The sequence below is a fragment of the Pseudoalteromonas sp. SG43-5 genome (assembly GCF_014164345.1).
In the GTDB taxonomy this organism is placed as follows: domain Bacteria; phylum Pseudomonadota; class Gammaproteobacteria; order Enterobacterales; family Alteromonadaceae; genus Pseudoalteromonas; species Pseudoalteromonas distincta.
This window is the reverse complement of sequence record NZ_JACJFA010000003.1, coordinates 230,685-288,355: the sequence shown is the minus strand read 5'-3', so window position 1 is coordinate 288,355 and position 57,671 is coordinate 230,685. Positions and strand designations below refer to the sequence as shown.

57 protein-coding genes (2 of these 57 cut by a window edge) are annotated in these 57,671 nt (G+C 40.2%); 33 read left to right on the top strand and 24 right to left on the bottom strand.

The genetic code is table 11. The annotated features are described in order from the left end of the window. Together H5161_RS05380 and H5161_RS05375 are read left to right on the top strand one after the other, a co-directional pair. Positions 1-496 carry the 3' portion of a hypothetical protein gene (locus H5161_RS05380; RefSeq protein WP_182695341.1) on the top strand. 26 nt of this gene lie to the left of the window's left edge, so 496 of the gene's 522 nt are visible here — the last part of the coding sequence; its start codon lies beyond the left edge, outside the window; the stop codon is at positions 494-496. A 249-nt stretch (positions 497-745) separates the two neighbouring features. Beyond that, positions 746-1,435, top strand: coding sequence for a LuxR C-terminal-related transcriptional regulator (locus H5161_RS05375; protein ID WP_182768855.1), 690 nt, complete (start codon positions 746-748; stop codon positions 1,433-1,435). Positions 1,436-1,511: 76 nt separating this feature from the next. On the opposite strand, the gene putP is transcribed toward H5161_RS05375, so the two are convergent. Together putP and H5161_RS05365 are read right to left on the bottom strand one after the other, a co-directional pair. Further along, the gene (putP, locus tag H5161_RS05370; RefSeq protein WP_182768854.1) at positions 1,512-2,948 is read right to left on the bottom strand and encodes a sodium/proline symporter PutP; all 1,437 of its coding nucleotides are present in this window, start codon (positions 2,946-2,948) and stop codon (positions 1,512-1,514) included. Between the two features lie 28 nt (positions 2,949-2,976). Continuing rightward, entirely contained in the window at positions 2,977-3,363 is a 387-nt protein-coding gene (locus H5161_RS05365; RefSeq protein ID WP_182747466.1) for an ectoine synthase, read from the bottom strand. A gap of 124 nt (positions 3,364-3,487) precedes the next feature. On the opposite strand from H5161_RS05365, the gene H5161_RS05360 reads away from it, so the two are divergent. After that, on the top strand, positions 3,488-4,363 hold the full coding sequence (locus H5161_RS05360) for a LysR family transcriptional regulator (RefSeq protein WP_182768853.1): 876 nt from the start codon (positions 3,488-3,490) through the stop codon (positions 4,361-4,363). A 92-nt stretch (positions 4,364-4,455) separates the two neighbouring features. Here H5161_RS05360 and puuE read toward each other — a convergent pair whose 3' ends face one another. The 8 genes from puuE to xdhA are packed head-to-tail and all read right to left on the bottom strand — an operon-like array spanning position 4,456 to position 13,511. After that, on the bottom strand, positions 4,456-5,385 hold the full coding sequence (gene puuE, locus H5161_RS05355; RefSeq protein ID WP_182768852.1) for an allantoinase PuuE: 930 nt from the start codon (positions 5,383-5,385) through the stop codon (positions 4,456-4,458). 1 nt (position 5,386) lies between these two features. Continuing rightward, on the bottom strand, positions 5,387-6,598 hold the full coding sequence (locus H5161_RS05350; RefSeq protein ID WP_182768851.1) for a urate hydroxylase PuuD: 1,212 nt from the start codon (positions 6,596-6,598) through the stop codon (positions 5,387-5,389). Positions 6,599-6,603: 5 nt separating this feature from the next. Continuing rightward, a complete protein-coding gene (gene guaD, locus H5161_RS05345) occupies positions 6,604-7,968 on the bottom strand; it encodes a guanine deaminase (RefSeq protein ID WP_182768850.1) in 1,365 nt (454 codons plus the stop codon). A gap of 2 nt (positions 7,969-7,970) precedes the next feature. After that, a complete protein-coding gene (gene uraH / locus H5161_RS05340; RefSeq protein WP_024595278.1) occupies positions 7,971-8,309 on the bottom strand; it encodes a hydroxyisourate hydrolase in 339 nt (112 codons plus the stop codon). After that, on the bottom strand, positions 8,306-8,806 hold the full coding sequence (gene uraD, locus H5161_RS05335; RefSeq protein WP_024606698.1) for a 2-oxo-4-hydroxy-4-carboxy-5-ureidoimidazoline decarboxylase: 501 nt from the start codon (positions 8,804-8,806) through the stop codon (positions 8,306-8,308). The genes uraH and uraD overlap by 4 nt, the downstream gene beginning before the upstream one ends. Beyond that, positions 8,803-9,693, bottom strand: a complete 891-nt coding sequence (gene xdhC / locus H5161_RS05330) for a xanthine dehydrogenase accessory protein XdhC (RefSeq protein ID WP_182711751.1) — start codon at positions 9,691-9,693, stop codon at positions 8,803-8,805. The genes uraD and xdhC overlap by 4 nt, the downstream gene beginning before the upstream one ends. Beyond that, positions 9,686-12,025: a xanthine dehydrogenase molybdopterin binding subunit gene (gene xdhB / locus H5161_RS05325; RefSeq protein ID WP_182768849.1), complete on the bottom strand. Its 2,340-nt coding sequence runs from the start codon at positions 12,023-12,025 to the stop codon at positions 9,686-9,688. Before xdhB ends, xdhC begins: the two co-directional genes overlap by 8 nt. After that, positions 12,012-13,511, bottom strand: a complete 1,500-nt coding sequence (gene xdhA / locus H5161_RS05320) for a xanthine dehydrogenase small subunit (protein WP_182768848.1) — start codon at positions 13,509-13,511, stop codon at positions 12,012-12,014. Before xdhA ends, xdhB begins: the two co-directional genes overlap by 14 nt. 197 nt (positions 13,512-13,708) lie before the next feature. Between xdhA and H5161_RS05315 the strand changes: the two genes are divergently transcribed. The 9 genes from H5161_RS05315 (at position 13,709) to H5161_RS05275 (ending at position 23,137) form a co-directional block, all read left to right on the top strand. Further along, positions 13,709-15,268, top strand: coding sequence for an ABC transporter ATP-binding protein (locus H5161_RS05315; RefSeq protein WP_182768847.1), 1,560 nt, complete (start codon positions 13,709-13,711; stop codon positions 15,266-15,268). Then, a complete protein-coding gene (locus tag H5161_RS05310; RefSeq protein WP_182768846.1) occupies positions 15,265-16,368 on the top strand; it encodes an ABC transporter permease in 1,104 nt (367 codons plus the stop codon). The genes H5161_RS05315 and H5161_RS05310 overlap by 4 nt, the downstream gene beginning before the upstream one ends. 3 nt (positions 16,369-16,371) lie before the next feature. Continuing rightward, entirely contained in the window at positions 16,372-17,298 is a 927-nt protein-coding gene (locus H5161_RS05305) for an ABC transporter permease (RefSeq protein WP_182768845.1), read from the top strand. Positions 17,299-17,370: 72 nt separating this feature from the next. Next, positions 17,371-18,438 (top strand): BMP family ABC transporter substrate-binding protein, encoded by a 1,068-nt coding sequence (locus H5161_RS05300; RefSeq protein ID WP_182711746.1) that lies wholly within the window; start codon positions 17,371-17,373, stop codon positions 18,436-18,438. 74 nt (positions 18,439-18,512) lie between these two features. Continuing rightward, positions 18,513-19,889, top strand: coding sequence for a uracil-xanthine permease family protein (locus tag H5161_RS05295; RefSeq protein WP_029770108.1), 1,377 nt, complete (start codon positions 18,513-18,515; stop codon positions 19,887-19,889). A gap of 29 nt (positions 19,890-19,918) precedes the next feature. Then, the gene (locus H5161_RS05290) at positions 19,919-20,653 is read left to right on the top strand and encodes a DUF5020 family protein (protein WP_154902967.1); all 735 of its coding nucleotides are present in this window, start codon (positions 19,919-19,921) and stop codon (positions 20,651-20,653) included. A 136-nt stretch (positions 20,654-20,789) separates the two neighbouring features. Beyond that, the gene (locus tag H5161_RS05285) at positions 20,790-21,386 is read left to right on the top strand and encodes an RDD family protein (RefSeq protein ID WP_182768844.1); all 597 of its coding nucleotides are present in this window, start codon (positions 20,790-20,792) and stop codon (positions 21,384-21,386) included. Between the two features lie 135 nt (positions 21,387-21,521). Next, positions 21,522-21,923, top strand: a complete 402-nt coding sequence (locus H5161_RS05280) for a hypothetical protein (protein WP_182747438.1) — start codon at positions 21,522-21,524, stop codon at positions 21,921-21,923. Between the two features lie 578 nt (positions 21,924-22,501). Next, positions 22,502-23,137, top strand: coding sequence for a trimeric intracellular cation channel family protein (locus H5161_RS05275; RefSeq protein ID WP_004334621.1), 636 nt, complete (start codon positions 22,502-22,504; stop codon positions 23,135-23,137). Positions 23,138-23,139: 2 nt separating this feature from the next. Here the strand turns inward: H5161_RS05275 and H5161_RS05270 are convergent, their stop codons facing one another. Together H5161_RS05270 and H5161_RS05265 are read right to left on the bottom strand one after the other, a co-directional pair. Then, complete coding sequence (locus H5161_RS05270; protein WP_182768843.1) at positions 23,140-23,484, bottom strand: N-acetyltransferase; 345 nt, start codon at positions 23,482-23,484, stop codon at positions 23,140-23,142. 350 nt (positions 23,485-23,834) lie between these two features. Further along, positions 23,835-25,301 carry a DASS family sodium-coupled anion symporter gene (locus H5161_RS05265; RefSeq protein WP_182768842.1) on the bottom strand — a complete coding sequence of 489 codons (1,467 nt, stop codon included), beginning with the start codon at positions 25,299-25,301 and terminating at the stop codon, positions 23,835-23,837. A 287-nt stretch (positions 25,302-25,588) separates the two neighbouring features. Here H5161_RS05265 and H5161_RS05260 point away from each other — a divergent pair, with 287 nt between their 5' ends. From H5161_RS05260 to H5161_RS05220, 9 genes are all read left to right on the top strand, one after another. Continuing rightward, positions 25,589-26,428, top strand: a complete 840-nt coding sequence (locus tag H5161_RS05260) for a DUF417 family protein (protein WP_182724095.1) — start codon at positions 25,589-25,591, stop codon at positions 26,426-26,428. A 10-nt stretch (positions 26,429-26,438) separates the two neighbouring features. Further along, a complete protein-coding gene (locus H5161_RS05255; RefSeq protein WP_182768841.1) occupies positions 26,439-26,690 on the top strand; it encodes a Rho-binding antiterminator in 252 nt (83 codons plus the stop codon). Between the two features lie 310 nt (positions 26,691-27,000). Then, positions 27,001-27,603 carry a hypothetical protein gene (locus H5161_RS05250; protein WP_182768840.1) on the top strand — a complete coding sequence of 201 codons (603 nt, stop codon included), beginning with the start codon at positions 27,001-27,003 and terminating at the stop codon, positions 27,601-27,603. Positions 27,604-27,696: 93 nt separating this feature from the next. Further along, complete coding sequence (locus H5161_RS05245; protein ID WP_182768839.1) at positions 27,697-27,966, top strand: hypothetical protein; 270 nt, start codon at positions 27,697-27,699, stop codon at positions 27,964-27,966. 163 nt (positions 27,967-28,129) lie between these two features. Beyond that, positions 28,130-28,648 carry a hypothetical protein gene (locus tag H5161_RS05240; protein ID WP_182768838.1) on the top strand — a complete coding sequence of 173 codons (519 nt, stop codon included), beginning with the start codon at positions 28,130-28,132 and terminating at the stop codon, positions 28,646-28,648. Positions 28,649-29,168: 520 nt separating this feature from the next. Then, positions 29,169-30,707, top strand: coding sequence for a glucan biosynthesis protein (locus H5161_RS05235; protein ID WP_182768837.1), 1,539 nt, complete (start codon positions 29,169-29,171; stop codon positions 30,705-30,707). A 235-nt stretch (positions 30,708-30,942) separates the two neighbouring features. Then, the gene (locus H5161_RS05230) at positions 30,943-31,305 is read left to right on the top strand and encodes a 2OG-Fe(II) oxygenase (RefSeq protein WP_149593221.1); all 363 of its coding nucleotides are present in this window, start codon (positions 30,943-30,945) and stop codon (positions 31,303-31,305) included. Next, a complete protein-coding gene (locus tag H5161_RS05225; RefSeq protein WP_182768836.1) occupies positions 31,299-31,547 on the top strand; it encodes a DUF1272 domain-containing protein in 249 nt (82 codons plus the stop codon). Before H5161_RS05230 ends, H5161_RS05225 begins: the two co-directional genes overlap by 7 nt. Positions 31,548-31,590: 43 nt before the next feature. Then, positions 31,591-31,893, top strand: a complete 303-nt coding sequence (locus H5161_RS05220) for a hypothetical protein (RefSeq protein WP_024596154.1) — start codon at positions 31,591-31,593, stop codon at positions 31,891-31,893. Between the two features lie 127 nt (positions 31,894-32,020). Here the strand turns inward: H5161_RS05220 and H5161_RS05215 are convergent, their stop codons facing one another. The 7 genes from H5161_RS05215 to H5161_RS05185 form a co-directional block, all read right to left on the bottom strand. Further along, positions 32,021-33,304: an allantoate amidohydrolase gene (locus H5161_RS05215; RefSeq protein ID WP_182768835.1), complete on the bottom strand. Its 1,284-nt coding sequence runs from the start codon at positions 33,302-33,304 to the stop codon at positions 32,021-32,023. Positions 33,305-33,318: 14 nt separating this feature from the next. Next, the gene (locus tag H5161_RS05210) at positions 33,319-34,548 is read right to left on the bottom strand and encodes an alanine--glyoxylate aminotransferase family protein (protein ID WP_182768834.1); all 1,230 of its coding nucleotides are present in this window, start codon (positions 34,546-34,548) and stop codon (positions 33,319-33,321) included. A 3-nt stretch (positions 34,549-34,551) separates the two neighbouring features. After that, entirely contained in the window at positions 34,552-35,376 is an 825-nt protein-coding gene (locus H5161_RS05205; RefSeq protein WP_182768833.1) for a sulfite exporter TauE/SafE family protein, read from the bottom strand. Then, positions 35,364-36,947, bottom strand: coding sequence for a gamma-glutamyltransferase family protein (locus H5161_RS05200; protein ID WP_182768832.1), 1,584 nt, complete (start codon positions 36,945-36,947; stop codon positions 35,364-35,366). Before H5161_RS05200 ends, H5161_RS05205 begins: the two co-directional genes overlap by 13 nt. Then, positions 36,944-38,146, bottom strand: coding sequence for an amidase family protein (locus H5161_RS05195; RefSeq protein ID WP_182768831.1), 1,203 nt, complete (start codon positions 38,144-38,146; stop codon positions 36,944-36,946). Before H5161_RS05195 ends, H5161_RS05200 begins: the two co-directional genes overlap by 4 nt. A 409-nt stretch (positions 38,147-38,555) precedes the next feature. Continuing rightward, the gene (locus H5161_RS05190; RefSeq protein ID WP_182711736.1) at positions 38,556-39,038 is read right to left on the bottom strand and encodes a putative 4-hydroxy-4-methyl-2-oxoglutarate aldolase; all 483 of its coding nucleotides are present in this window, start codon (positions 39,036-39,038) and stop codon (positions 38,556-38,558) included. 3 nt (positions 39,039-39,041) lie between these two features. Then, positions 39,042-39,695 (bottom strand): TetR/AcrR family transcriptional regulator, encoded by a 654-nt coding sequence (locus tag H5161_RS05185; protein WP_182695363.1) that lies wholly within the window; start codon positions 39,693-39,695, stop codon positions 39,042-39,044. Between the two features lie 494 nt (positions 39,696-40,189). Here H5161_RS05185 and yddG point away from each other — a divergent pair, with 494 nt between their 5' ends. Next, the gene (gene yddG / locus H5161_RS05180; protein WP_024595737.1) at positions 40,190-41,110 is read left to right on the top strand and encodes an aromatic amino acid DMT transporter YddG; all 921 of its coding nucleotides are present in this window, start codon (positions 40,190-40,192) and stop codon (positions 41,108-41,110) included. 56 nt (positions 41,111-41,166) lie between these two features. Here yddG and H5161_RS05175 read toward each other — a convergent pair whose 3' ends face one another. Continuing rightward, entirely contained in the window at positions 41,167-41,682 is a 516-nt protein-coding gene (locus H5161_RS05175; RefSeq protein WP_004334678.1) for an ankyrin repeat domain-containing protein, read from the bottom strand. A gap of 98 nt (positions 41,683-41,780) precedes the next feature. After that, complete coding sequence (locus H5161_RS05170) at positions 41,781-43,307, bottom strand: catalase (RefSeq protein WP_039488381.1); 1,527 nt, start codon at positions 43,305-43,307, stop codon at positions 41,781-41,783. A 427-nt stretch (positions 43,308-43,734) separates the two neighbouring features. On the opposite strand from H5161_RS05170, the gene H5161_RS05165 reads away from it, so the two are divergent. The 5 genes from H5161_RS05165 (at position 43,735) to H5161_RS05145 (ending at position 50,735) form a co-directional block, all read left to right on the top strand. Further along, positions 43,735-44,409, top strand: a complete 675-nt coding sequence (locus H5161_RS05165; RefSeq protein WP_149593207.1) for an HAD family phosphatase — start codon at positions 43,735-43,737, stop codon at positions 44,407-44,409. A 372-nt stretch (positions 44,410-44,781) separates the two neighbouring features. Continuing rightward, positions 44,782-46,503: a cytosine permease gene (locus tag H5161_RS05160; RefSeq protein WP_004334683.1), complete on the top strand. Its 1,722-nt coding sequence runs from the start codon at positions 44,782-44,784 to the stop codon at positions 46,501-46,503. Positions 46,504-46,563: 60 nt separating this feature from the next. Next, positions 46,564-48,087 (top strand): mannitol dehydrogenase family protein, encoded by a 1,524-nt coding sequence (locus H5161_RS05155; RefSeq protein WP_182768830.1) that lies wholly within the window; start codon positions 46,564-46,566, stop codon positions 48,085-48,087. A gap of 2 nt (positions 48,088-48,089) precedes the next feature. After that, positions 48,090-49,007, top strand: coding sequence for a carbohydrate kinase (locus H5161_RS05150; RefSeq protein ID WP_024595733.1), 918 nt, complete (start codon positions 48,090-48,092; stop codon positions 49,005-49,007). A gap of 258 nt (positions 49,008-49,265) precedes the next feature. Further along, positions 49,266-50,735, top strand: coding sequence for a carbon starvation protein A (locus H5161_RS05145; RefSeq protein ID WP_004334688.1), 1,470 nt, complete (start codon positions 49,266-49,268; stop codon positions 50,733-50,735). An 84-nt stretch (positions 50,736-50,819) separates the two neighbouring features. On the opposite strand, the gene H5161_RS05140 is transcribed toward H5161_RS05145, so the two are convergent. Beyond that, a complete protein-coding gene (locus H5161_RS05140; protein WP_182694099.1) occupies positions 50,820-51,338 on the bottom strand; it encodes a TetR/AcrR family transcriptional regulator in 519 nt (172 codons plus the stop codon). Between the two features lie 389 nt (positions 51,339-51,727). Here H5161_RS05140 and H5161_RS05135 point away from each other — a divergent pair, with 389 nt between their 5' ends. The 3 genes from H5161_RS05135 (at position 51,728) to H5161_RS05125 (ending at position 53,615) form a co-directional block, all read left to right on the top strand. After that, the gene (locus H5161_RS05135) at positions 51,728-52,348 is read left to right on the top strand and encodes a glutathione S-transferase family protein (protein WP_182768829.1); all 621 of its coding nucleotides are present in this window, start codon (positions 51,728-51,730) and stop codon (positions 52,346-52,348) included. A 49-nt stretch (positions 52,349-52,397) separates the two neighbouring features. After that, positions 52,398-53,090 carry a cupin domain-containing protein gene (locus tag H5161_RS05130; RefSeq protein WP_182747410.1) on the top strand — a complete coding sequence of 231 codons (693 nt, stop codon included), beginning with the start codon at positions 52,398-52,400 and terminating at the stop codon, positions 53,088-53,090. A 144-nt stretch (positions 53,091-53,234) separates the two neighbouring features. Then, entirely contained in the window at positions 53,235-53,615 is a 381-nt protein-coding gene (locus tag H5161_RS05125; protein WP_182724083.1) for an STAS/SEC14 domain-containing protein, read from the top strand. Positions 53,616-53,710: 95 nt separating this feature from the next. On the opposite strand, the gene H5161_RS05120 is transcribed toward H5161_RS05125, so the two are convergent. Beyond that, complete coding sequence (locus H5161_RS05120; protein ID WP_182681515.1) at positions 53,711-54,598, bottom strand: LysR family transcriptional regulator; 888 nt, start codon at positions 54,596-54,598, stop codon at positions 53,711-53,713. Positions 54,599-54,717: 119 nt separating this feature from the next. Here H5161_RS05120 and H5161_RS05115 point away from each other — a divergent pair, with 119 nt between their 5' ends. From H5161_RS05115 to H5161_RS05105, 3 genes are all read left to right on the top strand, one after another. Further along, entirely contained in the window at positions 54,718-55,596 is an 879-nt protein-coding gene (locus tag H5161_RS05115; RefSeq protein WP_182768828.1) for an MBL fold metallo-hydrolase, read from the top strand. Between the two features lie 40 nt (positions 55,597-55,636). Next, positions 55,637-56,287, top strand: coding sequence for a DsbA family protein (locus H5161_RS05110; protein WP_182695368.1), 651 nt, complete (start codon positions 55,637-55,639; stop codon positions 56,285-56,287). A gap of 82 nt (positions 56,288-56,369) precedes the next feature. Continuing rightward, positions 56,370-56,759, top strand: a complete 390-nt coding sequence (locus tag H5161_RS05105) for a nuclear transport factor 2 family protein (protein WP_149603532.1) — start codon at positions 56,370-56,372, stop codon at positions 56,757-56,759. Positions 56,760-56,804: 45 nt separating this feature from the next. Here the strand turns inward: H5161_RS05105 and H5161_RS05100 are convergent, their stop codons facing one another. Beyond that, positions 56,805-57,671: the 3' portion of a carbohydrate kinase gene (locus H5161_RS05100; RefSeq protein ID WP_039488389.1), read on the bottom strand. The gene runs 81 nt beyond the window's last position; only the last 867 of its 948 coding nucleotides appear in the window; its start codon lies beyond the right edge, outside the window; its stop codon occupies positions 56,805-56,807.

Sequence of the window (57,671 nt, the reverse complement as noted above, 5' to 3'; positions counted from 1 at the left end):
TGCACTTTTACTACTTAGCGCATGTACAACACAGTACCCAAACCAGCAATTAACAGGTAAGCAGTTCCCAAGCATTAGTGGCGAAAGCTTAGAGCAAACTATGGTGACTATACCAAGTGATTTTAAAGCAGATAAAACACTACTGCTCATTGGGTACAAGCAAGACAGCCAGTTTGATATAGACCGTTGGTTAATTGGTTTAGATATGGCGGGCGTAACGCTCCCTACATACGAACTACCAACCATTGCCGGCATGGCACCACGTATGTTTAGCACATTTATAGACAGCGGTATGCGCAAAGGCATCCCTAAAGAATTATGGGGTGGGGTAATCACTATTTATAAAGATGGCGAGACAGTTCAAAAGTTTACAGGTAATCAAAGCCCAAATAACTCTCGTGTGGTACTTATAAATAGCAGCGGCGAAATTTTATATTTTTATGATCGAGGTTTTTCGGTTGATGCGCTGAATAAATTAAAAGAGACGATAGAATAATTACCCCTAAAGCTTAGTTTACGATAATGTATATTTAAGGTTTTAAGAATTACTAAACTACTAATCCGATCTGTTATTTATCTTAAAAAAGTAATTGTAAAAACAAAGGCAATGTAGGTTATATATTGATTTAAAAGGTTTTTATCTGTTTTAGGGGGAGAAGCGGTAGCTTTATTTTAATACCAAAATCTCATTGTAAGTTGTATTTGATTTATGTAATGTAGTGTAAATGTTTCAAGGACGAAATTTATGCCCCATAAAAACTCAGTATTCGTAAAAACTACATTTCAATCATCTTTTCATTCACACAACTACACTGCTATTTTTAGAACACTACAGGCCTTGTTTGGTGATATTAAAATGGACGATGTTATTCCTAAAGCTGAGCAGCGTGCAAATTATGATTTATTTTTAATAGATGGTGCTAAAAGCAAATGGCAAGATCTCATTCCCGCAGACCTTATTTGTTTAGCTAAACACCATAGTGTTGTTATCTTTAATGTTGATAAAGAAGATGTGTGCGAGCAAAACTTATTGCTTAACCATTTTAATGGTGTTTTTTATAAATCTGATGCGCCAGAAGATATTTTTAAAGGGTTAGTTCGTGTTGATACTGGCGAGCTTTGGTTTACGCGTAAAGTAATTTCAAAAGCTTTTAACGACATTTTAGCCGTGGCATCGTCATTTAATAACCTACATGACGACATTGAATTAAAGCAGGACGATTACGATCATTTAACAAAGCGAGAAAAGACCGTTATTCATTTAATTGCACAAGGTGCGAGTAACAATACAATTGCTGATAAGCTCAATATTAGCGACCACACTGTAAAAACACATTTGTACAGTGCGTTTAAAAAAACTAACTCACGCAACAGGGTGGAGCTTGCTAATTGGGCGCAGCGCTATATATCTGTTTTGCTGCCAATGGGGAAATAGTTTTTTGAATAAATTTCACTACTCCTAAAGTGACCTTAAGCCCAGCATTGCTGGGCTTTTTTTACAAAGTAAAAACTTAATTATATTGTTGGTGTTTAACACGGTACTTAGAAAGTAAAGTTATAAGAACGATAATCATACTAGCTCCGATAAAACCAGGAACAACTCCAAACATATCGAATATACCTCCCTCTAATACCTCCCAAGTTAGTGATATTAAAGCACCTATGACCATGCCCCATATCGCTGCTTGGCATGTCATAGACTGCCAGAATAAGCTAAATATAATAACAGGACCGAACGCAGCGCCAAATCCACCCCAAGCAAAAGCGACCATACTCAATAAGGTTCTATCAGCTTTATTAAAAGCCAAGGCGAGACCTATCAAAGCAACGATTAAAAGACCAATGCGTGCAACTAAAATAACCTCTTTATCTTTAGCATTTTTGCGAAAATATGTTTTATATAAATCTTCAGAAATTGTTGTAGAGCAGATCAGTAACTGCGAATCGATAGTACTCATTATGGCCGCTAAAATACCCGCAATGATAATTCCAGCAACAAATGGGTGATAAAAGGCTTGGGCTAGTGCAATGAATACAGTTTCGGGGTTGCTGAGCCCTTTTCCAAAATAGGCTGTGCCTAATACCCCCACTACTACTGCTGAAATCATTGTAACTACTGACCATATCATGGCTATCTTTCGTGAAACTGCTACATCTTTTAAAGTCCTCACACTCATAAATCTAACAAGGACATGGGGCTGGCCTACATAACCAATACACCAACCGCTCAAAGAAATTAGTCCAAATAGCCAGCCGTCACTTGGCTCTAGCTTTTTAAGTGTTAGTTTACTTAATACTTGCGATAATTCGTGGCTCATTTGTGGTGTGTTAAATATAAAAAATAAACAAAGGGCAGTAATGAGTAAAGATAGTGACATCATTATCCCTTGAAAAAAATCAGTCCAACATACTGCTAAGTAACCTCCCATAAAGGTATATGAAACGATAACAAACCCACCAATTAATAAAGCTAAGTGATAATTTATATTAAAGACTTTTTCAAACAACACAGCTCCACCACTTAGCCCTGCAGCTACATACAATGTAAAAAATAATAGCATTACCAATGAAGCTGTTAACTGTAAGGTTTTTGTGTCCGCTTTAAACCGGTTTTTAAGGTATTTAGGAATTGTTTGTGAATTATCTAATTGCTCAGTTGCAACTCGTAGCTTAGGCGCTACGAGTTTCCAGTTGAGGTAGACACCCATGAGTGTAAATACAACGATCCAGACAGCGGAAAGGCCACTGGCAAATAATGCTCCAGGAAGCCCCATTAAAGCCCAACCGCTTAAATCTGAAGCTCCAGAGCTTAAAGCTGCAACACTGGGCGGTAAGTTTCGAGATCCTAAAATATAATCTGAGGAGGTATTGGTTTTACGGTAAAAGTAATAGCCTATACCTAACATTGCGAGCAGATATATTGCAAAAGCGCTGTAAGTGTAATTCATAGGTGTCCGCCCCTTCTGTGCTATTTAGCTAGTAGCTTGATGATCCATCTGCAGATAGTGAATGCTTCTCGGTGCCTGTAAGTGGCGGATTAAATATTGAAACCAAAATAAGATCCTCCTCTTGATCAGCTCTTAAAAAGTGTTTGTCGTGTTGATCTAAAACATAGATTGCACCTTCAGTAATTTTATGAATATTACCTTTCATGTCTTCAATTTCTCCTTGTCCAGCAATGCAATAACATGCTTCTAGATGATTTTTATATTCAAGTACAGACTCAGATCCTTTATTAACTTTTGTGTGGCAAACTGTGAAGCCCATACCATCTTTTTCAGTTAGAAGACGATGGCTAGTTCCATTTCCCCAATGAACAAAAAAATCAGTATTTTCAATATCTTTGAGTTCTCTAATAAACATTTTTCTTACTCCGTTAATGTGACTATTTAATTTCCTTCAGGTTAAACATCTGTTAAGTTACTAACAAGTCAGAAAAAATCCTTCCATTGTTAGAAAAACTAACATTTAAAATTGAGGTTCTAAAATGAGACTACCACTTACTGCTATTTACTATTTTGACTCTGTGGCTAGAAATCTCAGTTATACAAGGGCTGCAAAGGAGTTATGTATAACTCATTCGGCAGTTATTGCGCAGGTGAAAAAATTAGAAGATTGGTTGGAAGTTGCCTTAGTTAAAAGAAAAAATAACACACTTGTTTTAACCGAAAAAGGACTGTGGTTAGCTTCTTCACTTGATAAGTCAATGGTGAATATTCGAAATTCAATTTCTACTGTAAGGCAAAATAATACGATAACAATTAAAACAATACCGTCTTTAGCATCGGACTTCCTATTACCTCACTTAAGTGATTTAAAAAGTGCTTTTCCAGCTATTAATTTCAATATCAATTATGTTGGCTATGAAGAAACCTTTGTTGATTTATTATTAGATTTTTGTGATAGAGGGCTTGAAGAAGGTGAAGAGCTATTATTTTATGGTAAAACAATCCCCGTTTGTGGTGAGGGATATAAAAAGATAATTGGTGAATTTAGTATTAAAAAAGCAAATAAATATGAATACCTTCACGACAGTGATTCACAAGCATGGAGAAAGTGGTTTAATATTTATACAGAACAGTCTCACGATTTAGCATATTCAGATAAAGGTTCTATTTTTGGTGATTTTAATTTAATGCGAACAGCAGCAATTAATAATAGTGGAATAGCTCTTTGTCCTAAGAGCTTGATAAAAAATGACCTAAAGTCGAATAAGTTAATTCAGTTATCTGATAAATGTGGCAACTTAGAGAGAAAATACTTTATTAAGGCGGTAAACCCTGACAACCCAAGGATAGATAAGGTAAAAGAATTTCTAATCAAGCTCGCCTTAACTAATGAATATGCGTATAAAAATAATTAATGGTTATTTTAAGCAGGCTGTACGCTAAGTTTAGCAGCACAGCCCTTATTTGTTAAAACTACTTTGCGAATACTAAGCTAAATTCTGCCTAACTACTTTTTATACGGATGGGTTTTAAGCCAGTGCTCGGCTATTTGCTCACGTGTGGCAAACCAAACCTGATCATGCGAGCGAGCATATTCTAAAAACCGTGCTAATGCTTTTATTCTTCCTGGTCTGCCAATTAGGCGACAATGCAAACCTATCGACATCATTTTAGGGGTGTTTTCACCTTCTGGGTCGCCTTCCTCGTATAGTGTATCGAATGCATCTTTTAAGTAATTATAAAACTGATCGCCTGCGTTAAAACCCTGCACGGCAGCAAAGCGCATGTCGTTTACATCAAGCGTGTAGGGCACTATTAACTGTGGTTTACCTTCTTTAATACTGTAAAAAGGTAGGTCGTCGCTGTAATCGTCGGCATCATATAAAAACGAGCCATTTTCTACCACAAGGGCTGCTGTGTTAGGGCTTGTGCGCCCTGTGTACCAGCCTTTGGGCTTTTTACCGGTAAGCGTTTGAATGATCTCAATGGCTTGTTGCATATGCTCGCGTTCGGTTTGCTTATCTATATTTTGATAATTAATCCAGCGCAGGCCATGGCTTGCAATCTCGTGGCCCGCTTTAACAAAGGCTTTAGCTACATCGGGGTGGCGCTCAAGGGCCATCGCCACTGCAAAAATGGTGACCGGTATATCGTATTTTTTAAATAAACGCAGTAGCCTCCACACGCCAGCGCGTGAGCCATATTCGTAAATAGACTCCATGCTTATATGGCGGTCTTCAACATGCGGGGCACTGACTATTTCTGATAAAAACGTTTCGGCCGCTGCATCACCATGTAGCACGCAGTTTTCGCCGCCTTCTTCGTAATTTAATACTACTTGCACGGCAATACGTGCTTTATTGGGCCAATTTGCATGGGGTACATCTGGACCATAACCAATTAAATCGCGCGGGTAGTTTTTAAATTGCTCGCTCATTTTATTGCTCCTTTTTAAGTGCTGTGAGCCAAGACCCGAGCGTTTCGCGCTCTACATCAGTCATTTGGGTCATATTGGCCAGTGGCATATCTTTGGTTATAACCGCGCGGGTATGAATAAGCGTGCTGGATTTTTTTACATCACTAATAGAGTCGAGTTTAAAGCCTAGCGGCGCGGTTTGAAAAAGCTCAGAGGTGGGTGTTTCGCTGTGACACTGTGTACAGTGCTTGCTAATTATATCCCACGCTTGTGCGTCGGTAATACTTGTTTGTAAAGGCGCGCTTTCGCCTGCATTTGTTGGTGTACTGGGCCAAGGGGCTATGGCGAGCATAAGAGCAAAAAAAGCTGCAATACCGCTTACAAGTACTGAGGGTTTATTAATACCTTGATGTTTTAAGTTAAAATAATGGCGTATCCACATACCAATACCAAACAGCGCAATTAAAATAAGCCAGCCAAGGTTGTGGCTGTAGGTATAAGGAAAGTGGTTGCTCAGCATTATAAATACCACGGGTAACGTGGCGTAGTTATTATGAATAGAACACAGCTTTGCCTTTAAACCTGGCGCTGAATCAGGGATTCTACCGGCTTCTACTTCACTTACCATATAGCGTTGCCCTGGCATAATAATGTGATACACATTGCCAACCATACAAGTACCAATAAGTGCACCTACATGAATATACACAGCGCGGTCGCTAAATAATTGATCAACCCCAAAAGTCCACAGAGCTAATAAACCAATAACTACAGCAATAAACACTTTGCCGTTTTCGACCAGTGAGGTTTTACACAATAAACGATAAACACCATAACCTAAGCCAATAAAACCAAGGGATGCGCCAATAGCTGCAAATTTACTTAGCTCACTTTTACTGTTATCAATTAAATACACATCGGCGCCAACATAATAAAGTAAGCTAAATAGTAATATACCGGTGATCCACGTTGTGTAGGCTTCCCACTTAAACCAGTGCAAAGTATGCGGCATTTGTTCAGGGCCATTTTGATACTTAGCCACTTCGTAAAAGCCACCACCATGCACGGCCCATAAATCGCCTTTTATGCCTTTATCTATTTTCCACTGCGGTGGTGTTTGTAGGTTGTTATCAAGCCATGCAAAATAAAATGAAGCGCCAATCCATGCTATACCAGCAATAACATGAAAATAACGCAGTACTAAATGAGCAAGCTCAAATAAATAGTTTTCCATAACGGTTAAGCCTCTTCTAATACCGGTGAGCGGGTGTCTGAAAATTGATTGTTATCATCGCGCTTATACACACTTTTACCCATAATGTAGGTTTGCTCAACGCAGCGGTCGTCGCCTAACATCATCATTGCAAATAATTTTTCATGCAGGGTTTTGGCATGCTGTATTCTAAATTTTAAAAATGGGGTTGCTGAACAATCCATTACAATAAAATCGGCTTCACAACCGGCTTCAAAATTACCAATTGTCCCTTCTAAATCGAGCGCTCTAGCACCGCCGAGAGTTGCTAAATACAACCCTTTAAATGCTGAAAACTTTTGACCTTGTAATTGCTGAATTTTGTACGCTTCGTTACCTGTTTGTAGCATAGAAAAGCTTGTTCCTGCGCCTACATCGGTACCCATGCCTACGTTTATGCCGTGCTCTTCACAGGCTTTTAAATTTAAAAGTCCTGATCCTAAAAATAGGTTTGAGGTAGGGCAGTGCGATATTGCCGCATTGTTATCTGCAAGGCAGCAAAGCTCGCGCTCGGATAAATGAATACTATGGGCAAATACTGAGCGTTTACGTACCATTTTTGCTTGCTCGTACACGCCTAAGTAATCTTCGGATTCTGGAAATAGCCCTTTTACCCATTCGCACTCGTCTTTGTTTTCAGATAAGTGTGTATGCAGGTAGGTGTCTGGGTATTCTTCAAGCAACTGAGTACATTTTTGAAGTTGCTCAGGGGTTGATGTAGGAGCAAAACGCGGTGTAACTGCGTAGCTTAACCTATCAATATTGTGCCATTTTTCGATGAGGGCTTTAGATTCGTCATAACTTGTTTGCGCGCAATCAGATAAGTCGTCAGGGCAGTTACGGTCCATCATTACTTTACCGGCAATCATGCGTAAATTGCGTTTTTGTGATTCTTTAAAAAACGCATCAACCGATTGCGGATGCACAGTGCCAAATACAAGGGCAGTGGTTGTGCCATTGCGCAGCAGCTCGTCTAAAAAGCGGTTAGATATCTCTTTTGAATAATGCTCACAGGTAAACTTTTTTTCGGTTGGGAAGGCGTATTCGGTGAGCCAACTTAAAAGCTGCTCGCCATACGCGCCTACCATTTCGGTTTGCGGCAAATGTATGTGTGTGTCAATCATACCAGGCATAACGAGCTTACCATCGTGGCGGATAACACGCGCTGATTTATCAATTGTAGGCAGTATGTCTTGCTCATAGCCAAGCTTAACTACTTTGCCGTGCTTGATAACTAATGCGCCTTTTTCAAAAAAACGATGGGCGTTTTCGCCAGCAATGGCAGGGTCGTCAACAAAGTCGAGTATATCGGCACAAACTACTGTTAAGTTATTATTGTTTTGCGTGCTCATTATTAGCTACCTCTGTATGTAGAGTAGCCAAACGGGCTAAGCAACAATGGGATATGATGATGTTTAGTATCTTGTAATCTAAACGTTATTTGCGCCTCTGGGTAAAACGCAGGGGTAGGTTGGTTTTGGTAATAACTATCTAAATCAAATACTAGCTTATAGGTTGCAAATTCTACTTCTGTATTTAGCCAATCGGTAATTCGCCCATCGGAATCGGTTTTGCCTTGGGTTAGTTGTACCCATTCGTTATTTGTAAGTTTAAATAGCTTAACAGCAACATTTGCTGCTGGTTTTCCGGTGCTTGTATCAAGTATATGGGTAGTTATAGGGCTTTTGCTCATAGCAGTGACTCCAATCTTATTTTTGTTATTTTGGCTTGTTCGCCCGCGGCTATATTTAGCTCTGTACTGCGGGTGTTGTGTATGCGCTGCTCTATGAGTTCGAGCATTTGTTCGGCCGTTTTACCGGTGGCGCACACAATAAAAATAAAGCCAAACTTGTTCAGGTACTCTTTATTGAGGGCAATCATTTTGGTAAGTACGGCTTCGTTTGCTTTGCTCATACCCGATTGCTCATGCCCCGCTTTTTGTGCGGTAGCAGCGTATTTTTTGCTAAGGGTTGATAAGTCGCCTATTTGCGGGTGGCCTTCAAAGGCAGCTAAATAGTCGCTTTCGCCAAGGTTATCCCATGTGCTTTGTGCGCATTCAAACAGCTGCTGAGCACTTTTAAATGGCATTGCTTTTACCATGCCCGCCACCCAGTTAGGGGCCGCGCAGCAATGCTCAAGTGCTTGTTTTACTTGTGCATCATTTAGCGTATTTATTTGTAAACTACTCATGCGTTTACTTCCTCTTGCGTGGTGCTAATTAAGGCATTTTTTAGTGTGCGCCATTGCAAGCCTTGGCGTTTTGGCTCTTGGGTTTGCATAGCCTGATAAAGGCCAATTAGCTGTCCACTAATCGAAATAGCCACTTCCATTGGTAATTTGCCCGAAATGTTATTAAGCCCAACAGGGCAGGTCATTTGCTGTATTTGATCGGCTGTAAAATCGCGATGTGCTAGGCGCTGCTTAAAGCGTTTGGCTTTAGTGTCAGAGCCAATTACACCAAGCCAATTGGCATCGGCGCGTTTAATAATGGCTTGGGTGAGTGCAAAGTCGAGCTGGTGGTTATGGGTCAATATTAAGTAGTTGTTAGCTTTAGGCGCACGTTTTACTTGCTCTGTTGGTTCTTCATCAACCACTTTTACTACGTTATTTGGAATAGCCTGTGGGAATACATCGGCGCGGCTATCTATCCAGCGTATGCGCATAGGTAGTTGTGCCAATATACCAATAAGCGCCTGTGCTACGTGGCCTGCGCCATAAATGTCTAAGGTAAAGCGCTCGCATTGCATGCATTCAAGCATAACGGTGGCAGCCCCGCCGCAGCACTGGCCTAAATTTGCACCTAGGTTAAATTGCTCAATTACTTGGGCGGCTTCGCCTTTGGAAAGTAGTTCGCGGGCTTTTTCTATTACTACGTACTCAAGATGGCCACCGCCAAGGGTGTCGTAAATATGCTCGCCGCTTATTACCATTTTAGAGCCTGTGCCGCGTGGGGTTGAGCCATTGGTGCCAAGTACCGTGGCAATTACATAGTTAGTGCCGCTTTGTTCGTGCTCGTTTATAGCCTGCGCCCAATTTTGCGTATGAAAACCCTGAAACGACTCATTTAAATTAGTCATGTTGATGCTCCTTAAACCAGCTAGCGGTTTGCTCAATTGCACTCAATACTCGCTCTGGGGTTGCGGGTGTATCCAGTGGGGCGGTGTATTTGTAATCAGCCACACTGCTTATTGCATTACGAATGGCGCTCCATACACTAAAGGCCAGCATAAATGGCGGCTCGCCTACGGCTTTTGATTTAAACACGGTGGTTTCTGGATTTGCTGAGTTATAAAGATTGACGTTAAATTCGGCAGGGGTATCGCCAATGGCTGGTATTTTGTAGTTGGCTGGGCCAAAGCTTGCAAGCTGGCCTTTATCATTCCATTGTAAGTCTTCGGTTGTTAGCCAGCCCATACCTTGCACAAAGGCGCCTTCAATTTGGCCTATATCAAGAGCTGGATTAATTGAACTGCCTACATCGTGCAGTATATCAACGCGAGTTACCGTGTTTTCGCCAGTTAGGGTATCTACATCTACTTCGCTGAGTGCTACGCCGTGAGCGTAGTAAAAAAATGGGCGGCCTTCACCTTTGGCTCTGTCGTAATGAATTTTGGGTGTGGCGTAATAACCGGTAGATGAAAGCGATATACGATTCATGTAAGCAAGATTCGCAAGTTCGCTAAAGCTAATTTCCCCTTTACTAAAAGTAATGAGGTTATCTTTAAATACAACAGTGTTGCTGTCTACTTCAAAGTGCTCGGTAATAAAATCAATTAAGCGCTCTTTTATTGTGTTTACTGCATTTAGCGCCGCCATGCCGTTTAAGTCGGTACCACTTGAGGCCGCTGTTGGTGAAGTGTTTGGCACCTTGTCGGTACGCGTAGCACTAATACTTACCGCGTTAAAATCGACCCCAAAGCCATGGGCTACAATTTGCGCAATTTTGGTATTCAGCCCTTGGCCCATTTCGGTGCCGCCGTGGTTTAAATGTATCGAACCATCGCTATATACATGCACTAATGCACCGGCTTGGTTTAAGTGTTGTACCGTAAACGATATACCGTATTTAACCGGCGTCATCGCAAGGCCTTTTTTTATAATAGGTGACGATACGTTAAATGCTTTAATAGCCTCTTTACGTGCCCAGTAGTCACCCGACTCCTCAAGCTGAGCAATCATATCTATTAAAATATGTTGCTCTACGGTTTGATGGTACGGCGTGGTATCGCGGCCTTTTTTGTATAAATTAAGTTTTCGGATCTCAAGCGGATCTTTACCTAATTTGGCGGCTATATCGTCCATTATTAGCTCGCCCATAATCATGCCTTGCGGGCCACCAAATCCTCTAAATGCGGTATGGCTTACGGTATTTACTTTACAGCGATTACCCTTAATTGTGGCGGCTGGGTAGTAGTAGGCGTTATCGACATGAAACATGGCGCGGTCTACAATTGCATCTGATAAATCAGGCGAGTAGCCACAAAATCCGTTTACGGTAATGTCGGCACCTTCTATTAAACCATTTTCGTCAAAACCAACATGATAGTGATTATAAAACGGGTGGCGCTTACCGGTTAATTTAAAATCGTCGCTACGGGCTAGGCGCATTTTTACTGCGCAGCCAAGGTGGTAAACCGCAAGAGCTGCAAGGCATGCCCATGGTGCGCCTTGGGTTTCTTTGCCGCCAAAAGCACCGCCCATACGGCGGGTTTCTACGTTTACAAAGCTAAATGGCTTTTTTAAAATTTTAGCAACTAAGTGCTGCACCTCAGTAGGGTGTTGCGTAGAACACTGAACATGAATGCCCCCGTCGTTATCAGGTTGCGCCAGCGCTATTTGGCCTTCTAAATAAAAGTGTTCTTGCCCGCCTATGTTTATTTCGCCTTTAAGCTGGTGGGTTGCGTTATTAATGGCGTTTTCGCTGTTACCACGGTTAAGTGAATGGGGCGGCCTTACCCAATGCTCTTTGCTAATGGCTTTTTTAATATCAAGTATTGGAGTAGTTTGCTCGCACTCTATAACCACTAAACGTGCCGCGCGGCGCGCTATTTCATAGGTGTCGGCAACGACAATTAATACAGGTTGCCCGTGGTATTGAATTTCATGGCTGGTCAGCAGTACATCACCAGGAAATACCGGGCCAATATCTAATTTACCCGGAACATCTTCGGCCGATAAAATACGTTTAACGCCTTCAACTGCCAGTGCGAGACTGGTATCTATTGATTTAATAAAGCCGCTTGTAACAGGGGCGAGCACTGGGTAGGCATGCAGGCAACCGTAAGGCTCAGGGTTATCGTCGGCAAAATTTGCACTGCCACAAACTTGTTTAATAGCGCTTTCGTGATATTTAGATTCTCCAACGCTACCACCTTGCGCTTTTAGTTTATCCATTTCAAAGTGACGCATGTGAGATCCTCGTAATGGCAATGTTGTTATTGTTGCGTGCTTGTGGCTCACAAAACTCAATACCAATGCGTTGTAATAAGTTTTTGCTTACCGTGGTGCGGTAATGCGCACTGCTTCTTACATCGCTTATGGGCGTAAAGTCATCGTTAATAGCCGTTGCTGCGTCTATAAAACTACTTACTTGTAATGATTGAGATATCAGCTTTTGCTCAATATGCTGCGCGCGCTTAGGAATAGCAGCCATACCGCCCATAGCGCAGCGGGCTTGAGTAATCATGTTTTGTGAATGCTCTATAGCAAGCACCAAACAAACGGTAGATATATCGTCTTCAAAGCGTTTTGATATTTTATGACATGCCAGTTTTAGCGACTCTGGGCGCTTTGGAATGGTGAACTTACTAATTACTTCATCGCTTTTAAGAACCGTTTTTTTGTAATCAATGAAGTAGTCGGCAACTTTAATAGTGCGCGTACCAGCGCTGCTTAATAAATCCATTGATGCATTAAGAGCGATTAAAAGGGGAGCGGGATCGCCAATAGGAGAGGCATTCCCTATGCTGCCACCAAGCGTGCCGCTGTTACGTACTTGGCTTGATCCTAAGCGTTCAAATAGCTCTTTTGACTCTGGGTAATGGTTATAAAATACTTCAACAAATTGGCTATAAGGTAGTGCTGCACCAATGTGTAACTCACCGTTATTATCTGCCAAGGTGCAAAACTCCTTTACTTGGCTAAGGGAGATAATTACATCTGGTAAGAGCATGTTTTGGCTAAGCTCAATGGCAAAGTCGGTGCCACCAGCAACTAAATGTGCATAAGGATAAAGCGCTTTTAGCTCAACAAGTTGCTGGGCAGTTTGTGGTAAGTAAAATTTACGAGGACCATTTTTTAAAAATGGAATATCGTCATCATATTGCGTATTAAGTGATGCTTTAAATTGAGCGGCCATTGCTGAGTACGGTTCAGCTTTACGCTCATAGCTATAGGCTTTTTCGGCTGCAAGTAATATAGGGCTATAACCTGTACAACGGCATAAGTTACCGCCAAGTGCATGAATAACCGCTTTTTTACCAGGGTACGTTGGCTCATTAATATAAAGAGCCAACAAACTCATTATTATACCGGGCGTGCAAAAACCACATTGCGAACCATGGCACTCTACCAGTGCACGTTGTACGGGATGTAAATCGGTTAAGTTTGGATATAAGCCAGTAGTCACAGCCTCTACCGTTACTATATGTTTTGCATGCGCATTACCTAATAACAATAAACAGCTGTTCATTGTTTTGTATTGCCAACTAGTTTGCCCGTTTGCATTTATACGCTCTTCACCCACTAATATTGTGCACGCACCACAGTCGCCAGTTGCACACCCTTCTTTGGTGCCCACTTTCCCTTTTTTGGTGCGTAGCCAGTCCAAAATGGTGAGACTTGGCGAACATTCTTGTACTTCAATTGGCGTGTTATTTAATAAAAATTGAATCACACAGACCCCCTTAATTTTTATAAAGCCCTGATACATAAAGGCTTGGCGTATGTTTTTTCTTGTTGTTTGCGCACGGGTAAGAAAAATACTTTTTCATCTTGGTAAGTATATTGCAGTTACCATGCCATTGTTGACCGGTTGGTCAGTTGATGTTTTGAGTATGCTAAATTGCTCATTAAGTACAAATAGGCCTAATAATGAATAATAAATACCGCCTTACTATGCAGGGAATGACAAAGCAGTATCCCGGATGTATAGCCAATAATGACGTAACCTTAAAAATTAAGCATGGTGAAGTGCATGCCTTATTAGGTGAAAACGGTGCAGGTAAAAGCACATTAATGAAAATGCTTTATGGTGTGGTTAAACCTGACCAAGGGGACATGTTTTTTAATGGCCGTATAATGAATATAAAAGAGCCTGCTGATGCGCGTGATTTAGGCATTGGAATGGTGTTTCAGCACTTTTCGTTATTTGAAACACTTACGGTCGCCCAAAATATTGAACTAGCGTTAGGTGATTTAGCAGGGCATAGCAGCACGCTTGCGGGTCGAATTACGAAAACATCAACACGTTATGGTATGCCATTAGACCCCCATAGACTGGTATCAACACTTTCAACTGGCGAGCGCCAACGAGTAGAAATTGTTAGATGCTTATTATTAGATATTCAGTTACTTATTTTAGACGAACCCACTTCAGTACTGACTCCACAAGAAGTCGATGCATTATTTAAAACCCTAAAGTCACTTAAAAAAGAAGGCTGCTCTGTGCTGTTTATTAGCCATAAACTGCACGAAGTGATTGAGCTATGTGACAGTGCGACCATTTTGAGAGGCGGCAAAGTAAGCGGGCATTGTATTCCTAAAAACGAAACTAGTGAGTCAATTGCTAGGCTGATGGTAGGCGACAACACGCCAATTAGTAACCAAACTCGCAGAGCTTTGGGTACTGCGGATTTTTTAACCGTTAATAATCTAACCACCGCCGCACAAGCGTTATTTGAAACACCCCTTAAAAACATTAACTTTGCAGTACAGCAAGGCGAAATAGTGGGGATTGCGGGTGTTGCAGGCAACGGACAAGAAGAGTTATTAAAAGTGCTTTCGGGGGAGCAAATTCAAGCTAGTAGTAGCGCCATTAAATTTAAAAATACCGTAGTTGATGCACTGTGCCCGCTAAAAAGGCGCCGCCTTGGGCTTGCATGTGTGCCAGAGGATAGGCTTGGGCGAGGAGCCGTGCCCACTATGGATTTGGCACAAAATGCATTGCTTACTAGTTTTGATAATGGACTAGTTAAAAATGGCTTTTTAGTAAAACAAAAAATTACTGAGCTTGCTAATAAAATCATTACAAAATACAAGGTTAAAACACCAAGTTTTCGCACTCATGCAGCTAGCCTTTCAGGTGGTAATTTACAAAAATTTATTATTGGTCGCGAGGTAGAGCAAAGTCCAAAACTACTCGTTATGTCGCACCCTACTTGGGGTGTAGATATAGGTGCACAGGTGGCGATACATGAAGCTATTTTAAAGCTTCGCGACGAAGGGTGTGCGGTACTCGTTATTTCAGAAGATTTAGACGAACTTTATAAAATTTGCGACCGCATTGGCGCAATTTGTGATGGCAAACTGTCTCCTATTTTAAATACCGATACCGTACCGCTTGTGCAGTTAGGGCAGTGGATGGCTGGCGACTTTAGCGATGTTTTTAAGAACCAGCCTAAAGTACACACACCACAAGGGGCACTCGTATGATTAAGTTAGAACCACGTGTTGAGCGCTCACCGGCTTGGAGTTATCTCTCTCCTGTTTTAGCTATTTTACTCACATTAATAACCGGTTACGTGGTGTTTGTCTTATTAGGGCATGATCCTTTAAATGCCCTGTATACATTGCTTATAGCACCTGTTGCCGATTGGTATGGTGTAACAGAGCTACTTGTAATGACCATTCCTATTTTGCTATGCGCCTATGGCTTAGCGCTTTGTTATAGAGCATCGGTTTGGAATATAGGCGCAGAAGGGCAACTGCTTATTGGTGGTGTATGTGCAAGTGCTGTAGCCGTTAACTTTGTTGACTCAACAAGTGCTTTTGCAATGCCACTTACATTATTCGCTGGTATTGCTGGTGGCATGTTGTGGGCGGGGCTTGCTGCCTTTATGAAGCTGCGTTTAAACACCAATGAAATTTTAGTCACCATAATGCTCAACTACATAGCAGTAAATGTATTGCTGTGGGCTGTTCATGGGCCACTCAAAGATCCTCACGGTTATAACTTTCCTGAAAGTGCATTGTTTGGCGATAGCACGTTATTGCCTGTTTTATTCGACGGTACTCGATTGCACTTAGGCCTGGCGTTTGCGTTATTAGCGCTATGCGCCACATGGGTTTTTATCAGTAAAACCTTTATAGGCTTTCAAATACAAGTACTTGGGCTTGATGCATCCGCGGCCAAAATGGCGGGTTACAAGCGAGCATTATTAATTGCCGGAGTGCTAGTTATTAGCGGGGGCTTGGCGGGGCTTGCTGGAGCAGGCGAAGTAGCTGGGCCTATTGGGCAGCTGGTTCCGCAAATATCACCCGGTTATGGCTATGCCGCCATTATTGTTGCTTTTTTAGGGCGACTCCACCCAGTAGGAATTACGTTTGCGGGTTTATTAATGGGGCTTATTTATATGGGAGGTGAACTTGCGCAAATTAACATGGGATTACCTAACGCTATAACCGGTATTTTTCAGGGGTTAATGCTGTTTTATTTACTCTCGTGCGATGTACTTATTACTTATCGCCTTAGATTTTCGCTGCCATTTAAGCAACAAAAAGCGCAGCCAATACATATTGCACAGGAGTCTTAAATTATGGATTTAGATGTAATTACTAATATTTTATACGCCACTATTCGTACAGGCACTCCCTTATTGCTGGTGGCGCTGGGTGAAATGGTATGCGAAAAAAGCGGCACCTTAAATTTAGGGCAAGAAGGCATGATGCTCTTAGGCGCAGTGGCAGGGTTTATAACCATGTACCAATGCGACAACCTATTTATTGGTTTTACGGTAGCAGCTTTGGTTGGTGTTATGGCCTCACTTATTTTCGCTTTTGTAGCGCTTAATTTAAATGCTAGCCAAGTGGCTGCAGGTTTGGCGCTGACTATTTTTGGTACTGGCCTTTCGGCATTTTTAGGTGCCGACTATGAAGGAAAAACCATTAACGCGTTACCTACTTTAGCAATTGCAGGGTTTGAGCATATTCCGGTTTTAGGCAAAGCGCTATTTTCGCAAGACGCCATTGTGTATTTAAGTTGGGGTTTAGTGCTTGGTGCGTATTTGTTTTTTAAATACCACAGAGCAGGGCTTGCAGTACGAGCTATTGGCGAAAACCCAAGTGTGGGTAATAACTTAGGATTACCTGTAATGCGTACACGTTATTTAGCCGTAATGTTTGGCGGCGCACTGGCTGGCATTGCGGGCGCATACTTGTCGTTGGCTTATACACCACTTTGGACTCAAAACATGACGGCAGGGCGAGGTTGGATAGCCCTTGCTTTAGTGGTGTTTGCAAGCTGGCGTATTGAGCGCGTAATGCTTGGCGCTTATTTATTTGGCTTTGCCAGCATTATGCACTTAGTGGCACAGGCTTTTGGGTGGGCTGTGGAGTCTAACTTACTGGCCATGTTGCCTTATGGTGCAACGCTTATAGTACTGATTATGCTAAGTAAAAATAAACAAAAATTAAAAATGTACGAACCCATGTGGCTAGGTAAACCTTGGCACAAGGGTCATTAAATTAATTACAAAATCAATAAGGCAAATCACCTGCTACAACAGGATATTAAAAATATAACACGGAGAATAACAATGAAAAAACTTATAACAGCACTCGGGGTTGCATTGAGCTTAGGCATAAGCGCATCTGCTATTGCAAAAGATAGCGTAAAAGTTGGCTTTGTATATGTAAGCCCCATAGGTGAGGCCGGTTGGACTTATACACATGACTCTAGCCGCCACTACCTAGAAGAAAAGTTTGGCGACAAAATAGAAACTACTTTTGTTGAAAGCGTACCAGAAGGAGCGGATGCAGAGCGTGTTATTACGCAACTGGCTAAAAGCGGGCACGATTTAATATTTACCACGTCGTTTGGCTACATGAACCCAACACTTAAAGTGGCTAAACGATTTCCTAATGTAAAGTTTGAGCATGCCACAGGCTATAAACGCGCAAAAAACGTAAGCACTTACTTTGATCGCATTTACGAAGGACGCTACCTAACAGGTGTTATTGCAGGACACATGAGTAAAACCGACAGCATTGGTTATATTGCTGCGTTTCCTATTCCGGAGGTAATACGCGGTATAAATGCATTTACGCTTGGCTTGCGCTCAGTAAAGCCGAATGCAAAAGTAAAAGTAGTGTGGGTTAATAGCTGGTTTGATCCGGGTAAAGAGCGTGAAGCTGCCGATAGCCTAATAGATCAAGGCGTTGATATTATTACTCAACATACTGATTCGCCTGCACCACTTCAAGCAGCGCAAGCCGCTGGTATTTACGCTATTGGCTACCACTCAGATATGAGCGGATACGGTAAAAAAGCACATTTAACGGCGGCGGTTCATCACTGGGATGAATTTTATGCAGAGCGCGTACAGCAAGTACTTGACGATAAGTGGCAATCGCAAGATATATGGAAAGGGATAGGCTCAGGGATGACTCGCTTGGCGCCGCTAAGTAAAGATATTCCAAGTGATGTAGTGAGCGAAGTAAATGCTATTTCAGAGAAAATTGGTAAAGGTGAATTTCATCCATTTACTGGCCCTATAAAAAATCAGCAAGGTGAGCTGATTATTGATGCGGGTAAAACAATAGACGACAAAACGTTGTTGGGTATGGATTTTTATGTTGAGGGCGTTGAAGGGCAGCTTAAATAAGCCGTTAACGCAATAACAATGAGTTAATCACTTAGACAAATACAGTGGCTAACTTGCAAAACGTAGAGGTTTATATGTCAATAAATACAAGCTCGTCTGACGATATTATATATGCAGTTGATGACAAACCAGGCGTAACTGAATCATTTTTTGCCGCACTACAGCACGTACTCGCAAGCTTTGTAGGTATTATTACACCCACGCTTATTATTGGCGGTGTGCTTGGTTTAGCTGCTGAAATACCTTATTTAATTAGTATGGCATTATTTGTATCTGGTGTGGGCACGGTTATACAAGCGCGGCGTGTTGGCCCTGTGGGTTCAGGATTAATATGTGTGCAAGGTACAAGCTTTGCCTTTTTAGGGACTATTTTAGCAACAGGCTTTACCGTTAAAGCCACCGGAGGCAATAACGACGAGGTCCTTGCCACTATATTTGCAGTGTGCTTTTTGGCCGCTTTTGTTGAAGTATTTATTAGTTTTTTTATTAGTAAATTAGGCAAAATAATTAAGCCAGTAGTTACTGGTGTGGTCATCACTACTATTGGTATTTACCTAATTAAAGTAGGTATGACTGATATAGGTGGCGGGCAATGGCTACTTACTAATATGCCTGAAAAATTTGCTTCAACGAGCAACTTAATTGTTGGTTTTTCGGTTGTTGCTTTAGTGGTGCTGCTTAATGCAAGTAAAAACCAATGGGTGAGGCTAACGGCTGTGGTAGTTGCAATGATACTTGGCTGGTTACTTGCGTTTGTATTAGGTATCGCTAATTTTAAATTAGGTGAATTTGACCTAATTGCTATCCCACTGCCTTTTAAATACGGCTTTAATGTTGATTTTGGTGCACTCATAGCCTTTGGTTTTTTATACCTTATTACTGCAATTGAATCGACAGGCGATATTACTGCCAATTGTGCGGTTTCTAAGTTACCTGTTAGAGGACCTAGTTACTTAGCACGTATTCGCGGCGGTATTTTAGGTGATGGTGTTAACTCGATGATTGCCGCTTTATTTAATACTTTTCCTAATACTACTTTTAGTCAAAACAACGGCGTTATTCAGCTAACTGGAGTTGCCAGCAGATATATTGGCCTGTGGATAGGCAGTATTTTAATCATTCTTGGTTTGTTTCCTGTGATTGGCGCTGTATTACAAAATATACCTAAACCTGTTTTGGGCGGTGCAACGCTTGTAATGTTTGGCACCGTAGCAGCCGCTGGGGTCAAAATACTCGCCAGCGAAAAAATAAATCGCAGAAGTTTACTTATTATTGCGGTGAGTTTGGGGCTCGGGCTAGGTGTTAGTTTTGTACCGGAGTTGTTTGCAAACGCACCTAAGTTAGTTACTGCCATATTTGGTAGCGCAGTGACGGTGTCGGGTATCACCGCAATAATAATGACGTTGGTACTACCAGAAAATTACTCAGCAAGTACGGATCATCTTAACTAAACTAATAAAAATCATAAAAGGGATTAACAATGAAAATCAAAACAATAAAAAAATTAGCATTAGTAACTGCAATTGCAATGTGCTCAACAGGTGTATCGGCTAAAGAGCTTTGGTCTGATTTTAGTATTACCGCAATGACAGGAGCCGACTACCTAGAGCCGTTTTCAGGGGAGGAAGATGATAGAAGTGTTGTTACTATAGAGCATGCATCGGGGCATACTTGGGGCAGTACGTTCTTCTTTATGGATAGGCTAAGTAATCCCGATGAAGTGTACGGTGAGCTAAACATAAACCCTACTCTTTACAAGCCACAAAATAGCTTTGTTAAAGAGGTGTTTTTAGGCCTACAAACAGAGTATGGCTCGGGAGATACGGATCAAAATAACTATTTATTAGGGGGCGGTGTATCACTTGATGTACCTGGCTTTCAATATTTTAATGTGGCTTATTATCGTCGTTTTCAAGATGATATAGGTATTCAACGTGAAGATAATAACCAAATAACAGTCACGTGGGGCTACAACAAAGGTAACTTTAGATACGATGGCTTTTTAGATATTGTAGATAGCACCGACACAATGTTTGGTAAAAGTGAAGGTGGCTTTAACTTTACCTCGCAGATTAAATACAATATTGCCCCTATGCTCGGCTTAGATACAGGCCGCCTTGATGTGGGTATTGAGTATGTTTATTGGAAAAATAAATTTGGTGTAGATGGTCAAACCGAACATAATCCAAACTTGCTAGTTAAATGGCATTTTTAACAGCAAATTGAATGGTATTTAATTAATAATTAAAAGCTACTTTTTAGTAGCTTTTTTATTTGATAATCTTAAATAATTGAATAGCTTAAATTAGTTGTGTTAGATTACTTTTTAATAACGCTATATGGATTTTTTCATGGACTCTGAAATAGATTTTTCTACCTACACTTTAGATGAGCTTTACTCATCAGCGAGAGCTATAGATCGCGAAGCCTACCCAGAACGAGCAAAAGAAATAGACGACTTAATTAATACGCGAGAAGCACAGAGCCCATCTGAAAATATTGTATCAAAAGTAGCAGGAGAAAAAGCAACGCGCTCAGATAGGCTAGTGGCTGCTATTGTTGATGGCGTTTTAGGTGTTGTTTGTTTTATACCTGTATTCATGCTCGTAGGGTTTGATAATTTAAGCCAACCAACACTTACTTTATCTGCAGGTTTGCTAGGTTATGGCATATTAAGCACGTTAGTGCTTCATGGTTACCTTATGTACCAACGCGGACAAACAATTGGTAAATCTTTAATGTCTATCCGTATTGAAAATTTAGATGGTACACAAGCAAGCTTTACTACAATTTACTTTAAACGCATGCTTTGTATGCAACTATTATCACTTGTCCCTTCGGTAGGTCAGTTTATAGCTGGTTTTGTTAATCCATTATTTATATTTGGAAAAGATAAACGATGTTTACATGATCATTTAGCGGGAACAAAAGTGAGTTATGTAGATTAATCAGGATATTAATTATGGCAGCTTTGCCCGGATTTAAGTTTGATTAGCAAAAGTTACAAAATGGCGTATTTCACTAAATTGGTAATATAATTAAAAAACCTTACCGATTTTTTTGACTAGTAACCAAGGATGATTATGAAAAACAACACACAGCTAATTTTAGCACTAGCGGCCTCTTTAATTTGTTACTCAACATATATTGTATTGATAGATAAGCCTTTTAGTTTGCAAGCGCTTAACCTGTTTTTATTTCCCGTTATTTTATATTTTGTGTTTATTCGTTCGCGCAATGTTGAGCAAAGCCCGTTAAAGGCTGTACGCGTTGAGGGGCAAATATTATACGTTTATAAGCAAGTGTTTAATATTAACGATATTAACAAAGTTGTCATCGATAAAACTAAGAGGCACGGTATATTTGCACTACCATATAATCAAGTTGATGGTAAAACAACTGAGTTTATTTTCAATAAAGATGCGTTTGAATCTTTAAAATCCTACCTTTTACAAAACATTCCAAATGTAAAAATTATTGAATAAAGTAAAGAAGTAACAATGAATTTAAAGAGCATATATTATTCACTGGTTTTCTTACCGCGGCGAAAATCAATGAGGTGATAAATGAGAATATTTAGGAAAACAAACGAGTTTGATAAACTGTCGAGGCGTTACGCATGTATTAAATGTGGTACTTGGGTGAGCATAAAAGCCCAAAACTGTATGCAGTGCCAGCATAGTTTTACCAATAATGATAAAAGCTCAATGCAAACACTCTATAATCAAAATAAAGAACAAAACTGGCAACATGCATTATTGCCCATTATTTTTGTAATATTGGTAATAGCTTTATTGTTCATTTAATTTTTGCTTAAAATTTAAAAGCGCTCGACTGCAACTCTTTAACAAAATCCCTCTGTACTTTAACGTGTAAAAACTACCCATAATTAAAATAATTACTCTTGTTAATCCTTCACTAAATATCACATAGCTAACGTTTTTTAATAAATAAAATAAGCTTATAAATTTCAGTCACTTAAATTGTGGGTTTATTTATATTTACTCAGTTTTTTGGCACGTAAGTTGATACAGCTCCTAATAAACTTTAAAAAGGAATTACCATGACTGCTGAATACTTTATGGTACTAGGGTTACTCGGTGTTGCATTTTTTGCTGTTGCAGGGGCATTGCTTGGGTATGAAAAAAACATTAGTGGCTTTGGCGTCGTAGTGGTTGCAACCGTTACTGCACTAGGGGGCGGTACCCTCAGAGATATACTTTTAAACAAACCAGTATTTTGGATTGCTACCCCAGAGTATTTATATTCAACCTATGGGGCCGTTATAGCAACAATTGCATTTATTCGATATTTACCGCGCGTTAATAATTACTACTTTTTATTAGTAGACGCTGTGGGTATGGCGTTATTTAATATTATGGGTATAGAAAAAGCACTCATTAATGGCTCTGGTATGGTGGTCGCAATTACCATGGGTATCACTACAGGTATATTTGGTGGTTTAATACGTGACGTAATTTGCCGTGAGGTACCAACTGTTATGCGCAGCGAACCATACGCCTCTGCGTGTTTAGCGGGTGGTGCAGTCTATGCTGCTTTATTTAGCCTTAATGTAGATTACATTTGGTGTATTTTAGGCTCATTTTTCACGACTATCTTTTTAAGATTAGGCTCTTTGCATTGGGGTTGGCATTTAACTATTTTCAGAAAAAAAGACTTCAGAGATCAAAGCGACTAATTTTAGCTACGAGTAGCTCGCGTTTGCATGTGGTACTCGTAATTATCCTCATCCGTTATAGTAAAACCCAGCCGCTTATAAAGTCCTAATGCTGGGTTGTTTTTAAGCACGGTGAGTTTAATGGGTTTTGACTGCGCATTTGTAATAACTTGTTCAATAACCGCTTTCCCATACCCTTTATTTTGGTGCAATGGATGTATTTGTAATTGCATTATTTCAACGTATTGAGCGTGTGTTTGGTATTTTAAAGTACCAATTGGTACCTCATTTATAACTATAAGATGGGAGCAGTCATATTGATCATTAAGCCTTAAAACATGCTGTTGCTTAGTTATACCAATCCGCAATAATACTTAATCATTTTGCGGGGCTAAACGTGTCGCTAGCTGCGTTAAAAAATGCTCATTTAGAACAACTAAATAGCGAATTTTTTGCCTAGCTATCAACACGTTTTTCCAGCCTCAAAATAGATCACTTAATTAAGCGAATTGGTATTAAAAATAACCCGGCATTTTCTAAGTGTTCTACCATAGTCAGTTTTCTGAGGCTTAATAAGTAGTCTCGGTCTGAATATGCTGCCTTTATGAATTTAAAAACCATAGTGCTCCCTTGCAACAGCCTTAATGTTTATATTTGTAGAACGAACCAAAATAAGTGCGCAGTATTAAATGTGCAAGCCAAACTAACAAAGGCAAGACTACCAATACCCAAGTGCTTTCCACCAAAGCCCGCCAATAACTCCCCATACACTTAAATTAATAACGCTCATTATAAGGCCCATTACCCACCAGTCTTTTAACGATACATAGCCTGAGCCAAACACTATGGGTGATGTGCCTGTTGCGTAATGCGTTAACGACATCATCAGTGATGAGGCGCCAGCTAACAGTAAACCTAAAAATAAAGGCGGAGCGCCAAGCGCCAAACCTGCGGCGTAAAATGCGGCAAACATAGCAGTAATATGTGCTGTGGTACTGGCAAAAAAGTAATGAGCATAAAAATACACAGCTACCAATATAATAGCCGATACAATCCAGTCAAAGCCCAGTTGCGCAATGTTGCTCTCAACAAGTGTTGAAAACCACGTTACCAAACCTAGTTTATTTAAAAAAGTGGCCATCATTACTAATGCAGAAAACCAAACAACGGTATCCCACGCAGACTTTTCTTTAAGTACATCGTCCCAGCTTAATACACCAGTCACTAATAGAACCGACAAACCCAAAAAAGCCACTGCGGTTGTGTTAACTGCGTAGTCAGCCCCTAAAATCATTGCAGGCACGCCGGCCCATAAAATAAGCAGCATGGCAAAAACACCCACCATTATTTTTTCGCCGTAACTCATTGGGCCCATTTCAGTTAATTTAGATTCTGCGTAGGTTTTAGCATCGGGCGTACTTTTAACTTCAGGTGGGTAAATGGCATAAACAACCAAAGGCACAAGGACAATACATAGCAAACCAGGAACAAGCGCTGCCAGCGCCCACGTACCCCAAGTAATACTAATATTTGCACCAGTAGCATCTGCAATAAGCTTTACAATTAGAGGGTTAGGAGCCGTGGCGGTAATAAACATAGCTGATGTAATAGGGTTTATATGGTAACTCACTAAAGCAAGGTAGTGCCCAATTTTACGAGAGGTGCCTTCCTCAGGGGTTGAGCCAAAGCTTGTTGCTATAGACTTCATTATTGGGTGAATAATAGCACCGCCTCGCGCGGTATTACTTGGCGTTACAGGCGATATAACAAGTTCAGAAAGTGCGAGTGCATAGCCAATACCAACTGTTTTTTTACCAAAAAGAGAAATAAAATTATAGCCAATACGATTTCCCAAACCAGTTTTAGCTAAACCCCGAGAAATAATAATAGCAATACCAATCAACCAAATTAATGAGTTAGAAAAGCCACTTAATGCATCTTTAATAGCGCCAGATGGGCTGTCATTAGTTACGCCGGTTAACGCAACAGAAGTAATAGCTAAAATAGCAATGGCGCCGATAGGCATTGCTTTACCAATAATGGCAACTACAGTACCAATAAATAAAGCGAGCAAATGCCATGCGTTTTCGGTAACACCTTGCGGAGGCGGTACAGCAAACCAAAGTAGTAAAACAATGGCTATAGAAATCAGTCCAGAGGTAACTCGAATATCAGTACCCTTCATTAAAAAATGTCCCTAAGTTTTAGAAATGCATGCATTCTGTGTATTGAAAAGGCGACGTTATTTTACTTCATTTTATAATAAAAAAAATGACGCATATCATATGAATATTAGACTTATTTAATTTTATTAATAAAGAGGTAATAAACCATAAACTAAAGTGATTGATTACATTACCCTATGAGAGCTTACGTTGTGCTTAATCAACTCTTATATTTTTAAGAGTTAGCTTGAATTGTTTTATCGACTAGCAAGGTCTTTGTAAGTCTTAACGAATACTTGGAAATACAATGAACTTAAAATTAACCAACAACGTGATTACTTTTTTATTAGCGAGTAGCTTTTTGTTACTTGGCTTATCGTTTGCGTTAGGAGCAAACCCTAATACGTTAACGGCTACATTTAGCTTTTACGGCGTTGATTCGCTAATGTCTGTATCTGCGTTAGGTTTAATTAGTGGCTCATTTATGATTGCCTTAGCGTTTGCCACCGTGCTCGCTCGCCTTAAATTAATGAAACCTACACCAGCACTTTTACTTGCAGCAATTATAAGTTTAGTTGCATTACTTACCTTGTTTGCCAGTAACCGTTGGATGGCTCAACTTGGCGGCTTTCCAATCATTGGTAGTGGGCAGGGCATAATTAAATACTTTGCTGTAGTGCCTTTGTATTTGTTTTTATTTTATAAAGACAAACTTACCGACAAACAACACGTACTTTTAAACTTTATACCTGTTGCCATGGTTTTATTGTGGATTGGCGGCATGAAGTTTTATGAGTTTGAAGCAAAAGGCATTGTAAGTTTAGTAGAAACTTCACCGTTTATGTCGTGGTTATACACGGTATTTAGCGTACAAGGCGCGTCTAACATGATTGGCGGGTTTGATGTATTATTTGCTGTGTTATTGGGCTTAGGGCTATTTTTAAATAATAAAAAGCTAATTATTATAAGTGGCTTAGCGTGTTTAAGTGTATTTATGATGACCCAAACATTCTTAATTACCGCCACCGGTGCATTTAGTTCTTCCACTTTATTGGAGCGTTTAGGGCAATTTGTAATTAAAGATTTGTGGTATATAGCCAACCTTGTTGTTATTGCTTTTTTAATGATTTTTAAGCCGACTAAATAAAGAGAGCGTTATGATCAGTTGCAACCAATACGACTACATCGAAATTGCTTGTATGCACCATTTAAGCATTGAGCTTATATTAAAAAATGGCGATGGTGTATGTGGGATAGCAACTGACACAAAACGCAATGCACTCAAACAAGAGTGCATTGCCATTAACGTAAATGGCGAGCTAAAGCTTATAGAACTTTCCAGCATTAGCGTAATTAAAGCCCTCACACAAAACCCGTATTTTAACGTAGTAAATTTTGAGGCTAAGTAAACACTCCCGCAATAGCATTATTAATAATTGCGCATACAGAGTCCTGTAAACCTCTGTTGAAAAAGAACTATGTATATAACCCGCAACATCAGCTCTAATTTACAACCCCAGCCCGATAACCTTATTAAACACGCATATTGTACCTTTTCACAAAGTCACTTTTATAATAGCCCTAATTATTTGTTTACATTAGAGTTATTTAGTGGAATTATTGAACAATCTAATATACGCCGTTCAGAGGATTTATAAACTCCAAAATTGGTGTTCAAGAAGCTGTTGTGTCCATAGGTAGGTTTGGAGTTAAAATGTAATGACTGTGAATTTAGAATTGTTACGAACAATTTTCTCAGGAGCTACTTTAGTTTCTGTCGTTATCGCATACTTCTCATTGAGAGCAACTAAAAAGAAACAACAAGATGATTCCGATGTTGCCCATGACAAAGAAATAATAGTCCAAGCAAAGCTATCCTTGGGTTGGGCATATGAAACGATTGAAATAGATTCCGAATCAAATATGCCTAAAGCTGATCGCCTTATGTGGTTAACTTCTGCTCGGCATATATTGAGATATTATAATTTAAGAGATAGCCTTAAAACTTCAATGTATAAAACAATATGTGCAGAACATGAAGAATACTCTAGGCACAAGTTTTACCGTATGTTTTCCAATTCAAATTTTTTATTCGGCAGCTATTTTAAAAAATCTGATGGTTCGGGTTATTCAGAAAATATTGAAGTACGGTCAGCTATGGTTTTATCAATTTTTTCTCAATGGAATGCTAGTACTGTTGATCCCATTGATAGTTTTACAAAAGAGGAACTAAAGGAACAGAACCCTTACCGTGGAGATCTTGGGCGTGGTATTCAGCACTATCAAGAAATTCTTGAAGATGAACTAAGCAAAATGAAATAATGAACGTAACAAGGAAATAATAGTGAAGTATATGGGCGCTCCCTTGAAGTCAAGACGAGCCTATATATAAATATCAAAATTGAGGCGTTTTAAATGACTAATGATGAAGTTGTTTCAAAGCTGCGTAGTGCAAAAGTTAAAGTTGTACTTTATGTCTCGGGCTTATTTTTACTTTTAACCTATGTTGATTTTTATTTGGCCGACACTTCGGAAAAAACAACACAAAGCATGCTATCAAGTTCACCGTTCTCTATTATTATTTTTGTTTGCCTACAATTAGCGATAATGCTGATCTTTACTTATTTGGAGAAAATCCTTATTGGTATAAATCAAACAAAAAATAATGCCGATATATCAAATTGAAATAACAGGCTTTTGAATTATTACCAGAGCCTTTTTTTGAAAATCTATGTATAACTGAGTATTTGATTGAACCAAAATAGGAACTTCAGCTATGGTTTATTTATCAAAAAACAAATAAAAACGAGTTAATCCATTAGGCTTATTATGTGTTTTTGGAGTTGTGGTGAATAATTTAATTGAAGATACCGAACTATCTTTCAAATTACTTGAGTACTCAATAAGAAACATGTGTTACGCAGAGTTAGGAGAAATTGATGCTGATTTATTTGGACAAGATCTTCAATTGAACCTTGATGAAGAAGGTGTTTCTTATTCTTCTGGTGAATTTAAAAATCAAGATAGTATTGTTCGTGCATCTCAAATGGCAGTAAGTACAGCTTTTGGCGCAACGGCTATTTGTTTAGATTGTATTTTAGAGAAAGTGAAATCTGATGATAGTGAAATAAAAATTATAAAATCACTAATATCCGCTACTCGTAATGCATTTTCTCACGGTATAGCATCGCCAGAATGGTTTGTTAAACCTCACAAGTTTGAGGTGTTAGATTTAAGTTTTGTTGGTGGTATTAGAGTTAATTTAGAAAATTTAAATGGGCAACCATTTGATTATTCGCAAATAGGTGGCTTAGCTGTTTGGTATAGAGTTAAATCACATATAATTTTATACGTATCAAACACGTAACAACACGCCCTGAGGTGGACGACTAGTAAAATTTAGTTATTAATTGCAAACTTTAAAAGTGGTGAGCCTCTACGTTTTTACCACCTAAATGCAATCCTCATCCATTTACATACCAGAGATCTATATAGGCCTACCTCTGCTTTTTATTGCTCATAATACGCTTTAGCCCAAATCAACTATGCAATTACAACGATTAGAAAAAGCAGCCACTCTACAAATGTTTGCCTTAGAAAAGTGGGCAATTAAAACCTAAATATAGCCATACATCTTGATGGTTTCGTTCAATAAATTGCGCTATCCCCGCTTATTTTACTTCAGCGGTGCCATTAAACGCGCGCAAGTCCCTTAAAACCAAGACCCTAAAAAAATAATTATAGGAGGTCCTGTAGTCAAATAACAATACTTTAGTAAACGCTAGTTCATATTGCGTGACGTAATATCCATACAGAATTTTAAGTTAAACATACGTTCGTGCAGCGTTCCCATTTTTATTTGACTCAATTTATTGGACATTCTTTTTATGAAATTAAAGTTATTTATCGCAATTATTTTTAGCACTTCGATGTCGTCTTACGCGACAGAAGCAGTAGATAAAACGGAGTTTTCATTCGAAGACTTAAAAGCCCTAGCAAAAGCCTCAGCCGAAAAGCCCTATACGCCAACTAAGGTGCCAGCGCCGGAGTTAATCGATAAAATTACGTATGACGAACACTGGAAAATACGCTTTAAAGAAGATGAAACCTTATACCCAAGTGGAAAAAAGGCGCCCGTACAATTATTTTACCCTGGCCGATATTTTCCTGAGCCAGTAAGTATTTACATCAGAGACGATAAAAATCAGGTTCAAAATGTACCTTTTAGTAATGACGTTTTTGATATGCCTGATGACAGCCCAGCTCACGATCTCCCAGAAGGGTTTGGATTTGCAGGCTTTAGAATAATGCGCCCAGATATGAAACCCGATTGGATATCTTTTTTAGGCGCGTCTTATTTTCGTACCGACGGCCCAGAGGGGCAATATGGACTCTCGGCCCGAGGTATCGCGATTAATACGGGTATGAATCAGCCAGAAGAATTTCCGCGCTTTTCTGCATTTTGGATTGGCCCCGCAGAGAAAAAAGGTGAAAGTGTGTCTGTTTGGGCATTGCTTGAAGGGCCTTCTATCACTGGTGCTTATCGATTTGGTTTAAGTAAAGATAACAAAGAAGCCAAAGGCCATATTACCTCTGTAACGGCTAATTTGTATATGCGCGCCGATGTTGAACGCTTAGGCGTAGCACCGTTAACCAGTATGTATTGGTACTCACAAAAAGATAAAACAGAAGCTAAAGATTGGCGCCCAGAAATTCACGATAGCGATGGCCTTGCGATTCACACAGGATCGGGTCAATACGTTTGGCGCCCATTAAATAATCCTCAGTCGGTGTCAACCAATAGCTTTATTGATGAGAACCCAAAAGGGTTTGGTTTAATCCAAAGAGATCGTGACTTTAATAACTACCAAGACGACGGCGTATTTTACAATAAGCGTTCATCAGCGTGGATTAAACCTACTGGCGATTGGGGCAAAGGCGCAGTTCAGTTAATCGAAATTCCTACAAAAGATGAAACGTTCGACAATATTGTTGCCTACTGGGTGCCCGAAAAAGAGGCGCGCAAAGGTGATGAGTTTACCTTTTCTTATGATATTGAATGGCGTCCACTCGATCCAAAATCAAAAAACCTTGCAAGCGTTGTAAATACTCGCCAAGGCTTAGGCGGAATTCCCGGCCAGCCTATTCCTGAAGGCGTTAACAAGATGGTGATTGATTTTGAAGGTCCAGTATTTAAAGGCTTAGATAACAAAAGTGGTATAAAGCCGATTGTTGAAGCCAGCAACGGTGAAATATTAGAACCTATTGGAGTTTATCCGGTAGTTGGTACAAACCAATGGCGATTAGCGTTTGACTACAAACAAGCTAACAACAATCCGGTGAACATACGCGCGTATTTAGTTGATAAAAATGATGAAGCTATAACTGAAACATGGGTAAGTGATGCAAAGGTAACGATTAAATAAGACCTTAAATAAGCATTAAAGTAAAACGGGTGGCTATATTTTGATTTTCTGTCAATTATAGCCACCATAATGTCTATTAAAACGCCAATCAAAACACCATTAAAACTCCCTTTTATATCCCACCTAAAATACAGTAATCGATTGAATCAAAATATGAACTCGGCTATGGTTTGTTTATCAATAAAAATAAAAAAACGAGTTAACCTGCAGCTTATTAGCTGTTTCGAGGGATTGTATGTTTTTTTTGAGTAAATTATTTTGTTGGGAGCGAGGCCGACAAAAATCAGGCTACGATAAAATGTTGATTTGTGGTGCTACGTGGCCAATTAAATTTGATACATATTTGCTTAAATTCCCACAAGGAAGTGAAATAGCACCACACACAGACAAAGTTGAATCTGGTAAACACTATCGGTTGAATATAGTGCTTAAAAAAGCAGATTTGGGTGGTGAGTTTATTTGTAGTAATCCGATATTTGAAACAAAGCGGGTTAAGCTATTCCGCCCTGATGTAAGTGAGCATCAGGTATCAAAAGTTATAAAAGGTAATAGATATTTACTCAGCATTGGGTGGATAAAAGGGAGCGCTAAATGCTAGATTTAAGACCTAATTGTGAATGTTGTGATAAGAATCTACCTGCACAGTCCACAGAGGCTTTTATTTGTTCATTTGAATGCACATTTTGTTCTGGCTGTGCTCAAACGGTATTAAATAACGTGTGCCCAAACTGCTCAGGTAATTTGGTTCAGCGGCCAATTCGCCCTTTGGCTGCACTAAAAAATTACCCAGCATCGACTAAACGGGTATTAAAAGAAAGTGGTTGTGCGCCAAGCACATAAAAACATAAAGTATAATAATTACATTTCTGGGTATGGAGATCTGATGAGAAAATCCTTTGAATTTACTGTTAAGTCAATCAAAGTTAAAATAATTAACACTTGGTTTAGTGGTGCTAAATTATATGTGAATGGTGACTTACGAGATACTGACAAAACTTTGTTAGCTATTAGAAATAATACTTTACTATCTGCAAATTTAGGTGAGTTGGGTGTTCTAGAAATCAAGCCATTATCGGGTTTAATTACCGTCGAAATGGATGCATATTTGGTTAATGGTACAAACATTCAACATGTATATAGCTCACATAAACGCCTTAGCCTAAAAGAGCAAAGGGCAGCCCGATAAAGCTACTTTAAATAACGTATATTCCTGCATTTACCTGCCTTCAGTAATAACCTCCAAATGACTTTGAGGAGGTTTAAGCCCCTAAGCATACCAAGTTAATATACTTGGTTTACTCGATTACCTTAAATCACTCACACTCTTTCACATAAAGTAAAAGCGCGCTGTACATTACACTGAGTGCCTTTGTTACATCGCCGTCTATAACCGCTTCTGCTGGGTGATGGCTTATACCGCCAGGGCTGCGTATAAACAACATGCCAACGGGGCAAATTGGAGCGATTGTCATTGCATCGTGCCCTGCGCCTGAGGCAAGTGAAGGCGATGCTTGGTTATTGAGTTTACATGCGCTTGAAAACAAATGCTGAATAGTGGTGTCGCACGCAACGGCATCGGCGGCATGCGTCCATTGCCAATCAAGCGTTAAATTGCGTTTGCTTGCTATAGATTGAGCGCTGTTTTGTATGACGCTTAGTAAGTTAGCGAGATCGGTGTCGCTTTGTGCGCGTGCGTCTAGGCTTATGGTTGTTTTGCCTGCAATCACGTTTGTAGCCCCAGGGCGAGACTGTATTTGCCCTACGGTGGCAACTTCGCCATTTTTAGCATTACTTGCTAGTTTTTCAATTTCGGTTACTAATTCAGCGCAGCCTGCTAGTGAATCCTGCCTCAAGTTCATTGGGGTTGTACCCGCATGACCGCTTTGGCCTGTTAGGGTAAGCATGGCGCGCTTTGCTCCTGCGATTGCAGTTACAACGCCTAACGCCTGATTAACCGATTCGAGTACAGGACCTTGTTCAATATGAGTTTCCCAGTAACCTAGTAATTCGTTTTTGTTTAGTGCGGCCTTTGCATAGTCGTTGGGGTTTAAACCAAAGTCGAGCATGGCTTGGCGCATAGTTATGCCGTTTGTGTCTTCAATGTTTAGCCACTGTGGGTCAAATTCGTTAGCGAGGGCTTTTGAGCCAATTAAAGTTGTGGCAAAGCGGGTGCCTTCTTCATCGCAAAAGCCCACTACATCTAAATGAAAGGGCAGGTCGAGCTTTAACTTATGTGCAAGCGCTGCAATTTCTATCCCCAGTAGTACACCTAAAATACCATCAAACGCACCTGCGTTTGGTACGGTGTCGAGGTGCGATCCTATAATTAAACGTTTAGCATGTGGGTTTGATGATTTTAGTCGCCCCCAAAGGTTGCCCACTTCGTCTTGCCACGATTGCATGCCTGCCTCAACCATCCACGATGCAGTAACGGCGTTACACTCTTTGTGCTCTTTTGATAAGTACACGCGGTGAATACCGCCTTGCATTTGCGATAGTGCGCTGAGGGTTTTACAGCGAGATAAAGCGCGTGTTGCGTATTCATCAGCAAGTTCTTTGTCTAATAAAGGGCTGTGTTGTGGGCTTACAATCGTCATGCTAAATCCTTTTTTTATTTATAGTGAGCAAGGGCGGCAATGGCGGCTTCGCCTTTAGGGCCTTTGTAACCGTTGGCATGTAAGCAGGCATCTAGGCTTGCCAATGTTTGTAATACGGCATCTTTACGGGCGTTGTAGCCCATGGTGCCAATACGCCAAATTTTGCCATGCAGCGGGCCAAACGAGGTGCCAATTTCTATTCCAAAATCGGTTAGCATTTGCCCGCGTACGTGATCGGCATTAATGCCCTCGGGTATATACACACCCAGTACGTTGTTCATTTTATGCGTTAAATCGCCAAATACATTTAAGCCCAGTGCTTGAATGCCTGTTAGCATGGCATCGCCATGTAATTTGTGGCGCGCTACGCAGTTATCCACGCCTTCTTCAATAACAATGCGGGCGCATTCTGAGGCGCAATACAGCATGCTGGTGGCTTCGGTATGATGATTAAGGCGCTCTTCCCCCCAGTAATTCATGATCATACCTAAATCAAAGTAGTTTGAGCGTACAAAGGGCTCGGTGCCGTCGGTATGCTCCGCTGTACGAATACCCGCCTCTACTTTTTTACGTTTTTGGATCCAATCAGCGCATTTGTCGCTCAGTGTTAATGGCGCTGATCCAGAAGGTCCGCCTAAACACTTTTGCAGACCAACAGAAAGTGCATCGAGTTTCCATTCATCGGCAGGAAGTTCGTTACCCACAATGGAGGCGGTAGCATCACAATAAAATAGTACATCGTGCTTTTGGCAAATATCGCCAATATGCTCAAGAGGTTGGTTCATGGTGGTGGATGTATCGCCTTGTACCATAGCAAGTACATGGGGTTTTACATCAACAATGGCTTTTTCGATTTGTTCTGGCGTAAACACTTCGCCCCACGGTACTTCTATTGTGTGCACCTTTGCGCCAACGCGTTCTGCTATTTCAGCAAGTAGGTGGCCAAAGCGCCCCATAATTGGCACAAGGACTTTATCGCCTGGGCGTACAATTGAGCATAATACGGCTTCAATCCCTGCGCGCGATGTGCCATCTATTAGCATGGTCCATTCGTTTTTGGTTTTAAAAATTTCGCGGTAACGTGCCATGGTTTCGTTCATAAAACCGGTCATTACTGGGTCGTATTGGCCTATAAGCTGCGCCGACATAGCACGTAAAACACGAGGGTCGGCATTAATTGGGCCTGGTCCCATTAATAAACGCTGTGGTGGGTTTAAGGTTTGAACTTGCGTGTTATTAAACATATTTTAGGCTCCCAGAGTCTGAATAAGCATGCGTATGCCGGTTATCATTAAGACAACGGCAAAGGCGCGTTTTAGTTGTTTTTGATCCAGCTTGCTACCAATTTTTACGCCAATAGGCGCAAATAAAATAGTCAACGGAATAATAAGAAAAAAGGCAGGGAGGTTAACCAACCCCCACGTACCTAGGGGAGCATCGGTTGGCGTTGTGCCAATACTTAATAAGGTAATAACGCCTGGTAGTGCAATCAATAAACCAAAAACGGCCGCAGTACCTACTGCAACATGGGCGCGTACATTAAATGCGTTTAGCATAGGTACGCCAATAGTGCCGCCACCTATGCCAATCATTACCGACAAACCACCTACAATACTTGCCATAACCCCTTGACCAAATTTTCCTGGCAGTTGTTTTACAAGCGCGGGTGCGCCGGCTCTAAATAGCATGTTTAAACTGACTAAAATAGCAATACAGGCAAACATAAGTACCAGTGCATTACCGCGTATTGAGTGCGCTAAGTAGCTGCCTACAACGGCCATAACTAAAATAAATGGTGCCCAGTATTTTACTAGCGCAAGGTCAATATTCCCTTTGCTATGATGCGAGCGAATAGATGAAAGCGAAGTAGGTACTATGGTTGCAAGTGATGTAGCGGTGGCTATCATCATTGCCGACTCTGGGCTTACGCCAAAACCTTGCAGTAAAAAATACAGCACAGGGACGATAACAATACCGCCGCCTACACCAAAAAGTCCTGCTAAAATACCGGCAAAAATACCGGTTGCTATTAAGGCTACTATAATTGGCCATTGATTTATTATTTCTGACATTGTGTTCCTGCTGTAGTTACTGTTGCACGTCCATCTGAACGAGGATCTGTTGCAGCTTCAAGGCTTGTAGGTGTATCTAAAATAGCCCCAGCGTGCCCCATCATTTCGTTATTATTATCAACGCTTACCCAATCGTGGTCACGTTGATTTAATTCATGTTCTATATGAAAAACTAACTCTTTTTCAATTTTTAAATTTGTACTCGTATCGCCCCATGTTCGTCCAAGTAACCAACGAGGGTCGCTAATTGCTTGTTTTATAGATTTATTTCGCCACGCGTAGCCTGCAAAAACAGTGGCTTGAGTTTGTGGCTGCCCTTCACCGCCCATTGTTCCGTAAGCAAGTCGACGACCATCGCTAAACTTTGCCAGTGCTGGGTTAAGTGTATGAGCGGGCTTTTTATTTGGAGCAAGGGCGTTGGTATCTTGATTGTTTAAACTAAAGCTTAAACCACGGTTATTCCACACAAAGCCGCCTTCACTCATTAATATTCCGCTGCCAAATTCCCAGTAAATGCTTTGAATAAAGCTGACTAATTGCCCGTTTTTATCTCTGGCTGCCATCCACACAGTATCGCCAGGCTCTGCGTTAAATGGCCATTTTTTGGCTTTGGCCATATCAATATTGTTAGCAAGTTCGTTTAAGCGATTATCGGTTAGTGCGTTTTTATAATCGTCTCCTAATGCTTCAGGGTCAGCCCAAAGGGTAGGGCGATGGGTAAAGCTTTGTTTAGTTGCCTCAACAATTAAATGTGTCCAGTCGGCATCGGTTTTAGCTAAATGCTTTAACTTATTTACGGCACCAATTATTTGTAGTGAATGCACGCCCTGTGTTGGCGCGGGTAAGTTGTAGCAATCAATACCACTGAGGTTTGCATTTAGCGCAGTAACTACCTCGGCTTTAGTATTTGCAATGTCACCTGCGGTAATTGAGCTGCCTGCTTTTGCTAAGTCGGCGGCAAATGAGTTGGCAAGTGCGCCTTCATAAAATGCGTTTAAGCCATGTTTTGCTAGGTATTCAAACGTTGCTGCAAGTTTAGGGTTTTTAAAATGTTGACCTGCTTGCAAGGGCTTGCCATTGGGTATGTAGAGGCTTTTAAACGCCTCATTGGTATTGTTAGCAGTGGCTAGTTTTTCGCAGCCTGCTTGCAAGCTTTTTGTAACTGTAAAGCCCTCGCGCGCAAGCTCAATAGCGGGTGCTAAAATTTGTGACAGTGGTAGTGCTGCGTGCTCATCTAGTTCAAGCGCCTTTTGCCAACCGCGAATTGTACCCGCTTGAGTCAGTGCGCTTAACCCGCCGCGCTCTGGTATTTGCGCGAGCGAGTTATAGGGCGTTGTATTAGTTGCTGCACGGCCGCAGGCGTCAATAGCGGTAGGCGTTTTTTGGTTTGGGTTATCGATAAGCCAAAAGCTGTCGCCACCAATTGAGTTCATATGTGGATATACAACGCTAATAGCAGCGGCAGCCGCTACCATAGCCTCGGTAGCTGTACCGCCTTGTTTTAGTATATTTATACCCGCCTCAGTGGCCGAAAAATGAGACGCGGTAAATGCAATGTTGTGTGTGGTCATGCCGGTGTGTCCTGTTTAAAGTGTGCAGCTAGGTGCTTAACGCAAGCAAGTAGGCTTTTATCGTTACCGTGGCTCATCATTAATGAAAAACCATACGGATGATCATTTGCTAAATCAGCCAGCGGTAAATGCACTTGCGCTGAGCCACTAAGCCCTGCAATTGCCGAAAGCGTAATAATTTGCATGCGTAAGGCGCTTGTGTCGGCGCCTAATTTAGGTGCGGTTGTGGGGGTGGTTGGCAAAAATAAACAGCTGTTTGTATTTAGGTTTTTAGCTATTAGTGTTTGCCATTGGGTTTGTACTTTTAGTGCTTCTTGTTCTTCTTGAACAGTTAGGGCAAGCGCCATATTAAAACGTGCCGCAATTGCTGGAGCAAACTGGGGAAGTTGCCCCGGCAATTGAAGCCAGTCTTTATGCGTTTTTGCGATTGCTCGCCCTTGCAGTACTCTAAAACTATCAGCAAGTTCATTTAATAAGCTGCTGTTAGGCAGTTCAAATTCTTTATGGTGCTTAAAATTAGGCTTGGTTTTTTCAAGCAATTGTTTAAGTGGGGCTTGTAAAGCAGGGTCAACGAGTTCAAATAACGGCTCGCAAATAACTAAGGTATCAACGTTATTAATAGCTTGATTTGGTAGCAGTACATTACCTACATCGCTTAATAGCTCAGCGCTTTGGGTAAGCCAACCTATGGTATCAAAAGGCGGAGCCAACGGTATTAGGCCGTCTTTTTCAATCACGTTATGGCTTGGCCTTATGCCATATAAACCACAATAGCTGGCGGGTATTCTAATTGAGCCGCCAGTGTCGGTGCCTAAGCCAATATCAGCTAAGTTAGCAGCAACGGATGCAGCAGACCCCATACTCGAACCACCGCAGGCATGCCCTTTTAATTTAGGATTTTGCGCAGCGCCATAATGTATATTATTACCCTCTAAGCTATAAGCCAGTTCGTCAGTATGGGAAAAGCCTATAAAGTTACAACCAGCGGTCATGAGCTTATTAACCGAGCTTGCCGTATTTTGAGCCGGTTTAGCTGTTTTAAACCAGTGTGGGTTGCCTGCGCTGTTACGCTCGCCCTTTACTGCAAATACATCTTTTACAGCTAAGCGATTGTTTGCAAGCACTCCAGAGTGGTTTGTTTGCCACAGGGTAGGACCGTGATTGCAAAATATACCTTTGTTGTTTTTTTTATCACTCATTTGCAGCTCATTATTATAAAACTGACCAAGTACTTACTTATTAAGTTAAGAGTGATTAAAAAGCGGGCTGGTTATTATTATTATGAATACCAATTTTATTAAAAACATGATCATTTTATCGGATTAAATAGCGCACTCACTGCGTCATTTTCTTCGCGTTATAATAGATCACTAATTTAATGCAATTGCTAAGGCTCCGCTTTTTAATCGGTAGTTTTGATTTTATAGTGCTTAGACTAAGCAAGAGGAATGCCATAAATTAAAATCCTGTCCAACTGGTCAGGTTTTGTTGGGTTGTATGAGATTTGTAAATGTGGTCTGTAGAAATAGTGAGATTAAAATGAGCTAAAACAAACCAACTTGGTGCGCAGATGCACCAAGTTGGTCTCTATTTATATGGTTTTGAGTGCTAAATAAGGGGCGTTTTACTGATGATTAAACCGTTAATATCGGCGTAAACCCAATTGTTAGGTTCAATAGTGGTGCTAAGCATGGTAACAGCTTGGTTTTTATCACCAAAGCCGCGCTTTAAGGTACTACGCGGTGTAGAGCCTAGCGCCATTACAGGTAAGTTCATCGTGGCAAGTATTTCTATATCTCGGCAACAGCCATTTATTATTACGCCTTCCCAGCCATTATTTAGGGCACGCTCAGCCATAATATCGCCTATAAACGCAAAGCGTTTGCTTGCAAACCCGTTTATAACCAATACTTTACCTTCACCATTTTCATGCAATATATCGGCGGCAAAAGAGTTGTCTTCTGGGCAGGTAACGGTAACTACTTTGCCATAAAACGTGGTTTTTTTACCAAAGTGATAAAGGCCGCTGTCTGCTACTTGCACGTTATCGCGATGATCGTCAAATAAATCGGGTGTAGTAAAGGGTGTCATGGGTTAAGTCTCACTTTGCTCAGGTATTTTAAGACCAATACCTTTTAAAATTATGTGGGCAATTGATTGCGTAATTTGTGCCACATCGGTTTCGTCGTACTCTAATTTGTTCATTACGAGTAAAACCTCAGCCTGAAAGTCGGCGTAATATTGTGTGGTAGACCAAATAGTAAAGAGCAAATGGTAGGGATCAACCTTATCCATTTTATCAGCGTCCATCCATGCTTGAAGTACATCAACCTTTTGTTTAACCCAAGGGCGGGTATTGGTTCTAAAGTAGTTTTGTAAATAGGGTGCACCGCGCAGTATTTCACTGGCAAATAAGCGAGATTGCATTGGCTGATTTACGGCCAGTATTACTTTGCTTTTAATATAGTTATAAAGCACGGTAGCTGGATCGTCGTTAATTGTGACGTTATCGAGCCCTAAGTTCCAATTAGCTATTATGCGGTCAATCACAGACTCGTACAGACCATCCTTACTTTTAAAGTAATACAAAATATTAGCTTTTGGCACCTGCGCTTCTTTAGCAACCATGCTCATACTTGCTCCGTCGTAACCTAATTGCGAAAACAATTGCTCGGCGGCATCTAAAATTAGTTTTTGGTTTTTCTCGCGTGTGACTTCTTTTTTATTTGGCTTTATTTTTGTGGTCATTATAAAGTTTGCGTGTTTAACGTATTGATTGATTGTAGCTTTACTGACCAAAAGGTCAATTACTAAAAAGGGTGAATGCTAAAAACAAATGAGAGGTTTAAGCTATTAACTTTAGGGTCTGTTGATCTTTGCGGATTAAAATTTGTTCAAACTAGGGGCTATTTAATCGCGGCGCGAGATTTGTAACCTAGTGGGCTAAGTAAAAACCGAGCAAAGCTTCCGCGTCCTGCTCACGCCCCTTACCTACATCCATGTAGGCAACAAAGAGTAAGTAGCCCCTAGGAAGAACCCTTTGGGCAGCGCCTGTTTGGCATTAATGCTACGTTATCGCCCATTAATGGGGAATAACCACACTATATAGGCTCTGCCTTGCCTAAATACCAAACAGACTGCTGCAAATTCAACCTTGAAAGAACAACAGACCCTTATTGTTTAATTAAATAATTACTGTTAGTTTAGTTTCAAATTTACGAGTAGTACTTTTGGATTGGCAAATGGATTTTATAAGCAAAAATAAATACACGCTTTATGGAGTCGCGGCCATATTACTGTGGAGTTGCTTAGTTGCATTACTACGGGATATTTCTGAGTTGTTTAGCCCCATTGGTGGTGCGGCGGCTATGTATTCTGTCAGTGCGATATTTTTAATTTTGGTTATGGGAGTGCCCAAGTTTAGTGGTTTTTCGAAACGTTACTTGGTAATAGGTACTTTATTATTTGTATCGTACGAAATTTGCTTGGCGCTTTCTATTGGTATGGCAAACAGCCGTCATCAGGCAATGGAAATGGCGGTTATTAATTATTTATGGCCCACGCTGACTATACTGCTCTCTATTATTATTGGTCGTAAAAAAGTAAGTTTCTGGGTTTACCCAAGCATGATCATTGCTTTTTTAGGCGTTGCTTGGTGTATTACAGGCGATCAAAAAATGTCACTCGATACGCTTGTTACTAACTTTGCTGATAATCCTGCTACTTATTTAATGGCATTAGCTGCAGCGTTTATATGGGCTATTTATTGCGTAGTAACGCAAAAGCTGAGTAATGGTAAAAATGCTATTACGTTATTTTTTACTGTCACGGCAATGAGTTTGTGGGCGCAATATGGTTTTAGTAATGAAGCGCCATTAACGTTTTCACTCAGCTCAAGCATAACGTTGCTATTAGCTGGTGTAGTAGTGGGGAGCGGTTATGCACTGTGGAATCAAGCTATTATTGGCGGTAACTTAATGCTTTTGGGAACACTTTCGTACTTTACACCGGTGTTTTCTACTATTATTTCGGCGTTGTATTTATCTATTACGCTGAGTGCTTCGTTTTGGCAGGGGGTTGTACTGGTAACCGTGGGCTCGCTAATTTGCTACTTTGTAACGCGAGAAAAGCCTAAACAACCTCAAATAGCGTCTGCAACATAAGGCTAATTTTATTAAAAATAAGCCCTATTATTTTAGGGCTTTTTGTTGCGTGCAGATTATTTTGCATTATTTACCTGCGCTAGTAACTCTATAACTTTTTGTTGACCAAATGTTTGTGCAAATTGCTCTGCTGTTTGGCCTGCTTTGTTTTGATGCGCGTTATCGCAATCAAGTGATACGAGTGTTTTAGCTATACTAAATTCACCTCTAAAAATAGCGGCCATTAGCGCTGTGTTGCCACGGTTATCTTCTAGACAGGCATTAGCGCCTAAGTGTAAAAGTGTGTTAACCGTGTTTTTATTACCATGGTAAGTAGCAATCATTAACGCGGTGTAGCCTTTATTGTTGTAGCTGTCGATAGGAATACCGGCATCTACAAATTGCTCTATTACAGCTGTGTCGTTTGTGCGTGCTGCGGCAAAGTAATAAGCAAATAAGCTATCGTATTGAGTTTTTGCAGAATGTTGGGTTTCAGATTGCGTACTGGGTGTTTGTGTATCTGATGTATTTTGAGCGTAAACGCTACTGGTAAAGCTCAGAAATAGAGCGACTATAATTAATAAATTACGCATAACAATTGTCTCTTATAAAAGAGGAAGGGTTTATTCCTTCCTCATGATTGTGGTTTAAATAGCTATTTAGTTGGGACTAATTGCTTTTAACTAGTTGCTTATAAGTTAGCGGCTAGTTGTTTAACCATTTTAAGGTCGCCGTTTACAGCTTTAGTTAAGCGTGTACCGTACTCACTATCAGCTTTGTAAAAGTGGCTAAGCATTTTGTGTTTAACACTGCTGTTTTGCACTTTGCCTAAATCGCCTGCTAGGTTATTAATTAGGTTTGTACGTTCTTGCTTGCTAAAACCACGGTAAATAACACCTGCTTGCGCGAAGTTTTGCTGCTTTTTAATCGCAGCTTGTTGTACAAAGCCTTTTAGCTCTGTGTTACTTCTACGTGCAATTGGGTTTTCAGCTACGTTTTCTTGGCTTGGCTGGTAGTTCACATTGCTTGTAGTGTTACCAATATTCATTGCGCCGTCTTGGTTGTAGTTAACCACTTCAACTTTTGCACGGTTAATTGGCAGTTGCTGGTGGTTAGCACCTAGGCGGTACATTTGTGTATCAGCGTAAGAAAACATACGACCTTGTAATAGTCTGTCTTCTGATGGCTCAATACCTGGAATAATGTTTGCCGGTGCCATTGCTACTTGTTCCGTAGATTGGAAGAAGTTAGTTGGCATACGGTTTAGGGTCATTGTTCCTACTTTAGTTTCTTTAATGTCTAACCACATTTTTGTTGCATCTAACGGGTTGTAATCAAAGTCATCAAGCTGCGATGGATCAAGCGTTTTAATGTACAGATCCCATTTAGGGAAATTGCCTTTGCCAATTTCGCTGTAAAGGTCGCGTGTTAAGTGTTGGAAGTCTTGGCTTTGCACTTTAGCTACTTCTTTTGCGTCAAGGTTATCAATACCTTGTTGGCTTACCCAATGAAACTTAACGTATTTAACATCGCCCGATTTGTTAATCATTTTGTATGCATGTACACCCCAACCGTCCATTTTACGAAGACTTGCTGGTGTACCGTAGTCGCTGTAAACCCACGTTAGCATTTGTGTAGAACCTGGTTCGTGCGAGAAAAAGTCAAATACGCGGTTAGGATCTTGAATATTATCAACCGGAGATGGTTTTAAAGAGTGAACCATGTCTGGAAATTTAATCGCATCGCGAATAAAGAACACCGGTAAGTTGTTACCTACTAAATCCCAGTTACCTTGGTCTGTGTAAAACTTAGTTGCAAAGCCACGTGGGTCACGCAGTGTTTCTGGGCTGCCTTTTGAGTGAATTACCGATGAAAAACGAACAAATACGTCTGTTTCTTTACCAGCTTGTGCAAACGGTGCTGCAATTGTTAAATCGTCTAGCTCTTTTGATGCTACAAACACACCGTGTGCGCCGGTACCACGAGCATGCACAACACGCTCAGGAATACGCTCACGTGCAAAGCGTTGCAGTTTTTGAATTAGTTGCACGTCTTCTAGTAATACACTGCCACGTTCGCCAGCAGTAATTGAATTTTGGTTGTCGCCAACAGCTGCGCCATTATCTTTAGTAAGAGTTGTTGCTGCGCTTGCCGGTAATGCCATTGCAAGTGCCAGTGCAGTTAGTGTTAATTTTGTTTTGTTTATTTGAGTATTCATTGTCGACCTCATCTATTTAAAAGTGCCGGCAGTGGTGCAGGCTGTTAATCTGTTAACGATAGTATTAATTTTATTAACTTCGGTAAAACTGATTAATTAGATTAATGTGATTTGTAAAACAGATGAGATGAATTTGCTGATACACTTTTTACATTAATGTAATTTTTTTACTACGACCTTAGTCGCAATATGCTTTTATAAAATTTATTAAATACAAAGGTTTTTAGTTTTATCTGGCGGTATTTTCACCAACCTGGTGCGTTTTATACTTACAGTGTGTTGACATATTCGCACAATAAAGGGAATATGCTCAACCAGTGAGCTTATGCCCATTGCTGAGTTGCACTAAAAAGTTGCACAATATTAATCGCGCTTAACTCGTTATACTTAAATTAGCTAAACCAAACAGTGTTAATAAGGTGACAAGATGAATACTAATATTGAGCTAGTGATATTTGATTGCGATGGCGTTGTTATTGATAGCGAAATTTTAAGCGCACAAGTACTCATTAATATGCTTGTTGAAAAAGGCGTTGAGATTGACCGCGCTTATGTACAGCAACACTTTTTAGGCTGCAACTTTAAAACAGTAAGCCAAAAAATAGCGGATGCATTTAATGTCACTCTTCCTGAAAGCTTTGAAGGTGACTACCGCGAGGCACTATTAAACGAATTTGAAACCGGACTAACCACGACTGATGGTATAGAAGACGTACTTAACAATTTAGCTGTGCCTATTTGTATAGCTACAAGCAGTAGCCCAGCACGCACCGCAAAAGCGTTGAGCGTAGTGAGTTTAAGTAAGTACTTTAGCGATACGGTTTTTACCAGCAGCGAAGTTAAGCGTGGTAAACCGGCGCCTGATTTATTTTTACATGCAGCTAAGCAAATGGGTGTAAAGCCAGAGCATTGCTTAGTAATTGAAGACAGTAAAGCCGGCGTAAATGCAGGAATTGACGCCAATATGCAAGTACTGCATTACAGCGGTGGGCAACATATGCAAGGCTCTGTTAATCATGTACACAGTGCTTACCCAAATGTTGATCATTTAACGCATTGGCAAGATTTTTTTAGTGCATACCCTGCACTTAAAAAGCAGTAAACACGCAGCTTTTTAAATAAACAAAGTTTTAAACGCGATTTGCTCGCCTTACACACTGACAGGCAAGCAAACGCAAAATATAAATGTAGATGGTTTTGCTTTACTAAAAATAAAACAAAACATGGCAAAAGATCATGCGTTTATAAGCCAAATTATAAAAGGCAAAGTATTTAGGTACTATACCAATCTGCTTGAATATGGGGTTTATTTAACGATAAGAAAATTGCACTGTAACTAGGCAAAAATTTTTATATCTAGTTGTTCTAAATATAAAATTTTTAACGACGTTATGGGGTAATTTAACTCGTTAAATTATCCAAATAGTTATGCAGATTGGTATCAAATGCTTTGCTGTTAACAATAGGAAATACCATGGCAACGAGTCCACACACACAAACATTTAAAGATGTAAACGAAGAGCAACTTCCTGTTGCTAATAATAAGCTTCACGGCTGGAAACATTTTGCAGGGCTATATGCTGGCGAACATGTTGCGGCTACTGAATTTGTTATTGGTGCAACGTTTGTTGCATTAGGCGCTTCAACCATCGACATTCTACTGGGTTTATTAATAGGAAACCTGTTAGCAATGTGTTCTTGGTGGCTGATTACTGCACCCATTGCAGTAGAAACCCGCTTAAGTTTATATAACTACTTAAACAAAATTGCTGGTAACTCAATGACCAAGCTCTATAACTGGGCTAACGTGGTTATTTTTAGTGTTATATCGGCCGCGATGATCACGGTATCCTCCACCGCCGTGCGGTTTTTGTTTGATATACCTGCGCAACTTGATTGGTATCCAAATAGCTTTTGGTTTGTAGCCATTGTTTTAGCTGTTGGCTCCATTGTTGTATTTGTTGCGATGTATGGCTTTTCTACGGTTGCTGACTTTTCAAAGCTGTGTGCGCCGTGGCTATTTGTTATATTTATTGCAGGCTCGTTTGCGTTATTCCCTGAGCTTTCAAATCACGTATTAGGTTCTACCTCTTTAACTAGCTTTAGCGACTTTATGACCATAGGCGACTCCTCCATATGGACGGGCACCAATGCCGATGGTGAAAAGGGCATTGGCCTATTAGAAGTGATTGGCTTTGCATGGGCTGCTAACTCAATAACTCACTTTGGTTTAATCGACATGGCTATTTTTAGATTTGCTAAACGCAAAAGCTATGGTTTGTTTTCTGGTGTGGGCATGTTTTTTGGTCATTACTTAGCGTGGATCTCTGCCGGTATTATGGGCGCAGGTGTTGCGGTATTACTTAAAACAACTATTTCATCACTTGATCCGGGCGATGTTGCATACCATGCATTAGGTTGGACTGGTTTTGTTATTGTAATTATTGCCGGTTGGACTACAGCTAACGCAAACCTTTACCGTGCAGGCCTTGCAGCGCAATCTATATTTGTTAATCAATCACGTGAACGCACCACCGCTATTGTAGGTGTTGTAACCGTAATTATTGCGTGTTTCCCGTTTGTATTTTCTCAAATGCTTCCGCTACTTACATACGCAGGCTTATTAGTTGTACCAGTAGGCGGCATTGTGTTTGCTGAGCATGTGTTATTTCCTAAAATTGGCCTAACACGTTACTGGGCTAAATATAAAAATATTACCCGCAGCGTACCGGCTATAGCATCTTGGGCGTTAGCACTTGTGTTTGGCTTTGGCTTAAACGCAATTGATGTAATGTCGTTTTACTACTTGTTTATTCCTACATGGATTTTCACCATTGTTGTTTACACGCTTTTAGCTAAAAAATACGGCGCTGGTGACGACTACACACAAGAGATTGCAGCAGAAAAGCAAGAGCAACGTGATATTAAAGAATATCAAGCAGCTGAGGCTAAAGACATTCCAAAGCCAGTAATTGACAGCTCTGTATTTACCAAAGTACTTAACGCGGTTTCTACTGTTTCGTTGGTTATTATTTTTATATTTGCCAGCCAAGTGATGTTTTTCAGTGAAACTATGAGTATGTACAGCGCTAATAAATCGCAATTCGAAATAGCCTGTTTTATTTGTACTGTTATTTATTTTGTTACTGCGTACTGGTCGTTAAAACGCCATAAAGTACTCAATACAGCATCGTAATTACTTATCGTAATACAGTATCGTAATTTATATTTTATCTTTGTTTAGTAAGGTCACACCATGACACAATACCAACACACTGACGCTCTAGTTACAGGGCTAAACCAACAGAGCTTGGCTCAATTACCAAGCCATGTTGATACACCAACCTACGACCGTAGCGCAGTTAAAGCCGGTATTGTACATATTGGTGTGGGCGGTTTTCATCGTGCTCACCAAGCAGTGTATGTCAACGAGCTTTTAAAAACTCCGGGCTCTGAGCAATGGGGTATATGTGGTGTTGGCCTTTTAGAGGGTAACCGTGGTCTGCGTGATATTTTAAAGCAGCAAGATTACCTTTACACGCTTACTGTTAGACACCCAGACGGTACAATAGATAACAAAGTAATTGGCTCAATGATCGACTTTTTGTTTGCTCCAGAGGACAAACAAGCGGTAATTAATAAGCTAGCGCACAGCGATACTAAAATTGTGTCGCTTACTATTACTGAAGGCGGTTACAACTTTAACCCTGCAACGGGCGAGTTTGATTACAGTAATCCAGATATTATTAACGACATTAATAACCCAAACTACCCAATTACAGCGTTTGGTTACATTACTGCTGCGTTAAAACTTCGTAAAGAGCAAGGCCTAGGCGCGTTTACAGTACAGTCGTGCGATAACATTCAGCACAACGGTAACGTAACACGCAAAATGCTTTTAGCCTTTGCTACAGAGCAAGACAAAGACCTAAGTGAGTGGATTGAGCAAAACGTATCGTTTCCAAATGCGATGGTTGACCGTATTACACCGGTATCTAAAAAGAGTGATATTGATTACGTGGTTGATGCATATGGTGTTAGCGACGAGTGGCCAATTACCTGTGAGTCGTTTACACAATGGGTAATAGAGGACACATTTAGTGACTCTCGTCCAAATTGGGATGTTGTTGGTGCACAGTTTGTTACTGATGTAACGCCTTATGAAACCATGAAAATACGTTTACTTAATGCAGGGCATTCTGTGCTTGGTTTATTAGGTTCAATCCATGGCTATGGCACTATTGACGAAACGGTATCGGATGAATTATTTGCCACATACCTACGTGCTTTTATGGATAAAGAAGTAACCCCAAATCTTGAACCACTTGAAGGCATTGACCTTGAAAGCTACAAAGATACGTTAATAGAGCGTTTTGCTAATCCTAATATTAAAGACAGCCTAGCGCGTATCTGTAGTGAAAGCTCAGCTAAACTGCCTAAGTTTTTAATTGCCACAATTAACGAAAACCTAGTACAAGGTCGAGATGTATCACTGGCTACGCTTGTTATTGCTACTTGGTGTTTATACAGCGATATAGGTTTAAGTGAAAACGGCGAGCAACTTGAAATTCAAGATGCTATGCACAAAGAGCTTAATTCTTACGCGCAAGAGACTCAAACTAGCCCGATTGCATTTTTAAAGTTAACGAGCTTGTTTGGTAAGCTTGAGCATAACGAAACGTTTACTGCTGAATATAAAAAGTCGATTGCTGCGTTGTATGCACCTAATAGTAAAATTAAAGCCATTATGCAGGCTGTACTTGATCAAAAGAGTAACTAATTATGAGCATTTTAATTAATCATAAATCTGGCGAAAACGTAAGTGTTAGCTGCTTTGGCGAAGTGCTGTGGGATTGTTTTGATTCAGGTAAACGCTTAGGTGGCGCGCCACTTAACATGTGTGTACGTATTAACTCACTTGGCATTAAAGCCGACATGATCAGCGCTGTTGGTAACGACGAGTTAGGCGCTGAGTTACTAGGCGAAATTACTAGCAAAGGCGTAAGCTGCGAATACATTGCTATTAATAGTGACAAAAAAACTAGCACGGTTGAGGTAACGCTCGACAGTGGTGGCTCTGCAAGTTATGAAATAGTGGCAGACTCTGCGTGGGATAATATAGCGCTTACCGATGAGTTACTTAGTAAAGTTAAAAGTAGCGATGTATTTGTATTTGGCAGCCTAATTGGGCGAAGCGAAGCGTCTTTAGCAACATTAAATCAACTAGTTGATGTAGCAAACTTTAAAGTATTTGACGTAAATCTACGTGCACCGCATTACAAGCTAGAAACACTTGTAGATTTAATGAATAAAGCAGACTTTATTAAGTTAAACGATGAAGAGCTATACGAAATTGCAAAAGCGATGGGTTGTAAGTTTCATTCGCTTGAACAAAATTTAGCGTTTATAGCACAGCAAACAAATACCGATTACTTATGTGTAACCAAAGGTAGCCACGGTGCTTTATTAACAATCAAAGGCGAGAATTTTTATAATTCAGGTTATTTAATTAGCGTAATTGACACTGTTGGCGCAGGGGATTCGTTTTTAGGTTCGTTAATTTATCAGCTTTGTAGCAACGACGACGCGCAATATGCCGTTGACTTTGCATGTGCCGTTGGAGCAATGGTCGCCGAAAGTTCTGGTGCAACACCTACTTTAACGCATCAACAAATTAGTGAGTTTATGAACCCACTTTAAAAAACATTGTGTGTGAAAGCGGTTATACGTAAAAGTTTAACCGCTTTTTTTGTGCCTAAAATAAGACATAGGCGATAAGTGAGTGTTAAGTGCGCAGGTTGCGTAAATAGTGGCTTATATCGATTATTGTATTAGCTAAACGTCTTATTGTTTGAGGGTTAAAGCTTTGTTATCGTTCGTCGATTATTCACGGATTGAAAAGGCGGGGCGACACACAATGCGCTCTATAACTAAAATACAAAAAGAGAAACGTGCTTTATGATCATCTTTTTTATCTGCCTCACTATTTTAATACTGGGCTATAAGTTTTACAGCCCATTTGTTGAAAAACAAGCCGGTTTGGATTCAACTGCTGACACACCACAAAAACGCTTTAGCGAAGGTGTTGATTACGTAGCTATTCACCCTGTACGAGCATTTTTAATTCAGTTTTTAAACATTGCTGGCGTAGGTCCAATATTTGGCCCAATTTTAGGTGCTTTATACGGACCAGTTGCACTAGTATGGATTGTACTTGGTAATGTTTTAGGTGGCGCTGTACACGACTTCTTCTCAGGTGTAATGAGTATAAAAGAAGACGGTAAAAGCCTACCAGAAATCGCAGGCCATTATTACAACGTCGTATTTAAAGGCTTTATGCTTGTATTTACTGCCATGTTACTGTTTTTTGTAGGTGTAGTATTTATTATGAGCCCTGCAGGTTTGCTAAGTAACCTTGATTTTTTTGAAGGTACAATACTGGCAAACAACACCTTTTGGGTACTTGCTATTTTAGCGTATTACTTTTTAGCTACCTTGCTACCAATTGATAAAATTATCACTAAGTTTTACCCAATTTTTGGTGCGCTAATGATTGTAATGACAGTGGCAATTGCTATTTCATTACTTATTAATGCGCCGCACTTACCGGTACCAAGTGACTTTTTAGCTTACTTTGAAGCTGATCACGCACATGACTTTTTAGAGCCAAACCCAGATGGATTACCAACATGGCCATTGTTATTTATAACAATTACCTGTGGTGCTATTAGTGGTTTTCACTCTACTCAAGCGCCTATTATTGCGCGCTGTTTAACTAACGAAAAATACGTACGTCCAGTTTATTACGGCGCTATGATGTGTGAAGGTATTGTAGGTTGTGTATGGGCACTTGCTGGTATTGCAGCGTTCCCAGATGGTTACGCAGGCTTAAAAGCATTGCTTGACCAAGGTGGTCCAGGCTTAGTTGTTAACCATGTAGCTAACAGTTACTTAGGCGTATTTGGCGGTATAATGGCAATTATTGCAGTAGCCGTATTCCCAATTACTTCTGGTGATACAGCGTTCCGCTCATTACGTTTAACTGTTGTTGATGCGTTTAATATTCCACAAAGCTTACGTAATCGCTTACTAGTGGCGGTGCCTATACTTGCTATAGCGTACTTTATGACGAAGCTCGATTTCTCATTAATTTGGCGCTACTTTGCATTTTCAAACATGCTGCTTTCTACAAGCGTATTATGGCTTGCCACTAAGTACTTGTTTGACCGTGGTACATTCCATTGGATTGCCAGTGTTCCTGCTGTTATAGCAACAGCGGTAACGGTTTCTTATATTGGCACTGCAGCAATTGGTCTTAACTTATCAAGCGATTTAGGTAAACCTATTGGCGCTGTAGTAACAGTGATTGGCTTAATTGTTTTAGCAATTGTGCACTCTAAGCATAAAGTTAAACCAACAGCGGTTTAATAATCACATAAGTTATTTCAAGCATTAAAAAAGCGAGCTATTGATAATCAATAGCTCGCTTTTTTTGTGTACTAAATTTAGGTATTACTGAGTTGCAAGTTCAAAGTAACTATTATCGTCGAGCGTTTTGCTTATCATCATAGCGCCCTCAAGCAGGCTCACTGTTTGAATAGCTGCTTGAGCGGGGTTAGGCTCACCATTAGTTAAGTGTGCAGCGCTAAGCCATGTTAGGTTTTGATTAAAAAAGCGTTTTACTTCAAGGCGTACTTTATCTGGAAGGCTATCGCTTTCGGCTCCTAGTAACCCACATAAACACATTTTTTTATCGGTTACTAATGCACGTCTAAAAAGCTGAGTGTACACATCAATAGGATTTTTACCGCTTGCTTTAAGCTCGCTTGGCTCGCCTAACGCAGCTAAAAAAGAATTAGTATATTGATGAGCAAGCTCAGCACCTAAATCGGCCTTAGTCGCAAAGTGATAGTGCACACTGGCGCTTTTAATGCCGACTTCGCAGGCTAGCTCTCTAAAACTAAAATTACTGTATCCGCCAAGGCGCACCTTGTTTTCAGCTGCTTTTAATAAAGCTTCTTTTTTACTCACTTTTAATATTTCCTATCTGCAGTAACACCAGTTTTATTAAAAACATGATCATTGTATCGCATTAAATAACACACTAACTGCGTTAAAAATTATTCATACAGAATAACTAGATGTCATGATTTTCGCCTCGTTATTGCGCTATTTTCCTAGCGCAATAATAGATCACTTATTTAATGCAATTGGTACAGCAAAATTATCGACCAGTAGGTAGTTATTTACAAGTGTTTTTACTTTTAAGCAACTCCCTAATTTTATTATGAATTAAGTTAAATCCCATAAATCAGAAAAATTTAAACGTTGACTTAAATTTAGTTTAATATTATAAATTACCTATCGATAGGTAGGCTCCGCCATTGACTCACTTTTAAACAATAAAGATAGAGATTGCTATGAAAATTTATGATGTAGAAAACTTTCCAAATCCACTTCGTGTTCGTATCGCTTTAGCTGAAAAAAATGCCACTGCAAATGTTGAATTTATACCTGTTGATTTATTAAATGGTGAACACAGAACAAAAGCTTTTTTAGCTAAAAATCCATTAGCAGGTGTACCCGTATTAGAGCTAGATGACGGCACGTTTATATCAGAAAGTACCGCTATTACTGAGTATATTGATACCGCATTTGAAGGCCCATCTTTAATGGGTGAAACCGCAAAAGAGCGTGCAGTAATTAACATGATGCAAAAACGCGCAGAATCTATGGTGCTTGACGCTGTGGCAACTTACTTTCATCATGCAACTGATGGCTTAGGTCCAGAGCTTGAAACGTATCAAAATGTGGCTTGGGGTGAAAAACAAGGCGAAAAAGCACGCCAAGGGTTTAGCTATTTTAATGATGTACTAGCGCAATCGGCGTTTGTTGGCGGCGAGCAGTTTAGTATTGCTGATATTACATTGTATGCTGGGATGGTATTTGCTGGATTTGCACAAATAGCAATCCCGAATGAGTTAACCCATTTAGTTGCATGGCAAGAAAAAGTAGCAAAACGCCCAAGTGTTGCAGCTTAATTAGGTTATTAGTTTAAAATTTAAGTGAAGTTACGCTTAGGAGCCAAATATGAAAATAGCTGCCGATTTTAGTAAACGAGTTGTGGTACATAGCGAATCACTTCCGTGGGTTGCATCGCCAATGGCGGGCGTTGATAGGCGAGCGCTCGATAGAGTGGGCGACGAAGTTGCTCGCGCAACGACCATTGTTCGTTATGCACCTGGGAGTGAATTTTCGCCGCATGTACATACAGGCGGTGAAGAGTTTGTTGTGCTTGAAGGGGTATTTCAAGATGAGCATGGTGACTTTGCGGCAGGTTCTTATATCCGTAATCCACCGCAATCAAAGCATAAGCCGGGGTCTGAAAATGGCTGCGTTATATTTGTAAAGTTATGGCAGTTTCAACCAGATGACCGAACGCACGTGCGTTTGCAAACAAACTTGATGCAAAGTACGGTGCATCCTAGTTTTAAAAATGTTGCCGTAACCCCTTTATACAAAGACGACTTTGAAGAGGTAAGCTTGTTGCACTTTAAGCCCAACGCCTGCATGGTTATAAACGCAAAAGGCGGAGCTGAGCTGCTAGTACTTGAAGGCTCATTTGATGAGCAAGCAGATACCCTTATAAAAAACAGTTGGTTAAGAGTGCCTATTAATAGCTCCGTTAACGTTAAAGCGGGAAGTAATGGTGCAAAAGTATGGCTTAAAACGGGTCATTTGACTGACGTAGAAAACCAGATATCTCGCGTACAAAATGTGTAATTGAGTCGTTTATTTGAGATTATTTATTAATTTAGTTCAAGACTATTTATTAATTTAGTTCAAGACTATTTATTGATTTAGTTCAGGACTAATTAATTTTAGAAGGTGTACTTTTACCACTCAGCCTATTTAAGGAGAGCAGTAATGGTACACACAACACATGGTTTATCGATTGGTCTTGAACGTGCAGGAAGAGAGTTTTTTTTAAAACTTAAAGCCGTTGGTACGCTTACTCACGACGACTACAAAATAATTACCCCAATGATAAATTCAGCTCTTGGCGAAGTTAAGCACCCAGTTGTAAACGCCTTAATAGATGGTAGCGAGCTTGAAGGTTGGGAATTACGCGCAGCCTGGGATGACCTCAAGTTAGGTGTTAAACACTCTGAAGAATTTAAAAAAGTAGCTATTTACGGTAATAAAGAGTGGCAAGCTCGAATGGCCAAAATAGGTAACTGGTTCATATCGGGTGAGGTTCAATACTTTGAAAATGCTACCGCAGCCATAGATTGGCTAGACGAATAATAAATCCCTTCTTTCAAAAAATAGCGCTTACAAAGCGCTATTTCAACTCTTAAATAAAGGACTTATAGCGAACATTTAATAGTTTTCGCTTATTGTTAAGTATCAATTTTATCAAAATACGTTACTAAGCTATCAATAAATGAACGAAGTGCAAGTGACTGATGTTTCCTAGAGCGGTAAATACCGTATATGCTCAAAGTTTGTGGTTTAAGGTGTGGTAGTAAATGTATTAACTTTCCATTATTTATATATTTCTGCGCAGCAAACTTAGGTTGTAGAGTTATTCCTTGATTATTAAGAGCAGCTTTTAACAGTAAGCTCGAATCATTAGCACTGAAGTTACCAGCAATCGCTACAGATACGGGTTTTTCAGGGTGTGAAAAATGCCACATACTTTTTTCAAACCGTGAATAGTTTAAACAGTTATGGCGACTCAAATCATCCGTAGTTATAGGCTTAGAGTTTTTTTCTAAATATTCTGGGCTTGCACATAATACTGAATGGCATTTCCCAAGTGGGCGAGCAATTATATTAGGATCTAAGTCATTGGTAATTCTAATTGCTAAATCTATTCGCTCTTCTACCAAATTTGTAACGTGATTACTAATTTGTACATCAATACTGACTTCGGGATGAGCGTGCAAGAATTGTTGCAACATATCTGGTAGTACATCATGTGCTAAAAAAGGCGAGCACGACAACCTAATTTGCCCGTTTAATTTGTTATTACTTTCTATCGGCGCACTGATGTTTTGGGCGATGGCAATGAGCTCTCGGCTATGATTAAGTACTTTTTCACCCTCTGACGTGAGTGTTATTTTTCTTGTTGACCGATGGAGTAGTTGGGTATTTGCCCACTTTTCCATTTGATTCAAATACCGTGTAACCATAGATCTAGACATATCTAAAGCACGGGCAGCACCGGCTAGACTTTTCTGCTCTACAATTTTTATAAATACATCAGCTGCAATAATTCTATCCATTCACTTTGCCTATATGTTCGATTTATGCAACAGATAGTTGCATTCTGCCTAGTTTTTCATTCTTAAATTGCAACATACAATAGCCTCATCTTAACGAAATAACAAACAGGCTACTGAGAATGAAAAAAGTTAAACACGTATTAGCAGCAACAGCTTTATTAGCAAGCACATTAATGCAACCGGTATTAGCGCAAAGTGAATTAGTTGTTGATGTATATAACCCACAAGACAAAAGTATTTTTGCTGTTTCATCAAGCATTATAAGTGGTGATAACGAAGTGTTATTAGTGGATGCCCAATTTCAGCGTAATGATGCACAAGCATTGGTTGAAAAAATAAAAGCGAGCGGTAAAACATTAACAGCTGTTTATATTAGTCACAGCGACCCTGATTTTTACTTTGGTTTAGATGTAATTAAAGCTGCTTTTCCAAAAGCAAAGTTATTAGCGACTAAATCAACAGTAGAGAATATTAAACGCTCAATGCAAGGAAAGTTAAATTATTGGGGGCCTATTTTAAAGAGCAATGCACCTAAAGAACTTATTTTGCCAGAAGTAATGCTATCAAATAGCCTAACTATAGATGGGAAAGAAATTATTATTAAAAATTTACAGCATGATCCAAAGCATACTTACCTTTGGATCCCTTCTATAAAAACAGTGCTGGGTGGGGTTGTAGTATTTGATCAAATGCATGTGTGGTTGGCCGATTCGAGCACAGCTGCAGAGCGTCAAACTTGGCAGTCAACATTAGATAACATCGAGAATTTAAAACCTCAGACTGTTATTCCAGGTCATTTTTTACAGGGCAGTAAACAAGACCTTTCTGGTGTGTCATTCATGAAAGGGTACTTAAATAAAGCGGATAGCGCTTCAAAAAATGCAAAAAACTCAACTGAATTTGTAGAGATAATGACTCAAGCTTACCCTGATTTAGGTGCAAGAAGCATCTTAGAGTTGGGCTCAAAAGTGGTTATGGGTGAGATGCAATGGCACTAAGTGCCCTTGCGTTAAGCAATTATTTAGATAGGAAATATTAATGAAAAACGTAACGTTACATATAATTGTTGACCCTTTATGTGGTTGGACTTACGGCAGCGTGCCCTTGATCACCGCTGCTGAAAATATTGATGGTTTAATTGTAAAAGTACACAGTGGAGGTATGCTAACAGGTGATAATGTCAAACCTGTGACTCCTGCATGGCGTGAATTTGCACTTAAAAACGACAGTGTCATAGCGAAGAAAACCGGTCAGGTATTTGGTAGTAACTATACTGATGGGCTTTTAAAAACCAACGATATTATACTCAACTCGGCTCCGGCTATTACCGCTATATTGGCAGCGCAAGAGCTTGGTATATCAGGTGGGGAAATGCTTAATAGTATTCAACATGCTTATTATGCTCAGGGTAAAAACATTATGCAGCTGCATGTACTGACTGATATTGCATTGGAGCTGGGTTTAAACAAGGCCTTATTTGAAACCCACTTTAATGCGCTAGAAGGCGGTGCAACAGATCAACATATAGCACAAAGCCGAGGCTTATTGCACGATATTCATGGGCAAGGCTTTCCTAGTGCAGCATTTGAATTTAACACAGGTAAGTGGCAAAAAGCCGATATAGCCCATTATTATGGAAAAACTGAGCAGTGGGTTACCTACTTACAGCAATCAGTTGCGCTAGTATAGTGTGATGAAATTTCTAAATAATAAAGCTGTTTATATTACAGCTTTATTGAGCTTCCTTTTTATAGTGCAAGGGTGTGCAAAAATGAACAACATAGACATAATTAAAAGTACGTATGAAGGCAAAACATCACAAGAGAATGGGCAAAATTTAGTTGCTCATGCAAGTGATACTATTACTTGGAAAGAGGCTGACGGTTTTGCTTATGCTGGTACATACCATGGTATGAATGACATTACTGAACATGTTTTTCAAAAGCTTGCAAGCGAGTGGTATAACTACACGTTTACGCCACAAAACTACTTATCCCAAGATGATACTGTTGTAGTGTATGGCACGTACTCTGGTACTTATATTAAAACGGGTAAAAAAATGCAAGCTAGGGTCGCGCATATTTGGCAGCTTAAAAATCAAAAAATAACGCACTTTGAACAAATAGTGGATAGTAAAATGGTGTTTGATGCTATGCAGTAACTACGCGTTACTGCATATATTTGAACTTAAAAAACATTAGGTCTATTAAAGTACATCAGCCAGCACAGGTAATGCCGGAAATGCCCCTTTAGCTAAACACGCTTTAGAGCCACATTTAAGAGCAAAGTGCAGAGCGCCTTTTACGCTCGCTTTATCATTTAGTTTATCTGCTAGTGGTAAATCACTTCCTAAGTTATTTAAGTAGTATAAAACCCCCGCTATAAATGCATCACCTGCGCTTGTTGTATCTACGGCGTTTATTTTTGGTGCCGATTCGTTAAGTGTAAATGCGCTGTGGTAAACCGTGGCAGGCTCTGGTCCATCGGTTAAAAACACCAGTTTTACTCCGGTATTTAATAGCATTTGAATGTAATCATCGCTCGTTGTATCGCTATGCTGAGCTAAAAAATTAAGTTCGTCACGCGAGAGTTTTACTATGTCACAATAGGTGTAACAGGCTTTTACATTGCTTGCTATATCGTTTGTGTTTTCCCACAAGCTGTAGCGTAAATTCACATCAAAACTGACGAGCTTATTATTCGCTTTTGCAAGTTCTAGCGCTTTAACCGTTGTGTTGGCAATTGCTGATTCGGTTAATGTGTTTGAACAAAAGTGTAGTGTGCTTATTTCTTGCCAATTTATATGCGCTAAATGCGCCTGCGTTAATAGTACATCGGCTGTATTATGGCGATAAAAGCCAAAACTACGCTCGCCGGTTTCATCAAGGCTTACTATAACCATGGCGGTTTGTGAGCCTGCAATGGTAAATAAATAGTCTGTATTTACATTGTATTGCGCTAATGCATTACTTAATTGATTGGCAAAATGATCGTCCCCTTTACCACCACAAAATGCAGCCTCTGCGCCGAGTTTTGCGTAGCCAACAGCTACATTGGCAGGCGCGCCACCTGG

Excerpts from the sequence above, each read along its gene's own strand:
- H5161_RS05300 (WP_182711746.1), top strand. The coding sequence starts at position 17,371 with ATGAAAAAACTTATAACAGCACTCGGGGTTGCATTGAGCTTAGGCATA.
- yddG (WP_024595737.1), top strand. The coding sequence starts at position 40,190 with ATGGATTTTATAAGCAAAAATAAATACACGCTTTATGGAGTCGCGGCC.
- H5161_RS05150 (WP_024595733.1), top strand. The coding sequence starts at position 48,090 with ATGAGCATTTTAATTAATCATAAATCTGGCGAAAACGTAAGTGTTAGC.
- H5161_RS05155 (WP_182768830.1), top strand. The coding sequence starts at position 46,564 with ATGACACAATACCAACACACTGACGCTCTAGTTACAGGGCTAAACCAA.
- H5161_RS05160 (WP_004334683.1), top strand. The coding sequence starts at position 44,782 with ATGGCAACGAGTCCACACACACAAACATTTAAAGATGTAAACGAAGAG.
- H5161_RS05265 (WP_182768842.1), bottom strand. The coding sequence starts at position 25,301 with ATGAAGGGTACTGATATTCGAGTTACCTCTGGACTGATTTCTATAGCC.
- H5161_RS05110 (WP_182695368.1), top strand. The coding sequence starts at position 55,637 with ATGAAAAACGTAACGTTACATATAATTGTTGACCCTTTATGTGGTTGG.
- H5161_RS05145 (WP_004334688.1), top strand. The coding sequence starts at position 49,266 with ATGATCATCTTTTTTATCTGCCTCACTATTTTAATACTGGGCTATAAG.
- xdhB (WP_182768849.1), bottom strand. The coding sequence starts at position 12,025 with ATGCGTCACTTTGAAATGGATAAACTAAAAGCGCAAGGTGGTAGCGTT.
- H5161_RS05165 (WP_149593207.1), top strand. The coding sequence starts at position 43,735 with ATGAATACTAATATTGAGCTAGTGATATTTGATTGCGATGGCGTTGTT.
- H5161_RS05125 (WP_182724083.1), top strand. The coding sequence starts at position 53,235 with ATGGTACACACAACACATGGTTTATCGATTGGTCTTGAACGTGCAGGA.
- H5161_RS05200 (WP_182768832.1), bottom strand. The coding sequence starts at position 36,947 with ATGACCACACACAACATTGCATTTACCGCGTCTCATTTTTCGGCCACT.
- H5161_RS05260 (WP_182724095.1), top strand. The coding sequence starts at position 25,589 with ATGAACTTAAAATTAACCAACAACGTGATTACTTTTTTATTAGCGAGT.
- H5161_RS05215 (WP_182768835.1), bottom strand. The coding sequence starts at position 33,304 with ATGACGATTGTAAGCCCACAACACAGCCCTTTATTAGACAAAGAACTT.
- H5161_RS05365 (WP_182747466.1), bottom strand. The coding sequence starts at position 3,363 with ATGTTTATTAGAGAACTCAAAGATATTGAAAATACTGATTTTTTTGTT.
- H5161_RS05120 (WP_182681515.1), bottom strand. The coding sequence starts at position 54,598 with ATGGATAGAATTATTGCAGCTGATGTATTTATAAAAATTGTAGAGCAG.
- H5161_RS05290 (WP_154902967.1), top strand. The coding sequence starts at position 19,919 with ATGAAAATCAAAACAATAAAAAAATTAGCATTAGTAACTGCAATTGCA.
- H5161_RS05250 (WP_182768840.1), top strand. The coding sequence starts at position 27,001 with ATGACTGTGAATTTAGAATTGTTACGAACAATTTTCTCAGGAGCTACT.
- H5161_RS05230 (WP_149593221.1), top strand. The coding sequence starts at position 30,943 with ATGTTTTTTTTGAGTAAATTATTTTGTTGGGAGCGAGGCCGACAAAAA.
- H5161_RS05105 (WP_149603532.1), top strand. The coding sequence starts at position 56,370 with ATGAACAACATAGACATAATTAAAAGTACGTATGAAGGCAAAACATCA.
- H5161_RS05220 (WP_024596154.1), top strand. The coding sequence starts at position 31,591 with ATGAGAAAATCCTTTGAATTTACTGTTAAGTCAATCAAAGTTAAAATA.
- H5161_RS05280 (WP_182747438.1), top strand. The coding sequence starts at position 21,522 with ATGAAAAACAACACACAGCTAATTTTAGCACTAGCGGCCTCTTTAATT.
- H5161_RS05205 (WP_182768833.1), bottom strand. The coding sequence starts at position 35,376 with ATGTCAGAAATAATAAATCAATGGCCAATTATAGTAGCCTTAATAGCA.
- H5161_RS05175 (WP_004334678.1), bottom strand. The coding sequence starts at position 41,682 with ATGCGTAATTTATTAATTATAGTCGCTCTATTTCTGAGCTTTACCAGT.
- H5161_RS05350 (WP_182768851.1), bottom strand. The coding sequence starts at position 6,598 with ATGGAAAACTATTTATTTGAGCTTGCTCATTTAGTACTGCGTTATTTT.
- H5161_RS05235 (WP_182768837.1), top strand. The coding sequence starts at position 29,169 with ATGAAATTAAAGTTATTTATCGCAATTATTTTTAGCACTTCGATGTCG.
- H5161_RS05130 (WP_182747410.1), top strand. The coding sequence starts at position 52,398 with ATGAAAATAGCTGCCGATTTTAGTAAACGAGTTGTGGTACATAGCGAA.
- H5161_RS05135 (WP_182768829.1), top strand. The coding sequence starts at position 51,728 with ATGAAAATTTATGATGTAGAAAACTTTCCAAATCCACTTCGTGTTCGT.
- H5161_RS05245 (WP_182768839.1), top strand. The coding sequence starts at position 27,697 with ATGACTAATGATGAAGTTGTTTCAAAGCTGCGTAGTGCAAAAGTTAAA.
- H5161_RS05295 (WP_029770108.1), top strand. The coding sequence starts at position 18,513 with ATGTCAATAAATACAAGCTCGTCTGACGATATTATATATGCAGTTGAT.
- H5161_RS05115 (WP_182768828.1), top strand. The coding sequence starts at position 54,718 with ATGAAAAAAGTTAAACACGTATTAGCAGCAACAGCTTTATTAGCAAGC.
- H5161_RS05360 (WP_182768853.1), top strand. The coding sequence starts at position 3,488 with ATGAGACTACCACTTACTGCTATTTACTATTTTGACTCTGTGGCTAGA.
- H5161_RS05210 (WP_182768834.1), bottom strand. The coding sequence starts at position 34,548 with ATGTTTAATAACACGCAAGTTCAAACCTTAAACCCACCACAGCGTTTA.
- uraD (WP_024606698.1), bottom strand. The coding sequence starts at position 8,806 with ATGAGTAGTTTACAAATAAATACGCTAAATGATGCACAAGTAAAACAA.
- H5161_RS05190 (WP_182711736.1), bottom strand. The coding sequence starts at position 39,038 with ATGACACCCTTTACTACACCCGATTTATTTGACGATCATCGCGATAAC.
- guaD (WP_182768850.1), bottom strand. The coding sequence starts at position 7,968 with ATGAGCACGCAAAACAATAATAACTTAACAGTAGTTTGTGCCGATATA.
- H5161_RS05310 (WP_182768846.1), top strand. The coding sequence starts at position 15,265 with ATGATTAAGTTAGAACCACGTGTTGAGCGCTCACCGGCTTGGAGTTAT.
- H5161_RS05255 (WP_182768841.1), top strand. The coding sequence starts at position 26,439 with ATGATCAGTTGCAACCAATACGACTACATCGAAATTGCTTGTATGCAC.
- H5161_RS05315 (WP_182768847.1), top strand. The coding sequence starts at position 13,709 with ATGAATAATAAATACCGCCTTACTATGCAGGGAATGACAAAGCAGTAT.
- H5161_RS05225 (WP_182768836.1), top strand. The coding sequence starts at position 31,299 with ATGCTAGATTTAAGACCTAATTGTGAATGTTGTGATAAGAATCTACCT.
- H5161_RS05275 (WP_004334621.1), top strand. The coding sequence starts at position 22,502 with ATGACTGCTGAATACTTTATGGTACTAGGGTTACTCGGTGTTGCATTT.
- H5161_RS05285 (WP_182768844.1), top strand. The coding sequence starts at position 20,790 with ATGGACTCTGAAATAGATTTTTCTACCTACACTTTAGATGAGCTTTAC.
- puuE (WP_182768852.1), bottom strand. The coding sequence starts at position 5,385 with ATGAGCGAGCAATTTAAAAACTACCCGCGCGATTTAATTGGTTATGGT.
- H5161_RS05195 (WP_182768831.1), bottom strand. The coding sequence starts at position 38,146 with ATGAGTGATAAAAAAAACAACAAAGGTATATTTTGCAATCACGGTCCT.
- H5161_RS05305 (WP_182768845.1), top strand. The coding sequence starts at position 16,372 with ATGGATTTAGATGTAATTACTAATATTTTATACGCCACTATTCGTACA.
- H5161_RS05185 (WP_182695363.1), bottom strand. The coding sequence starts at position 39,695 with ATGACCACAAAAATAAAGCCAAATAAAAAAGAAGTCACACGCGAGAAA.
- xdhC (WP_182711751.1), bottom strand. The coding sequence starts at position 9,693 with ATGACTAATTTAAATGAGTCGTTTCAGGGTTTTCATACGCAAAATTGG.
- putP (WP_182768854.1), bottom strand. The coding sequence starts at position 2,948 with ATGAATTACACTTACAGCGCTTTTGCAATATATCTGCTCGCAATGTTA.
- H5161_RS05170 (WP_039488381.1), bottom strand. The coding sequence starts at position 43,307 with ATGAATACTCAAATAAACAAAACAAAATTAACACTAACTGCACTGGCA.
- H5161_RS05375 (WP_182768855.1), top strand. The coding sequence starts at position 746 with ATGCCCCATAAAAACTCAGTATTCGTAAAAACTACATTTCAATCATCT.
- uraH (WP_024595278.1), bottom strand. The coding sequence starts at position 8,309 with ATGAGCAAAAGCCCTATAACTACCCATATACTTGATACAAGCACCGGA.